At 48.4% G+C, this 57671-nt stretch carries 55 protein-coding genes and 1 other RNA gene; 17 read left to right on the plus strand and 39 right to left on the minus strand.

What is annotated here, in order from left to right:
- Both KCG43_RS04705 and ycaC read right to left on the minus strand, forming a co-directional pair.
- A partial coding sequence (locus KCG43_RS04705) for a hypothetical protein (protein WP_218383617.1) occupies positions 1–296 on the minus strand: 296 nt, incomplete at its 3' end.
- Positions 297–993: 697 nt separating this feature from the next.
- Positions 994–1623, minus strand: a complete 630-nt coding sequence (ycaC, locus tag KCG43_RS04710; protein ID WP_192014795.1) for an isochorismate family cysteine hydrolase YcaC — start codon at positions 1621–1623, stop codon at positions 994–996.
- Between the two features lie 158 nt (positions 1624–1781).
- Between ycaC and KCG43_RS04715 the strand changes: the two genes are divergently transcribed.
- The 3 genes from KCG43_RS04715 (at position 1782) to KCG43_RS04725 (ending at position 6215) form a co-directional block, all read left to right on the plus strand.
- Positions 1782–2687 carry a LysR family transcriptional regulator gene (locus KCG43_RS04715; protein WP_192014794.1) on the plus strand — a complete coding sequence of 302 codons (906 nt, stop codon included), beginning with the start codon at positions 1782–1784 and terminating at the stop codon, positions 2685–2687.
- Between the two features lie 606 nt (positions 2688–3293).
- The gene (locus KCG43_RS04720; RefSeq protein WP_218383619.1) at positions 3294–4160 is read left to right on the plus strand and encodes a hypothetical protein; all 867 of its coding nucleotides are present in this window, start codon (positions 3294–3296) and stop codon (positions 4158–4160) included.
- 51 nt (positions 4161–4211) lie between these two features.
- Positions 4212–6215, plus strand: coding sequence for a hypothetical protein (locus KCG43_RS04725; protein WP_218383621.1), 2004 nt, complete (start codon positions 4212–4214; stop codon positions 6213–6215).
- Between the two features lie 156 nt (positions 6216–6371).
- Here KCG43_RS04725 and arsB read toward each other — a convergent pair whose 3' ends face one another.
- From arsB to KCG43_RS04750, 5 genes are all read right to left on the minus strand, one after another.
- Entirely contained in the window at positions 6372–7439 is a 1068-nt protein-coding gene (gene arsB / locus KCG43_RS04730; RefSeq protein WP_218383623.1) for an ACR3 family arsenite efflux transporter, read from the minus strand.
- A gap of 19 nt (positions 7440–7458) precedes the next feature.
- The gene (gene arsH, locus KCG43_RS04735) at positions 7459–8178 is read right to left on the minus strand and encodes an arsenical resistance protein ArsH (protein ID WP_218383625.1); all 720 of its coding nucleotides are present in this window, start codon (positions 8176–8178) and stop codon (positions 7459–7461) included.
- A 9-nt stretch (positions 8179–8187) separates the two neighbouring features.
- On the minus strand, positions 8188–8514 hold the full coding sequence (locus KCG43_RS04740; protein ID WP_192014789.1) for a metalloregulator ArsR/SmtB family transcription factor: 327 nt from the start codon (positions 8512–8514) through the stop codon (positions 8188–8190).
- Between the two features lie 185 nt (positions 8515–8699).
- Entirely contained in the window at positions 8700–9053 is a 354-nt protein-coding gene (locus KCG43_RS04745; RefSeq protein ID WP_218383890.1) for a LysR substrate-binding domain-containing protein, read from the minus strand.
- On the minus strand, positions 9035–9616 hold the full coding sequence (locus KCG43_RS04750; protein WP_218383627.1) for a LysR family transcriptional regulator: 582 nt from the start codon (positions 9614–9616) through the stop codon (positions 9035–9037). The genes KCG43_RS04745 and KCG43_RS04750 overlap by 19 nt, the downstream gene beginning before the upstream one ends.
- Positions 9617–9711: 95 nt before the next feature.
- Between KCG43_RS04750 and KCG43_RS04755 the strand changes: the two genes are divergently transcribed.
- A complete protein-coding gene (locus KCG43_RS04755) occupies positions 9712–10578 on the plus strand; it encodes a pirin family protein (protein ID WP_218383628.1) in 867 nt (288 codons plus the stop codon).
- 26 nt (positions 10579–10604) lie between these two features.
- Positions 10605–11282 (plus strand): hydrolase, encoded by a 678-nt coding sequence (locus KCG43_RS04760; protein ID WP_192014787.1) that lies wholly within the window; start codon positions 10605–10607, stop codon positions 11280–11282.
- A 143-nt stretch (positions 11283–11425) separates the two neighbouring features.
- Here the strand turns inward: KCG43_RS04760 and KCG43_RS04765 are convergent, their stop codons facing one another.
- The gene (locus tag KCG43_RS04765; RefSeq protein WP_218383629.1) at positions 11426–12109 is read right to left on the minus strand and encodes a glutathione S-transferase family protein; all 684 of its coding nucleotides are present in this window, start codon (positions 12107–12109) and stop codon (positions 11426–11428) included.
- Positions 12110–12230: 121 nt separating this feature from the next.
- On the opposite strand from KCG43_RS04765, the gene KCG43_RS04770 reads away from it, so the two are divergent.
- Positions 12231–13205 carry a YafY family protein gene (locus tag KCG43_RS04770; RefSeq protein WP_192014785.1) on the plus strand — a complete coding sequence of 325 codons (975 nt, stop codon included), beginning with the start codon at positions 12231–12233 and terminating at the stop codon, positions 13203–13205.
- A 46-nt stretch (positions 13206–13251) separates the two neighbouring features.
- Here the strand turns inward: KCG43_RS04770 and KCG43_RS04775 are convergent, their stop codons facing one another.
- The 5 genes from KCG43_RS04775 to KCG43_RS04795 form a co-directional block, all read right to left on the minus strand.
- Complete coding sequence (locus tag KCG43_RS04775) at positions 13252–13911, minus strand: potassium channel family protein (RefSeq protein WP_192014784.1); 660 nt, start codon at positions 13909–13911, stop codon at positions 13252–13254.
- Positions 13908–15086: a low temperature requirement protein A gene (locus KCG43_RS04780; RefSeq protein WP_218383634.1), complete on the minus strand. Its 1179-nt coding sequence runs from the start codon at positions 15084–15086 to the stop codon at positions 13908–13910. Before KCG43_RS04780 ends, KCG43_RS04775 begins: the two co-directional genes overlap by 4 nt.
- 68 nt (positions 15087–15154) lie before the next feature.
- Complete coding sequence (locus KCG43_RS04785) at positions 15155–15409, minus strand: hypothetical protein (protein ID WP_192014783.1); 255 nt, start codon at positions 15407–15409, stop codon at positions 15155–15157.
- 27 nt (positions 15410–15436) lie between these two features.
- Complete coding sequence (locus KCG43_RS04790) at positions 15437–16813, minus strand: aldehyde dehydrogenase family protein (protein ID WP_192014782.1); 1377 nt, start codon at positions 16811–16813, stop codon at positions 15437–15439.
- Between the two features lie 78 nt (positions 16814–16891).
- Positions 16892–17665, minus strand: a complete 774-nt coding sequence (locus KCG43_RS04795) for an SDR family oxidoreductase (protein ID WP_192014781.1) — start codon at positions 17663–17665, stop codon at positions 16892–16894.
- Positions 17666–17787: 122 nt separating this feature from the next.
- On the opposite strand from KCG43_RS04795, the gene KCG43_RS04800 reads away from it, so the two are divergent.
- The gene (locus KCG43_RS04800; protein ID WP_218383636.1) at positions 17788–18726 is read left to right on the plus strand and encodes a LysR family transcriptional regulator; all 939 of its coding nucleotides are present in this window, start codon (positions 17788–17790) and stop codon (positions 18724–18726) included.
- Here the strand turns inward: KCG43_RS04800 and KCG43_RS04805 are convergent.
- The gene (locus tag KCG43_RS04805; protein WP_218383638.1) at positions 18718–19611 is read right to left on the minus strand and encodes a LysR family transcriptional regulator; all 894 of its coding nucleotides are present in this window, start codon (positions 19609–19611) and stop codon (positions 18718–18720) included. The genes KCG43_RS04800 and KCG43_RS04805 overlap by 9 nt on opposite strands.
- Positions 19612–19762: 151 nt before the next feature.
- Here KCG43_RS04805 and ampC point away from each other — a divergent pair, with 151 nt between their 5' ends.
- Positions 19763–20935 (plus strand): class C beta-lactamase, encoded by a 1173-nt coding sequence (gene ampC / locus KCG43_RS04810; RefSeq protein ID WP_218383640.1) that lies wholly within the window; start codon positions 19763–19765, stop codon positions 20933–20935.
- 148 nt (positions 20936–21083) lie between these two features.
- On the opposite strand, the gene KCG43_RS04815 is transcribed toward ampC, so the two are convergent.
- On the minus strand, positions 21084–21323 hold the full coding sequence (locus KCG43_RS04815) for a hypothetical protein (RefSeq protein ID WP_192014777.1): 240 nt from the start codon (positions 21321–21323) through the stop codon (positions 21084–21086).
- 78 nt (positions 21324–21401) lie between these two features.
- On the opposite strand from KCG43_RS04815, the gene KCG43_RS04820 reads away from it, so the two are divergent.
- A complete protein-coding gene (locus KCG43_RS04820; protein WP_192014776.1) occupies positions 21402–22280 on the plus strand; it encodes a LysR family transcriptional regulator in 879 nt (292 codons plus the stop codon).
- A gap of 187 nt (positions 22281–22467) precedes the next feature.
- On the opposite strand, the gene KCG43_RS04825 is transcribed toward KCG43_RS04820, so the two are convergent.
- From KCG43_RS04825 to KCG43_RS04855, 7 genes are all read right to left on the minus strand, one after another.
- Positions 22468–22887 (minus strand): hypothetical protein, encoded by a 420-nt coding sequence (locus KCG43_RS04825; protein ID WP_218383647.1) that lies wholly within the window; start codon positions 22885–22887, stop codon positions 22468–22470.
- 178 nt (positions 22888–23065) lie between these two features.
- Positions 23066–24430, minus strand: a complete 1365-nt coding sequence (locus KCG43_RS04830; RefSeq protein WP_218383653.1) for a TrkH family potassium uptake protein — start codon at positions 24428–24430, stop codon at positions 23066–23068.
- Position 24431: 1 nt separating this feature from the next.
- Complete coding sequence (locus KCG43_RS04835; RefSeq protein WP_027252715.1) at positions 24432–25085, minus strand: TrkA family potassium uptake protein; 654 nt, start codon at positions 25083–25085, stop codon at positions 24432–24434.
- Positions 25086–25171: 86 nt separating this feature from the next.
- A complete protein-coding gene (locus tag KCG43_RS04840; RefSeq protein WP_218383654.1) occupies positions 25172–25870 on the minus strand; it encodes a response regulator transcription factor in 699 nt (232 codons plus the stop codon).
- Positions 25867–26916 (minus strand): DUF4118 domain-containing protein, encoded by a 1050-nt coding sequence (locus KCG43_RS04845; RefSeq protein ID WP_218383656.1) that lies wholly within the window; start codon positions 26914–26916, stop codon positions 25867–25869. The genes KCG43_RS04840 and KCG43_RS04845 overlap by 4 nt, the downstream gene beginning before the upstream one ends.
- Before the next feature lie 154 nt (positions 26917–27070).
- Positions 27071–28435, minus strand: coding sequence for a Na+/H+ antiporter NhaA (nhaA, locus tag KCG43_RS04850; RefSeq protein WP_218383657.1), 1365 nt, complete (start codon positions 28433–28435; stop codon positions 27071–27073).
- Positions 28436–29205: 770 nt separating this feature from the next.
- Positions 29206–30156, minus strand: coding sequence for a LysR family transcriptional regulator (locus KCG43_RS04855; RefSeq protein ID WP_218383658.1), 951 nt, complete (start codon positions 30154–30156; stop codon positions 29206–29208).
- Positions 30157–30217: 61 nt separating this feature from the next.
- Between KCG43_RS04855 and KCG43_RS04860 the strand changes: the two genes are divergently transcribed.
- Both KCG43_RS04860 and KCG43_RS04865 read left to right on the plus strand, forming a co-directional pair.
- Positions 30218–30409, plus strand: coding sequence for a hypothetical protein (locus KCG43_RS04860; RefSeq protein ID WP_218383898.1), 192 nt, complete (start codon positions 30218–30220; stop codon positions 30407–30409).
- On the plus strand, positions 30406–31605 hold the full coding sequence (locus KCG43_RS04865; RefSeq protein WP_192014772.1) for an MFS transporter: 1200 nt from the start codon (positions 30406–30408) through the stop codon (positions 31603–31605). The genes KCG43_RS04860 and KCG43_RS04865 overlap by 4 nt, the downstream gene beginning before the upstream one ends.
- A gap of 313 nt (positions 31606–31918) precedes the next feature.
- On the opposite strand, the gene KCG43_RS04870 is transcribed toward KCG43_RS04865, so the two are convergent.
- The 8 genes from KCG43_RS04870 to KCG43_RS04905 form a co-directional block, all read right to left on the minus strand.
- Positions 31919–33049, minus strand: a complete 1131-nt coding sequence (locus KCG43_RS04870) for a hypothetical protein (RefSeq protein WP_218383660.1) — start codon at positions 33047–33049, stop codon at positions 31919–31921.
- A gap of 300 nt (positions 33050–33349) precedes the next feature.
- The gene (locus KCG43_RS04875) at positions 33350–33526 is read right to left on the minus strand and encodes a hypothetical protein (protein WP_192014770.1); all 177 of its coding nucleotides are present in this window, start codon (positions 33524–33526) and stop codon (positions 33350–33352) included.
- A gap of 138 nt (positions 33527–33664) precedes the next feature.
- Entirely contained in the window at positions 33665–36811 is a 3147-nt protein-coding gene (locus KCG43_RS04880; protein ID WP_218383662.1) for a lantibiotic dehydratase, read from the minus strand.
- Positions 36812–36933: 122 nt separating this feature from the next.
- Positions 36934–38139, minus strand: coding sequence for a lanthionine synthetase LanC family protein (locus tag KCG43_RS04885; RefSeq protein WP_218383664.1), 1206 nt, complete (start codon positions 38137–38139; stop codon positions 36934–36936).
- Positions 38140–38165: 26 nt separating this feature from the next.
- Positions 38166–40277, minus strand: coding sequence for a peptidase domain-containing ABC transporter (locus KCG43_RS04890; RefSeq protein ID WP_218383666.1), 2112 nt, complete (start codon positions 40275–40277; stop codon positions 38166–38168).
- A gap of 48 nt (positions 40278–40325) precedes the next feature.
- Positions 40326–41567, minus strand: coding sequence for an HlyD family secretion protein (locus KCG43_RS04895; protein ID WP_218383668.1), 1242 nt, complete (start codon positions 41565–41567; stop codon positions 40326–40328).
- A gap of 652 nt (positions 41568–42219) precedes the next feature.
- Positions 42220–42316: signal recognition particle sRNA small type (gene ffs, locus KCG43_RS04900), an RNA gene on the minus strand.
- A gap of 151 nt (positions 42317–42467) precedes the next feature.
- A complete protein-coding gene (locus KCG43_RS04905; protein WP_218383670.1) occupies positions 42468–43199 on the minus strand; it encodes a hypothetical protein in 732 nt (243 codons plus the stop codon).
- A gap of 39 nt (positions 43200–43238) precedes the next feature.
- On the opposite strand from KCG43_RS04905, the gene KCG43_RS04910 reads away from it, so the two are divergent.
- Positions 43239–43565: an MGMT family protein gene (locus KCG43_RS04910; protein WP_218383673.1), complete on the plus strand. Its 327-nt coding sequence runs from the start codon at positions 43239–43241 to the stop codon at positions 43563–43565.
- 52 nt (positions 43566–43617) lie between these two features.
- On the opposite strand, the gene KCG43_RS04915 is transcribed toward KCG43_RS04910, so the two are convergent.
- On the minus strand, positions 43618–44040 hold the full coding sequence (locus KCG43_RS04915; protein ID WP_218383675.1) for a YbaY family lipoprotein: 423 nt from the start codon (positions 44038–44040) through the stop codon (positions 43618–43620).
- Between the two features lie 129 nt (positions 44041–44169).
- Here KCG43_RS04915 and tesB point away from each other — a divergent pair, with 129 nt between their 5' ends.
- The gene (gene tesB, locus KCG43_RS04920) at positions 44170–45036 is read left to right on the plus strand and encodes an acyl-CoA thioesterase II (protein WP_218383677.1); all 867 of its coding nucleotides are present in this window, start codon (positions 44170–44172) and stop codon (positions 45034–45036) included.
- Between the two features lie 162 nt (positions 45037–45198).
- Here tesB and KCG43_RS04925 read toward each other — a convergent pair whose 3' ends face one another.
- From KCG43_RS04925 to KCG43_RS04935, 3 genes are all read right to left on the minus strand, one after another.
- Complete coding sequence (locus KCG43_RS04925) at positions 45199–46983, minus strand: SmdB family multidrug efflux ABC transporter permease/ATP-binding protein (RefSeq protein ID WP_218383680.1); 1785 nt, start codon at positions 46981–46983, stop codon at positions 45199–45201.
- Entirely contained in the window at positions 46980–48725 is a 1746-nt protein-coding gene (locus KCG43_RS04930) for an ABC transporter transmembrane domain-containing protein (RefSeq protein WP_218383683.1), read from the minus strand. The genes KCG43_RS04925 and KCG43_RS04930 overlap by 4 nt, the downstream gene beginning before the upstream one ends.
- A gap of 259 nt (positions 48726–48984) precedes the next feature.
- Positions 48985–49461, minus strand: coding sequence for an Lrp/AsnC family transcriptional regulator (locus KCG43_RS04935; protein WP_218383685.1), 477 nt, complete (start codon positions 49459–49461; stop codon positions 48985–48987).
- Between the two features lie 135 nt (positions 49462–49596).
- Here KCG43_RS04935 and KCG43_RS04940 point away from each other — a divergent pair, with 135 nt between their 5' ends.
- Positions 49597–50664: a PLP-dependent cysteine synthase family protein gene (locus tag KCG43_RS04940; protein ID WP_218383692.1), complete on the plus strand. Its 1068-nt coding sequence runs from the start codon at positions 49597–49599 to the stop codon at positions 50662–50664.
- A gap of 105 nt (positions 50665–50769) precedes the next feature.
- A complete protein-coding gene (gene queC, locus KCG43_RS04945) occupies positions 50770–51468 on the plus strand; it encodes a 7-cyano-7-deazaguanine synthase QueC (protein ID WP_218383700.1) in 699 nt (232 codons plus the stop codon).
- A 121-nt stretch (positions 51469–51589) separates the two neighbouring features.
- Here queC and KCG43_RS04950 read toward each other — a convergent pair whose 3' ends face one another.
- From KCG43_RS04950 to KCG43_RS04965, 4 genes are all read right to left on the minus strand, one after another.
- On the minus strand, positions 51590–52906 hold the full coding sequence (locus KCG43_RS04950) for a type II toxin-antitoxin system HipA family toxin (RefSeq protein ID WP_218383702.1): 1317 nt from the start codon (positions 52904–52906) through the stop codon (positions 51590–51592).
- On the minus strand, positions 52907–53158 hold the full coding sequence (locus KCG43_RS04955; RefSeq protein WP_218383703.1) for a helix-turn-helix domain-containing protein: 252 nt from the start codon (positions 53156–53158) through the stop codon (positions 52907–52909).
- Between the two features lie 303 nt (positions 53159–53461).
- Entirely contained in the window at positions 53462–53824 is a 363-nt protein-coding gene (locus KCG43_RS04960) for a GFA family protein (RefSeq protein WP_218383704.1), read from the minus strand.
- Between the two features lie 40 nt (positions 53825–53864).
- Positions 53865–54758 (minus strand): LysR family transcriptional regulator, encoded by an 894-nt coding sequence (locus KCG43_RS04965; RefSeq protein WP_218383705.1) that lies wholly within the window; start codon positions 54756–54758, stop codon positions 53865–53867.
- Positions 54759–54886: 128 nt separating this feature from the next.
- On the opposite strand from KCG43_RS04965, the gene KCG43_RS04970 reads away from it, so the two are divergent.
- Together KCG43_RS04970 and KCG43_RS04975 are read left to right on the plus strand one after the other, a co-directional pair.
- Positions 54887–55615: an SDR family NAD(P)-dependent oxidoreductase gene (locus KCG43_RS04970; protein WP_218383706.1), complete on the plus strand. Its 729-nt coding sequence runs from the start codon at positions 54887–54889 to the stop codon at positions 55613–55615.
- Positions 55616–55791: 176 nt separating this feature from the next.
- The gene (locus tag KCG43_RS04975; protein WP_027254000.1) at positions 55792–56124 is read left to right on the plus strand and encodes a PBPRA1643 family SWIM/SEC-C metal-binding motif protein; all 333 of its coding nucleotides are present in this window, start codon (positions 55792–55794) and stop codon (positions 56122–56124) included.
- Positions 56125–56251: 127 nt separating this feature from the next.
- Here KCG43_RS04975 and KCG43_RS04980 read toward each other — a convergent pair whose 3' ends face one another.
- On the minus strand, positions 56252–57493 hold the full coding sequence (locus tag KCG43_RS04980) for a DNA glycosylase AlkZ-like family protein (RefSeq protein WP_218383707.1): 1242 nt from the start codon (positions 57491–57493) through the stop codon (positions 56252–56254).
- Positions 57494–57671 lie beyond the last annotated feature (178 nt).

Here is a 57671-nt window from a genome sequence, read left to right on the forward strand (position 1 = left end):
CCATCCCATACTTTCATTGCGGTCACTGTGGTAAAAGATAATTCAGCCTCTATCCCCGCAGACACAGTACCGGCAACAGGCACTTGTTTAGAGTTTTCAATACTGCCATCAAAATAGATCTGGTTAATGTTAATAGCCCAGATTGGTGTTGGTGAAACAATACCTGCACTTGTCTGCACATTCGTACCAGGAATGGGGCGACCCAATGCACCTTCGGTGGCAGAGATTTCTGATAGTGGATTTAACACAAACAACAACAATACTAATTTAAAAAATGAATTCAAGTTGATATCCATATTCAAAAAACCCATCAATCCAAACATAATCGATAAAATAACACTATAATTAATGTATATACCTATTTATTTAAAATCGTATGACTTATTTAAAATCGTATGACAACTTTTAATTAGGGTTAAAACCTTTGGTAGCTTCAACATTAAAACCCCAGTGTTCAATCTAATAAACACTAGTACCATCTCATATAAAATGCAATTCATAACCAATGAAAAATACTTATTGAAACAATAGGATGATTATGATAATGCCCGTGAAATTTACTCAGACACACTGCCCCACTTACAACCCACAAGAAGCAAGAAAGTGCCTTTAATATTGCTGGATATCACATCTCAAAAAATCATACTTTTAATTACAGAACAAAACATTAAGCAAATACGTTCACTCTACTTATACACTCATATTCACGCATAGATTGACATATTTAATCTGGTTAAAAACAACTACTCAGCATCATAATTAAAAATTTAAGACCATTTAAGATGAAAGAACTATTACCGAGAAATCATTTTTCACTTCACCACACAGACCTCACCCCAACATTCTTAGAGGTGGAAACATTATTCCTTTAGTAACAATATCTTTATTTCAACATGGATACGCCACATATCGTCTATGTGGCGTACTCTGACGTTACATCAACCTAAAAGCATGGCTAACCAACCGATACCATGCGATTTAGTGTGAACGCACTCACTTTTTACCCTCAGTCAGGGTATTGAAGCTCGTGATCAGATTGCGGTAATCCGGGATATGATTTGAAAATAATGCGCCGAGTCCTTCAATGTCATTTCGCCAGTCACGGTGAAGCTCGCAGGCTAACCCGAACCAGGTCATTAACTGCGCGCCGGACTGAGACATACGATCCCAGGCAGAATGGCGGGTCACTTCGTTGAAAGTTCCGGAAGCATCGGTGACGACGAAGACATCGAAACCTTCTTCAATCGCTGACAATGCCGGGAATGCAACACAGACTTCAGTCACTACACCAGCAATAATAAGCTGTTTTTTACCGGTCGATTTAACCGCTTTCACAAAGTCTTCATTATCCCAGGCATTGATTTGCCCCGGCCGGGCGATATACGGCGCATCCGGAAATTGCTCTTTCAGTTCAGGAACGAGAGGGCCATTAGGACCCGTTTCAAAACTGGTTGTCAGAATCGTTGGCAGCCCGAAATATTTTGCTAAATCACCGACTGCCAACACATTATTTTTGAATTTATCAGGGTCTATATCCCGAACCAGTGACAAAAGGCCGGTCTGGTGATCCACCAGCAACACTGCTGCATTATTTTTATCAAGCCGAACATATTGTTTACTCATGGTTTTCTCCTTCCCCGTTCTGTGAGTGCCATACACTTTTCACGAACTGCCATGAACGGTGGCCGATGACAGCATCGTATAAAAGTAGATACTGCTCGCAGGGAAGAGTAGGGTGCTAAAATGAGTATCAGTGTCCTATTTTCAGAACAATGTATACGATGCACGATCTGAACGATCTCTACTATTTTGTTCAAGCTGTAGATCATGGAGGATTTACTCACGCCGGTAAGGCGTTGGGTATCCCAAAATCCAAGCTCAGCCGCCGCATTGCTAACTTAGAAGACAAGCTCGGTGTCCGGCTCATTCAACGTACCACACGCCAGTTTATAATGACGGAAATCGGCCGTGCTTATTATGAACATTGTAAAGCCATGCTGGTAGAAGCGGAGGCGGCGCAAGAGGTCATTGAGACAACCCGGGCTGAGCCGCGAGGTGTTATTCGTATAACTTGTCCGGTTGCATTGTTACATCAGCACATCGGACTGATGCTGGCTGATTTCATGGCCATGTATCCGCAGATTACCATCCATCTGGAAGCCACTAACCGCCGGGTTGATGTGGTCAAAGAAGCCATCGATATCGCCATCCGTGTCCGGCCACCCCCAATCCAGGACAGTGAGCTTGTTATGCGTATCTTAGCGGTGCGAGGTCAGTGTCTGGTGGCGAGCCCGGATCTGATTCGACAACTCAACCCGCCTGTCACCCCACATGATCTGACTACCCTGCCCAGTCTCGGGCTGAGTAGTCAGCAGAAGGTTTTCACCTGGAAGCTGTTTAGTTCGGATCAATCTGAAATCACAGTGCAGCATACTCCCCGCTTTATCACGACCGATATGATTGCCTTACGTACTGCAGCTTTAGCTGGTGTGGGTATCGTTCAGCTCCCATTACTTATGGTGCAAAAGCAACTTAAACAGGGCCTGCTCGTCAGAGTGGTGCCTGATTGGTCTCCTCACCAGGAAATTATTCATGCCATATTCCCAACCCGGCGCGGATTATTACCTTCTGTTCGCACGCTCATTAACTATCTTGCACAAAGGTTCAATACCATCGATGAAGAATAATGGTTGCTTTGCTCTCATGGTAAAATGCCGTTAGCATCCATGATATCAGTTAAGGACTATTATCAACCCTTCGTGTCTGACTTATACACGTCAGCTTACCCCTTCATATAACATCGAATTAAATCTTTCACCTTTTCTCCGCCAAAGCATTAGATATTACTAAAGTATAATAAAAGAATTAATAAAATTATTGTTAACCGAAAGCTTATAAAAACCCAACACCAACCGCCTTTCGTAGCATTCATTACAAATAATTAGCGGCAACCCGTTTTGTTCACATTAACAACGTCCAGATAAAAACGGCGCTCGAACGAAAATTAGATGGACTTTATTTTTTCATTTTGATAATTTCAATAAAAGAATAAAAAAACAGTGAACAATACACCACAAGGAACAGCAAAACAGAAAACTCTTTATTAGCTTCCAGCCCATATACAAACATGAAAAATGTTCCTTTTATTTTCACAAAAAAGATTAATTAGAAAACCACAACATTAGATAATAATAAATTAGCAAAAACGTACTTTTAAAAGGTATCCATCACGTTCGTGTATTCCAGAAAAACCTCAAGACGCGTTAACACTCCTATTATATAAGGAAACCTTTATGGCCAAATTTAAGCAATTAGCGCTCATCGCTTTACCCTTATTCAGCCTGACTCCAGTTGCTCACGCCTCATTGTACGCCGACTGTATTGCCTCCGGTGAGGCACTTGTCGACGCCAGGTTCGGAGGCTCCTATACCAAAGATGTGGATGATTCTTCTCAGGATCTGGCCTCTTCTACCATTAAAGGTTATCTGAACGTGCAAGGCCGCAGCAACTGCCTGCGTGTTGAAGGTATTGCCGGTATTGATGGCAAATTACTGAACAATGATATTCAGGTGGCGTCTGTCACCGCAGGTGCCACAGCAACCAATGCAGCGCAATTCGGCGTTGATGGACGCGTCAATGTGATGGGTACCGATATCCTTTCTCAGGAATACACCATGTCCGCAGAAGAAGGGCCATCGCTGAAGAAAGACCTGCCGATTCTGCCCATTCCGGATCTTGGCCTGTATGCGGGTATCCCGCTGGGACCTGTCATTCTGGATGTTGGTGTCGGCGTAAGAACCAAGCTCAACGTGGCACTGGAAGCGGGTTACGACAACCTGGCACTGACCGCCAAAGCCGTGCCCAGCGCCGATGTGACAGGATTCACTGAAGCCTCCGCCCGCATTTTGCTGAATAAAATCTCTCTCGGTGGTGAAGTGTCTATTATCTCGGATGATCTGGCCTTTGAAGCCTATGGTCGCTGGGATGCGCCGCAAAATGGTTTTGCGTTTGGTTACGGCATTACCAATACCGCCAATCTGGCCGGTGGCAATATTTACGGTTCGGTGAACGATAAGTACAAATTGACCATCTATGAATGGCCTGGCTATACCTTTGAGAAAACATTAGCGCAAGGAAGCACTTTCCTGCCCGTTCAGTAATCTCAGCGCCCTTCCTCCCCGCATCCACCGTGCGGGGAGCATCTCTGTGTCATGAGTCAATATTCTATGAAGAACAAATTACTTTTTATCCTGCTGCTGGTCAGCTGCGTAGCCGCAGGTGCCGCGCTGTTTCGTCTCTCAGAATCGCCCGCTTCCGCCGTACCTGACCATGAATCCGATTCTGCCTTAGTCCAGCCACCCGCCACGCAAACAAGCACGAACAGCAATACGCCGGCTTTTCAGCACACTGGCATGCCGTCTTCACACAGTGACAACACCGCCTCTGAGGCATTTGCTAAACAAGTCTTTGCGCTGCAATACAGTGCCGATATCGCTTTTTCGGCCCCTGGCACCACAGTTGAGCAAACGATCCGTTTTGATATTACCGGTGAAATGTTCCAGTACCGGCAATTCCAGGATGATCTCATTTACAAGCTGATAAGAATACCGTCGCCGGACATCACTGCCGTCGTCAATCAGCAGGCCAATCCCGAGATAGTGGCGGCAATTCGTCAGCAGGTGCAGCAAGGGATAGAGTTCATCAGCTCCGCTGAAGGTGAGATCCTGGAAGTCTATTTGACACAGCCTCATCCGTCGCTGAAATCCATGGAGACGATCGCCTTCATGATGCAACACATTATTCCGGAAACGCTCAGCGGCAACGCGCAATGGCAACGCTCAGAAAAGGATTACAACGGCGAGTTCACCGCATTCTACAGCCTGCAGCCGGACACTACGCCGACGCCGGCAACCGACAGCTACGCCTTATTCAAACGCCGTGAACTGGACAAAGCCGTCTATGACCAAGCCCGTGGATTGGCTCAGGCCCGCGGACTGGCAAACACACTCAAGCCTGTCTACTCCTTCAGCCATCAGGCTCGCTGGGATCAGCAACACAGAATGCTGCAATCGTTGTCTGTGGATGAAAGCGTCCAGCATCTGCTCAACGACCAGCCGCTGGCAAGCAATAACAACCGCTTGGTGCTTAACCTGACGTCATGGTCTCAGAGCATCAGTCAGGCTGAACTTGCCCTGATCCAACAGGTTCAATCGCAGCGTCAGATCGAGTTAACCGCCGCTGAGGTGTTTCTCTCCACCGGGGGCAAAGCCAGTCAGGGGGCCGGCGCTCAGAAAGCAGCGAGTGCTGAGCAACAAAAGTCAGATCAGACAACTCAGGGTATCAACACCTCAGCGGAAGAAGCTTATCAGGACATTAAAGACCTTTATGATGCCATGCTGTCGCTGGATGGTCTGGAAAGGGTTAAAGCCGAAAGCCAGCTGAGCGCCCTGCTGCAGAACTTTGCCCGCGCCTATCCCGGCGATCTGGATCTGCTGACCGATGATCTGGCGAAATTTGGTACTCATGAACCGGGGTTCAGCCTGTATCTGAGTGCACTGAGTACAGTGGCCAGCCGCGCTTCGCAGGAAGCAATGCTAACCACGCTGAATACCAGGATGAATGAGAATCAGGCGGCGGCCTCAATCATGGCGTCGCTGGCACTGTCGCCGCAGGGCAATACGCAAACCTTTGAACGCTTCTCCAATATGGTCGGCAACAGCCCGTTGGCGGCGTCGATGCCAGCCAATGTCGATCTGGCCAAAAGCGCCATGGTTCAGCGTATGGGTGTGGAAGACAGCACCACAGCCAACGCTTATGTCTCTGATCAATTGCTGGAACTCAGATCTGCGCCCGATACCTCGGCGACCCTTCATCATCTGACAGTGCTGGGAAATATGGGGCAATACCTGAGCTTCGGAGATTTGCACACTTATACCGAGCAATCCAATACCGACATTCGCCAGCGGGCTACCCATGCCCTGCGGTTTGTCCCCGGCTCAGATGCCACCGACTATTTGTTGCAGACGCTCAAAGATGACACGAATGTCACCACCCGCGAAGTGGCCGCCAATTCTCTCAGTTATCGCGCGCTGGACAACACGACTCTGGAGCAACTCCGACAGCAGATTGAGACTGAATCCAGCCAGCAGATCAAAGACAGATTGCAGGACATAGTCGATAAAAATGCACAAGAACCGAGTGAAATAGCTCAGTAGATCCCAGTATCAGCAGCCCTCGACTTCAGTCGCTCTCGGTATCAACCAGAGGCAACTGAACCGTACCTTTTGCGTGTAGTGGCAAAAAAACACTCTTTTCTGCGCCACTACACGCAGCAGGCTGGACGGGATTTCATGGCGTGCTAGATACGCCAACTAAGCCGGATAATACTTACGCTTCATTTTCAGCGCGACATTCACCAAGGCAATCAAAACCGGTACTTCCACCAATGGGCCAATTACACCGACAAAAGCCTGATCGGAATTCAGGCCAAAAACCGCAATCGACACCGCAATAGCCAGCTCAAAATTGTTGCCTGATGAGGTAAAAGCAATCGAGGTATTCTGATCGTAAGGCAAGCCCATTTTTTTGCCGATAAAGAAACTGGCAAAAAACATGATCAAGAAATAAATCACCAGCGGTATCGCTACCTGTACGACATCCATTGGCAGCTCAATGATCATTTCGCCTTTCAGGCTGAACATCAGCACTATGGTCGCCAGCAAAGCAATTAAGGTGATCGGCGAAATGCGCGGGATAAAGACCTGGTTGTACCAATCCTCGCCCTTAGCGGCGACCAGCCATTTGCGGCTCAGAAAGCCCGCAAGGAAAGGTATGCCAAGATAAATCAATACACTCTCAGCGATGTCGATAATGGTAATATCAACCGCAAATCCCTGCAGCCCGAACATGGGTGGCAGTACCGTAATAAACAGCCAGGCCATCAAGCTATAAGTGAAAATCTGGAACACGCTGTTCAGGGCAACCAGGGTCGCCCCGTACTCTTTGTTGCCGCCACTGATATCATTCCATACCAGCACCATAGCAATGCAACGTGCCAGACCAATCAAAATCAGCCCAACCATGTATCCCGGCTGATCACGCAGGAAAATCACCGCGAGTGAAAACATCAGAATCGGGCCGATAATCCAGTTCATGATCAGCGACAGGGTGATGGCACGCTTATCCCGGGTCACCTCACCCAGCAAGCTGTAGTTCACCTTCGCCAACGGCGGGTACATCATCAGAATCAAGCCAATCGCCAGCGGAATATTGGTGCTTCCCACTGACATCGATTCATTCCATTGCGCCACCTCAGGAAAAGCCACCCCCAGGCCGACACCTGCCGCCATGGCTAAAAAAATCCAGACGGTTAAATACCTGTCCAGAAAACGCATTTTATGGGATACAGCCACATCCGCGCAGGCTTGTGTATTTGTCATGCTAGATTCTCTATCTCAATTAGATGCTTCGCTGATTAACACGTTCAGATAACTTTTCAGCACTCTCTACACGCTCAGAATAGCGGTCAACAAGCCAATTCTTATTGTCGCGGAGCAATAAGGTAAACTTAAATAATTCTTCCACCACATCGACGATGCGCCGATAGTAGGCGGACGGTTTCATTCTGCCATCCTCTTCAAACTCCATGTATGCCTTCGCCACCGAAGACTGGTTGGGAATCGTAAACATCCGCATCCATCGGCCCAAAATGCGCATCTGGTTTACCGCGTTAAACGACTGGGAGCCTCCTGAAACCTGCATCACTGCAAGCGTTTTACCTTGTGTTGGCCTGACGGAGCCAATACTCAGCGGTATCCAGTCGATTTGGCTTTTCATAATGCTTGTCATCGCACCGTGCCGCTCCGGTGAGCACCATACCTGGCCTTCCGACCACATCATTAACTCCCGCAGTTCTGCCACCTTAGGATGAGACACCTCGCAGGTATCAGGCTGAGGCAGGCCAGCAGGATTAAAAATGCGTACTTCCGCGCCCATGGCGGTGAGCAACCGAGCAGATTCCTCTATCACTAAGCGGCTATAGGATCGCTCGCGGAGTGAGCCGTACAGCAGCAGAATTCGCGGTGGGTGCGTGGCATACTGACGGCAAAGCATATCGGTCTCCGGAATGTGAAATTCATCCGTTTCTATATTTGGCAACAGTTCTGGCACCTCAGGCATAATAACCTCCTAAAAATCACATAGGTTTGCAGAAAGCGAATGCAGTTCTGCCGTAATCAGCGCTTGATTGTTTTTCAGTGTGTGGTTCAAAACCTCCTGCATCCATACAGGGAGTTCGTCATTCAGCCGGTAATACACCCACTTGCCACGACGTTGATCGCTGACCAGACCATTCTTCCGGAGTTCAGCCAGATGGCGAGACACTTTAGGCTGGCTCAGATCCAGCGAAGACATCAGGTCGCACACACATAACTCGCCCTTGGACATCAGCAACAACAATGATTTAAGCCGAGTTTCCTCGGCCAGTGATTTGTAAAACGTTAATGCGTCACACATGGCTCTATCATATATGAAATTTCGAATATGATGAGATTATTGGGTTACGGCCCGCAAGTCAATACTGTTTGAGGGGCTAGCAAGGAGCAGTACTTTCCTCTGCTTGCATTAGGTAAGAAAGCCGATGGGCGGCAACTCTCATGTCTGTAGCCGGGTAAGCTCGGTGTCCGCCATCAATGCAAATATTACCCTTCAGCCATCGATGACCGACTGATACCACCGAGCCTTTTCTCCAACAGCTCTGAAGCTAAATCAATGAAATACCTCAGCTTTGGTGGCATAAATTGTTGTCGGGGATAAACAATATGAATCGGATCAGCCTTTGCGTGCCATTCAGGTAGAATACGCACTAACTTGCCTGCCTGACCCGTATTTTCATACAAATACGTCGGTAATAACGCAATGCCCTCGCCGGCAATCGCCATGGCATGCATGAGCCCGACATCATTCACCACGACGGTACCGGGCATAGGGACAGTGACGCTGTTGCTCTGGTTGTACAGTGTCCAGGATGCTTTACCTAATGCGCTGAATTGCAGGCACGAATAATGACGAAGATCCTGAGGGTTTTCGGGGGGTCAATTGTTTCTAAAAATGCCGGACTCGCAAAGGGTGCCCAGCATGCCGTTCCGACTTTTTTTGCTACTAAGGTTGAGTCGGCCAGCGATCCCGTCCTGATCGCAACGTCAATACCTTCTGCAATCAGATCGACATACCGGTTCATTAAGACCAATTCCAGGGTGACTTTCGGGCAATGCTGCCTCATTGTCGAAATGATCTCAGACAGAATATGATCACCGAGATCGGCCGGTGCCGTAATACACAAGCGACCCGCCGGTTCCGCCACCGACTCCACGACTGCCGATTCTGCATCAAGGATATGATGCAGCCCTTTCGCGGCATGCTTAAAGTAAATTTCCCCCGCCTCGGTTAATTGCAATTTTCGGGTTGTGCGTTGCAACAGTGTCACGCCGAGCCGCTTTTCAAGCCGCGCAACACGCGTACTGATGGTTGATGTCGGCGAGCCAATCAGCCTTGCTGCTGCACTAAAGCTTCCGGATTCAACAACCTTCACGAAGACTGCGGTTTCATTAAAGTCCATTGTTCATCTCATTGAAAAGTGTTTTTGAATTTTACTACCTAATAAAAGAACTGAGTATCAACTACATTAAGATTCATGCAATCTTGAGGAGTTGAATGATGAAAAAGCTTTCGTTTATTAAAAAAAGTAACGGTAATCATTGGGTCGGAGATGGTTTTCCGGTACGGGGTATTTTTTCTTATGCCGATATTGCACAAGAAATGTCGCCATTTTTATTAATGGACTACGCCGGACCCGCTTATTTTCCACCCACAACAAACAAACTGGGTGTGGGCCAGCATCCGCATCGCGGTTTTGAGACCGTCACCATCGTTTATGACGGCGGCGTATCACACCGTGACTCTTCCGGTGCCGGTGGCACGATCGAGCCTGGTGATGTTCAGTGGATGACTGCCGCTTCAGGGATCATCCATGAAGAATATCATAGCCCTGCGTTTGCTCAGTCTGGCGGGGCCTTCGAAATGGTCCAGCTGTGGGTGAACTTACCGGCAAAAGATAAGATGACATCGCCTTCCTATCAGGGAATTACCAACGCGGAGATACCTGAAGCCTCTCTGCCAGACGATGCCGGTATCGCTCGCATCATTGCCGGTTCCTATGAACACACTACCGGGCCAGCCAGCACATTTACCCCGATGAATGTTTGGGATTTGCGTTTAAAAGCCAATCATCACGTTTCCTTTCAACTGCCGGAAGGACATACCACTGCGCTTTTCATTCTGAAAGGTAAGGTCAAGATTGAGGACAAACATCTTGTTCATGAAGCTGAACTCGCAGTCATGGAACGTGAAGGAGACGTTTTTAGCTTCAGTGTAGAAGAAGAGACAACTGCGCTGTTACTGAATGGCGCGCCATTAAACGAGCCTGTTGTCGGTCACGGCCCTTTTGTAATGAACACCCGTGAAGAAATTTCACAGGCAATCTTTGATTACAACAACGGCCAATTTGGAAAAATCAGCTAAATAAAGCACTTACTGAGGAATTAATAATGAGCTCTCCAGCTAATTTCGGAAATACAAAACCAACAATCGATCCCGCCGATAGCGTAATGCTACTGATTGATCACCAAAGTGGTCTGTTCCAAACCGTCGGTGACATGCCTATGCCAGAACTACGCCAACGGGCTGCTGCCTTAGCGAAAATGGCTACTTTGTCAGAGCTTCCTGTCATTACAACAGCGTCCGTACCTCAGGGGCCTAATGGTCCGTTGATTCCAGAGATACATGAAAACGCTCCGCATGCTCAATATGTGGCTAGAAAAGGTGAAATTAATGCGTGGGACAACCCTGACTTTGTCAATGCTGTAAAAGCTACAGGGCGAAAAACACTCATTATTGCCGGCACGATTACCAGTGTATGTATGGCATTTCCCGCTATCAGTGCTGTCTACGATGGCTATAAGGTTTTTGCGGTTGTGGATGCCTCGGGTACCTACTCGAAAATGGCCCAAGAGATCACACTTGCCAGAGTGGTACAAGCTGGTGTGGTTCCTATGGATACCGCCGCTGTTGCATCTGAACTACAAGGCACTTGGAATCGTGAAGATGCGATGGAATGGGCGGCAATTTATACCAAGATTTTCCCGGCCTACCAACTCCTGATTGAGAGCTATGGTAAAGCGCAAGATGTTGTGAAAAATAATGAAACGTTAGACTCACAACGATAACGTCTCCTTTCAAGGTGATGATTCTGTACAAGACATCGCGTTGAAAAAGAGGGGCATTCATGCCCCTGCGGTGTATGGCTGGCTCTGATGAATGCCATCTGAGCCAGCCATTTTTTGGTGTCTGCGCGATGGGCAGAAAACCGCTACCTGCGTGCGAATTCCCCTGCTTCCAGTATTTTTAAACGCCCGGCTTCATGATCAGCCGCCAGTTTGGTATCCAGATCTTTGGCATATGTAAAGCAAGGCCGTGCAGTGACCCGCGCCAGATACTGAGTAATCACAGGATCTGGCTCAACCGATCCAAATGCCGTGCAATATTTCAGTGCTGTTGCCCATAACAGATCAGCCGCCGTAAAACGCTCTCCCAGCAAATAAGGGCCTGCCCTGAGTTGCTCAATGAGTATCCCGAGCACAGTGTCGTAGTCTCCGTAAGGGCTGACCTTTTGCTCATTGGGCACCCACCCCATGGCTTTGTCGCAAACAGCGGGTTCAAAGCAGGCGGAGTAATAGAGCATCCAACGCAAATAGGGACCACGCAGCGGATCGCTCAGGCCGGGAGCCAGGCCGCCGGAGGAAAATAAGTCAGCCAGATACAGATAGATTGCTACCTGATCAGTAATCAAGGCACCGTCATCAAGTAAAGCCGGTACCTTCCCCAGCGGGTTAATCGCCAGATAGGCCGGTTGTCTGTTCTCCTCCACCAGCATATTCAGCGCATTCAGTTTAAAAGGCACATTCAGCTCGTTAAGCAGGATCAGAACGCTGGACGAGCGCGTATGCGGTGAATGGAAGAATACCAGTTCGTTACCAAGTGCTTTATCGGACATTGTTATTTCCTGTTGTTGTTATCAGTCCGGGTCACTATATTGGCCATACCTGTCAGATTTTGTCAGGTTTAAAAACGATCCTGACTCTTTCTGATTTCTTTCTTTAACGGTGGAAAAGCTGATGCGCGCCAGTCGACTCCTGACCATTCTGATGACCCTGCAATCCCGCGAGCAAGTCAGTGCAGCAGAGCTCGCCCGCGACTGTCAGGTTTCTGTCCGCAGTATCTACCGCGACATCGACAGCCTGAGTGCGCTGGGTATCCCTGTATACAGCGAACAGGGCGTCAATGGGGGTTACCGGTTGCTGGAAGGCTACCGAACACAGCTCAATGGTTTCTCTAAACAGGAAATCGAAACACTTTTCATGCTCGGTTTGTCCGGCCCGATGCAGGAACTGGGACTCGCGCCCGCCATGTCGGAAGCCAGACTGAAGTTACTGGCTGCCATTCCGGTCAGTCTCCGCACTCACGCCGAACGATTTCAGTCCAGTTTTCTACTGGATACCCCAGGCTGGTTTACAGAAAAGGAAACCGTTGGCGACCTGCCGCAGCTGTTCAACGCAATCTGGCAGAAAAACCAGATCAAGTTTGATTATCAAAGCTGGCGGGGCAGCAGCCAGCGGGTCGTGAATCCGCTGGGTATGGTGTTAAAGGCTGGCACCTGGTATTTGGTGGCTCAGTCTCAGATGCAGGTCAAAACTTACCGGGTTGCCCGCATTCAGGATCTGAGTATCCTGAATCACTCTTTTGAATCACCGATGCCCTTTGACTTATCCGCATACTGGCAGCAAAGCACCCGCCAGATGGAGACTGAACTCTACCCCTACACAGCAGAGATCAAACTCACCGCCAAAGGGCTCAAGATGTTACATAGCCTGAGTCCCCCTTATGTCCGGCAACACACACAAATTACTCACACAGATAATACGGGCTGGACAAGCGTCACCTTACCCTCAGGCAAAACCGAACAGGCGGTGGTGGAAATGCTGAGATTCGGACCGGAAGTTCAGGTTATCCAGCCTGAAGCGTTGCGCCAGGCAATGAAAGACGTCATAGAAGTGATGGGGCAATATTATGACGAGTCACGCACTGATTGACTGGAATCACCCGTAATTTGCCTCACCAGATAGCGCATCACTGACCTTATCTTCTGCCTGACGCGTACAGCCCGACCAGTCTGGACAGTAAGATCACGGTATAAAGCACACCGATGACGGCTTCGAGCGATGCAACAGCCTGAGCATAAAATCCCACTGGCGTTATATCACCATACCCCAGGGTGGTCAGCGTGATATAACTGTAATACACCATCTGCTGCCAGTTGATTATTGCGCCAGAGCTCACGATAAACGAACCGGGAGCAACCCATTCAATCAGTGCAAAAATGGCGGCAAACCCTGAGCCAATCACAAGATATAAAGAGGTCGCTGAAAGTACCACATCGGCCATCACGGTACGGGCGCGAAATGTATACAATGCCAGTACCACGACCATCGCGAGATGATAGACAATTGAAGTGAGAAAAACAGCCAGCGCCGCTGACTGGCTCGGAAGGTAAGAATTGTTCAAACCCGCCATCAGAACGGCCAGACCACTTACAGCGACAAAGCCCCGCAACCAGACATCGCCGGTTAGCGCCCATGTCGCAGCAACGAAAATAACAGCGTAAAAACAATAAAACACGGCAGGCCATATCCCGCCTGCCACCGACAGCGGATAGGTCAGGTTGTGCAAAAGGATGGCGCATAGCAGGGTCAGGTTGACGGCCACACCCCGAGTTGCAGCCAGCGGTTGCCCCGTCATGCCCGATTGCCCTCCCTCCCGAATCGGGCAAGTGATAAGAGAATGCCCAACACACCAGTGCCGAGCCAGAGCCCCAGCCAATGGAAAGAAAAGGCCAGCCAGCTCCAGAGGACAAGCGCTACAACAGCAATCAGGTAAGCAAACGGCATTTTCTTCGCTATGGTCCGGCGAAACATAGCGCTGCCGAACAGAAAAATCGACGGGCCGGCAGCAGCCGCCGTCACAACCGGCAGATGGACCGGCTCCAGGGGGTGATCGACAATGAGTTCAATCGCAACCGCTGTCACTATTGCACCACCCACCATAATGCCATGCGCATAAGCCAGACTGGCTCTGGCTAGCTTAGTATGATCAGCTTCCTGCAGAAAACGATGCTCCCCCGCTTCCGTCAGGTGCACAAAATATATCCACCACAGCGTGACAATCAGAAAAAAGCCCACAGTAGCCGCAGCCAGCGTGTCAGCATGCAGCGCATTTCCCACTAACAACCCACCCAACAACAGGATGGATTCACCCAATGCAATAATGAACACCTGCTGATTCCGCTCCAGCAGATGTAATCCGCGCAACGGCCAGCTTTCCATTGGCGTCGCCCCTTTACCGGGCAACCAGAACCCCACGTATGGAGCGGCGTAGTCAATCACCACAGCCAGCATCCAGCACCCTAATCGGAGTTCAGGCAGCCAAACGCCTGCCATCCAGAAAAGGCCGGATATTCCACTCCAGGCACCAAGCTGAGCGTAGTTCTGCCCCATCCTTTCGCCCCGGAAAACAAGCGCCATATATCCGGCACGGGTCAAGGCCATCACCACGTAAGCACCGGCAAAGAGCCCAGCCCTTGAAGAAAACGCCAGAGGCATAGCAATCGCCATCAGCAATGCACAGGCCATCAGCACAACCATCAGCATCCGGCCGCGGGCGTGATCCGGATCCAGCCAGTTAGTGGCCCATGCGGTATAGTTCCAGGACCACCATACCGCGGCAAACAGCGTTAAAGCCTCCAGTGCCCCCAGCCAGGAACTGTGTGCCAGCAAGAAGTGCGAGAGCTGAATAATCGTGAACACATACACCAAATCGAAAAACAACTCGATATTGGTCACATGGGGATGCTCGTCTGTCGCCAGCTGGCGCAACGCGGCTTTTGGAGCAAGCTTCAGAATCATGGACTGTATCATCTGCCTTCCCGGAAAATACCTCATCTCAGTGCCTTTCACCTGAGCCAGTGAACGGCACAGGCAATCACTTATCCGCGATGCTTTGCCAACAGCCAGGCAATGACGGCCGGTATGGCAAATACCACAGCAAAAATAGGCAATTCCTCTGCCAGGCTGTATCCCGCATCAACAACCCCCACCCAGAGATTCACAGCGGCACAAATCAGCCAGGCCAGCAGAAACGGTTTCAGAAATCGTGCAAAAGGCTGCCCGGTGAACCAGGACACCACAAAGAACAGTCCGAGTAGCAGCAAGCCCCCGCCAATGACATAGATCGTATGCATTCAATGCTCCTGTTTCTGGCTCTTCTTTCAGGAAAAGGGGTCCAGCATCGCATCAATGTCTTTACCCTGATACGGCGGATAAACGTCGACACTGATGTCTGCTGGTGACAGCAACAAAGATTTAGCATTGCTCAGCGCATCAAATCCCGCCTTGCCGTAGTATTTTCCCATCCCAGACGAACCCACACCGCCAAAGGGTAAAGCGCTAATCCAACAGTGCAGGTTGACCAGATTCACACAACCGCCACCAAACGAGAGTGAGTGCAGAAATCGCTCAATGGTGGCTTCATCACGGCTGAAAATATAAGCGGCAAGCGGTTTTTCAAAGGTTTTCAGCCGAGTGATTACGTCTTGTATATCACTATAGCGGAGTATGGGCAGCACAGGTCCGAAGACCTCCTGCTGCATAGCAGGATCCGTCCAGTCAGACGGGTACAGTAAGGTCGGTTCGACATAGCAGGCAGAGACATCAGCACGCCCCCCCAATACGGTCTTCTTCGGCACTATGTATGAAGCCACCCTGGCCGTATCCTTTTCACTGATCATTCTTGCAAAGTCGGGACTTTGTGACGGATCGGCACCATACATTCGGGTCACCGAAGCGGACAGTTTTTCAACAAAAGCATCCGCAACAGACGTATGCACACAAACAAAACCGGGAGCAATACACCATTGCCCCGATATCGCATTGTGCCCCCATGCAATGGCATTGGCTGCACGGTCAAGATCCGCTGTTTCATCAACCACTGTCGGATTTTGTCCTCCCAGCTCCAGAATAACTGGCGTCAAATGTTCTGCGGCAGCTCGCATCACGACTTTGCCCACCGACGCGCTGCCGGTAAAGAAAATGAAATCAAAAGGTAATTCAAGCAGAGCTGAGATTTCCTGACGGCCACCAGTGACAACAGCAACATCTTCAGGTGCAAAGTACTGCGGGATCAACTCGGCAAATAATGCCGCAGTTGCGGGGGTGGTATTTGCTGGTTTCAGAATAACAGGATTCCCAGCAGCCAATGCAGCAACAGCCGGATCAAGCAATAAGAGTATCGGTGCATTGAACGGGCCAACCACCAAGGTGACACCGTAAGGCTCCTTCCGTACCTCACCACGCAAGCCACGTTTTGCTAGTCCGTCGGGTATCATCACCGCTTCCGGCGCCATCAGCAGATCGAGATTGTCACGGTAAAATGCAATGTTGCCCATAGGCACAGTGATCTCGAATAACTGTTCAAAAGGCGGTTTTCCGAAGTCTTGATGAAGCGCAGCACACCACCGTTTCTGGTGATCAAGCAACATGCGCTCCATTCGGGCCAACTGATCTAGCCTCCAGTCCCGCGATTTCGTCCGGTCTGTCATAAATGCCGCTTTCTGGCGATCAAAAACGGCTTGAAATGCGTGGCTCATATGACGCCTCCTCACAGGTGTCCCGGCCAGATAAACAGCGGGCTTGATTTTCCGAGCTTGCCCGCTGCCGGTCATGGTTTATTTCGTGGTATAGCCACCATTGACCAAAATCGTCTGACCTGTCATCCACCACCCGTCTGAGACCATGAATACGATCCAGGGAGCAATATCTTCGATATCAGTCAGACCGGTTTTTGAGAATGGCGAAAGTGCCGCAGCCGTTTTATGGTATTCAACCGCTTCTTTCTCTTCTGCCGGATAAAAGAAAGGCGTATCCATCGGGCCAGGACCGATCGCCGTTACTGAAATTCCTCTCGCCCCAAACTCTTTCGACGCCGAGCGGGTAAAGTGCTCGACAGGAGCTTTCAAACCTTCATAAGCCGCATAGAAAGGCGTATAAGCACCAAGCAGTGACGTGACAATCGTGCAGATTTTGCCGTTATCGTTCACATGATTTCCTGCTTCTTTAAGGAAGAAAAAGGCCGTTTTCACATTGACTGCGCAAGATTGATCAAAGACAGCTTCAGTTACCTCCATGATCGGTTGTTTCACAACCATACCTACAGTATTAATTGCAATGTCAGGTCGCCCCACAGAAGCAACAACATCGTTGAACAGTTTCTCCATTGCCGCCGCCTTGGTTAAATCGGCCTGAAACGCGACAGCTTCGGCGCCGGTAGCCCGGACGGCCGCAACGGTTTCCTCTGCAGCAGCTTGGGTCGCATCGCTGTTATAGTGAATAGCCACAGCTTTCGCGCCTTGCCGGGCAAATTCGCGAGCCAGTAATCCCCCCAGGTTTTTCGCCCCGCCCGCAATCAGCACAACTTTACCTTCAATACTATTTCTAGACATGCTCTCTCTCCCTATATCCATTTTCATAACAGCACTGAATGACTATAGTGAGTGTTCTACACTAGATAAATCCGAATTCCTGACAGAACCTGTCAGCGTTTACGAACAATGGCAGAGACAAGATGGACAGAATCCAGCAAATAGAAGTTTTTATTCAGGTCTTGGAAAGTGGCAGTTTCACCAAAGCTGCGGAAGCGTTAAATATGCCAAGATCGACGGTTTCGACTGTGATACAAACATTAGAAAACCGGCTGGGTGTTCAGTTATTACACCGTACCACACGCAAACTGACGCCAACTCAGGACGGGCTTCGCTATCAGGACACAGCCAGCCATGTTGTGCAGACATTTAACGCTTCGGAACGAATGTTTCATACTGCCCCCCATCAGGTACAAGGACGACTGCGTATCGACATGCCCAGCCGGATTGCCCGACGTATCGTGATCCCTGCTCTCCCTGATTTTTTATCCCGGTACCCCAGGATTAACATCGAACTCAGCATGAAAGACCGGCTGGCTGATCTGGTGGCTGAAGGGGTTGATTGTGTTATCCGGGTCGGTGAATTATCCGATTCAGAGCTGATATGCAAAAAACTCGGCGATCTGGCAGTCATTTACTGTGCCAGTCCGGCGTACTTAGCTAAATTTGGCATTCCGGCCAACATGGAAGCCTTAAGTCAGCACCATCTCATCCATTACGCCATCCAGATGCCAGCCCAGCAGGCAAGTCTTGAATACCATTCAGATGGGGAAACTGTCTCGGTGCCCATGCAAAGCCGGGTCACAGTTGACAATGCAGAAGCCTATATCGCCAGCGCTTTAGCTGGCATAGGCATTATTGAAATCCCAAAATATGATGTACTGCATTTATTAGAAAACAATACATTGCAGGAGGTCTTGCCCGACTACCAACCCAGCCCCATCCCGCTTTCGTTCCTGTATCCAAGCCGGAAAAACCTCTCTTTACGGGTCAATGTACTTCAGGAATGGATCAGCCAGCTGCTGACGGAAGCCTGTCTGATCAGTGAAGAAAACCAAGCCCGGCATCGCTGCTCATACTGAGGTGCTGCACGCTTCACTGGCACAGGCGAGCAACCATTGTTTAAAATTAATTTGCGCTTGGCTCTCTTTCTGCGCATGCAGCCTGGTGAGCCAGTAAGACCCCTTATGCAGATAAAGATCAAACGGCTGCACCAGCTTTTCTTCCATCAACAGCCTTTCAAACATGACAGGTGGGGCCAGTGCCACACCATAGCCCTGAATTGCCGCTTCGATCATGGCGATTGAAGAATCGAACACTATGGCACTCAGTTTCGCTTTTGGCACTGCCACTTTGGCTTCATTCAGCCACAGTTGCCATTCATCGGGTTGGTAGGAGCGCAATAAGGTGTAGTTCAACACATCTCTCGGCGAGGCCAATGCCTGGCCGATTCCCGGTGGACACAGGACAGTAAACGGCGCGGGAAAAAGCTCAGTCGCCTCCGTGGCATGCCAGCTGCCTTTCCCGAAACGGATCAGATAATCCAGACCTTCAGCGACCGGATCGGCCGTGTTGTTATTGGTTGAGATGCGCAGGTCAATCAGGGGATACCGTGCCTGAAAATCAGCAATTCGGGGAAGCAGCCAGTTCACCGCGAATGTACCGACCACACCCACAGAGACCACTTCCCGGTGGATACCCTGCGCCAGCATGTCCAGAGCTTCAGACAGATTGTCGAACGCCCCTTGCACCACAGGCAGCAGCATCATGCCTTCTTCTGATAAATTTAACCCCCGGGACTGACGTATAAATAAAGACACGCCCAGCTGGGACTCCAGCATTTTCACCTGCTGACTGACTGCAGCCTGAGTCACGCACAGCTCAACCGCTGCCTTGGTAAAATTCAGATGTTTTGCCGACACTAAGAAAGCACGAATCGCGTTCAGCGGCAGGTGGGTAATATTCATTCCTGTGACCTCAGACTTTCTGACCCTAGATTTTCTTATTGCTCTTATTAGATTTCGCACATTGTGCATCAAATTGACTCACTTTAATATCCGCCCTGTCTCCATGGGGGCCGATAATTAACATTCACCTTATACTCATTAAGAAGTCACAATGAAAAGCACCATCTGCAATACTCGATCATTGATACTCTTTGCTGCATTTCTGGCCTCAGCCGCATCACCTGCCTACAGTCAGACAACTGGGAAGGAAGCAACGCTCCGCAAGGCCGTGGATCAGCAAGCTGAACGATTAATGGACACCTACCAGATTCCGGGTATAACCTTTGGCATCACTATCAAAGGCAAAACCTATTACTATAACTATGGGCTGGCAGATGTTCAGCAACAGCAGCCCGTGTCGGAGAACACTATTTTTGAACTGGGTTCGGTCAGTAAAACCTTTGCCGCGACGCTGGCCAGCTATGCCCAACAGCAAGGAAAACTATCGTTCGACGATCAGGTGTCGAAGTATTTACCGGCGCTAAAAGGCAGTACGATTGGAAACACGCCGTTAATTCAGTTAGCCACTTACTCGGCTGGAGGGTTGCCGCTTCAGTTCCCTGACAGCGTCACGAACCACACGAGCATGCTGAACTATTATCGCCATTGGCAGCCTGCCTTTCCGGCAGGTACTCACAGGCTGTACTCTAATCCGAGCATTGGCCTGTTTGGCTATCTCGCCGCTCAGAGTATGGGGGATGCCTACCCGGCGCTGATGGAAAATCTCATCCTGCCGGAACTCGGGATGTCCAGCACCTTTGTCAATGTGCCGGAAGATAAAATGCACGAATACGCCTTTGGCTACAACGCTGCTGGCGACGCTGTCAGAGTCAATCCCGGTGTTCTGGATGCTGAAGCCTACGGTGTTAAATCGACCAGTGCGGATATGGTGCGCTATATCGAAGCCAATATCGGGACAGTTTCTGTCCAGCCTCTGATGAAGCAAGCGCTGGCAAATACCAAGACAGGTTACTATCGGTCCAGCACCCTGACGCAAGGGCTGGCCTGGGAAATGTATGATTATCCGGCATCACTGAACACCTTGCTGGCGGGAAATTCCACTGAGACCATTCTCAACCCGATGCCTATTGATGCAATCGCGTCACCCAAACCTCTGCCAGAGAACATCTGGGTGAACAAAACGGGTTCAACCGGCGGATTCGGCGCTTATGTCGCCTATATACCTGCCGAGCAAACCGGCATCGTGATTCTGGCCAACAAGAATTATCCCAACGGCGAACGCATCAAAGCCGCCTATGCGATTTTGAATGCTGCCCTGAAATAATCCGTCAACACTTTCACGTCGATTTCCGTGTGCTCCGCTGTCAGTCAATCCGACAGTGAACACACGGATTTCTTCTTAACTGTTAGCGCAGCGATTAACCGCAACGTCTGGCACCTTTTGATGAATTCTGGTATTCATCCAATAAAAACTAACATACCAATACCTTTTTCTGCTGAAATGCAGTGGAAACATCCTTCCATTCATAACGATGCTGATAACACGCTCTTGCATTCTCTGCGTTGTTTGCCTCAATTAATACAGGCGCTAATACAAACCCCTGCCTGAATAAGCTAAAGATGATATCCGATGCGTTTTCTGCATGGATCTCTTCAAAAACCAGCACTTCTTCTTTCACCAGCACACAATATTGCATATAAAACCCATTCATCAGTGTTCGATATCAGAATTATCTACGTTTATGCTATAGTGCATAGTGATTTTATTTTAATGGCGATAACTTAAAGTTATGAAGGTTAATCCAAAACATTTACGCTCTATTGAAATCCTTGCAAAAGTGAAGAGCTTCAGGGTTGCATCACAGATACTTTGTATTTCTCAACCTGCACTGTCAAAACAGATTAAAAATTTTGAAGATGCCTATGAGATTGAAATGTTTGTCAGAGATAGCCAGGGCGTGGTCCTGTCAGATACAGGTAAACTCGTCATTAATGAAATCACAGCGTTAAATCGGCATATTAAGAAAACAGATGAATTGATATCCAGCATCTCACAGAATAACCTGACACCTTTATCTATTGGTTTTGGTAAATCAAGTAATGACTTCCTGCCGGTTTTTATTCGTGACTTCCAGAAGAAACACAGTAACATTTCTATTTCCCTGTCAGATATATGCTCACAAGATCAAGAAGATCAATTACTTTCAGGTTCCTTAGACATTGGCTTCATGAGAAAACCAGCCTCGCAGTCACTCGGCAGTATTCGTGTTTCAAGTGATGAATTTGTTCTAGCTGTTTCAAAAAGCCAGTATGACAGTGATCATATTGACTTCTATTTACAGAAATATAATTTGCTGATGATGAGTAATCACAGTAAATCTCAGATCAATTTGAATACTATGTCTCTGTTAAAAAACAGAACATACAAGATCACCAATATTTCAGCAGATTTGCAAACCATTATTACATTGATCTTATCCAATACAGGTGTTGCTATTTTACCGAAAAAATCAATTCTCGGAATTTATGACGCCATTCAATTAATCCCGTTTCCAAAAGAAACAAGCTGGGATATTCATATGGTATGGAATCCAAACAGGCTATCCCGATCGGTCGAGCTTTTCATTGAGCACGTCAAAGACCAAATATCAACACCTGCTTCTGCATAACGCCAGAAATGTATGATGTATTGTCCTACCTTGTTGAAACTCGCGCCATGCATAGTGAACCCTGGCAGTCAGATGAGTAGCAATACTTAAAGCATCAGCCGTGAGCGCTGGTGTTGATATTCAGGATCACTACCCATCGACAGTAAGATACCTTTAGCAATATACCTTTGATAATACTGCCATCAATCTAAGAGGAGGTCTTCTTTGGTACCTCAGCAAGCATAAAGGTTAACTCATCCACTGAGCCGACCGGATAGGACAACATTTCTTCAGCATGGATAACCTGACCAGTTTGCTCTGAAACAAACCTGGCGAGCTGTTCTGGCTGAATCTGCCCATCGACTGTCCTTAGCCTGTTCAGTTCTTCTTCATTTAAAGTTTTGGCTGTTCCCGGCAAGTAAATCGTGCCGTAATACAAATCCACCCCGAAAGCGATCAACCCGGGCACAACAAATAAGAGCAAGCCCGCCGCATCCAAAACGGCAATAGCCGGATCCACCTGACCGCCCCGCTGACCTTTTCGTTCAGGGTGTAGCAACACACCGCACCCCGAAAGCTGAATCGTTAATATCACCGTCAAACTTAACCCCAACAACTGATGCTTCATTTGGTCTCCTTACCCCAGTCGGCTCGAAAAATGTGTTGTCACTTTTTTATGATGACTACGTCTAATTATGGCGATAAATGAGCAAGTTGCAGAAAATGTTGGGGATATTTGCCCATCAACGCCTGACCAATGTACTGGCTGGAATGCGTTAACCGTTTCCCGGCCAGCACAAATCACACTAGCCGATAGCCAGTTTGGTTTCAGGGTAGCGAATTTTTTTCTTTCTGGGGCTGGCTAAAAAGTATGCCAGCGTCAGTGGACCTAACCTGCCCATGAACATCACAAAGATAATGATAAATTCGCCAGCGACGGAAAGATTACCGGTTAGCCCTCTGGACAGGCCCACCGTTCCCAGCGCAGACACGGCTTCAAAGACAATATCCAGCATGGGCGCGTTTTCACTGAGTAACAGGGCAAAAATGGCCAGCCAGGTTACACCGGCAGAGATTAAGGTCAGCGCCAGCGCCTTGCTGATGGTTTCTTTGGTGATTTCGCGTTTAAACACATCAACCGCTTCATCGCGCCGTAAATAGGCGTATGTCGCTAGAATGAGCACGATAAAAGTCACCACTTTGATCCCGCTTGCCGTGCTTAGCGAACCGCCACCAATGAACATCAGCATGAGCAGAATCGAGGTAGTCGCATCTTCTAGCTGATCAATGGCCAGAGTATTGAAACCTGCCGTACGCGGCGTCACCGCCTGAAACCAGGATGCCAGCCACTTGCCGGATTCACTCAAAGGGGCCAGCGTATTCGGGTTGTCATACTCAATCAGATAAATGGCGATTAATGCCACCAGATTAATGATGACTGTGCCTGATATCATCATCCGGCTGTACACCGTCAGGCGTGACCAGCAGCGATGGCGCTTGAGATCCATCCAGACCGAAAAGCCCAGGCCGCCAATAATGAACAAGCCGGTAATCGTGATATTCACAACAGGATCATCCACATAGGGCATTAAACTGTCTGCACTTAACGCAAAACCGGCATTATTGAAGGCGCTGATGGTATAGAAAAACCCGTGAAACAAGCTCGTCTGCCAGCCTAACTCCTCCTGCCAGTACAGGGTTAACACAGCGATACCTATCAGTTCGACGACCAAAGCAAACCCCAGTACGGATTTGGCGGTGGTGGCCAGCGTCGATGAGTCGGTCTGGTTAAAGGCTTCCCGGGCGACCGTGCGTTCTAAAAAGCCGATTTTCCCACCCAGCGCAATTAAGGTCACTATCGCAAAGGTCATTAAACCAAGCCCTCCGCACTGAATAAGCAGGGCAATCACAGTTTGGCCAAATGGCGTAAACACAGTGCCGGTATCAACCACTACCAGTCCGGTGACCGTTACCGCCGAGGTTGCCGTAAACAGGCTTTGCACCCAGCTGATAGGCTCGTGAGTGGCAATGGGCAGTTTCAGCAGCCCGGCACCAATAAGAATTAACAGTAAAAAGCTGCCACTAAGTATGAAGGGCGGTGCGCCCAGCAGCTTTTTCCCCGCCTTGGGTTTACGCTCAATGGGAGAGACGGACGGATGCCACAACACCATGTTACACCAACCTTGGCGCGATATACTTCAGCTCCGCCCGGGTGCCACAGAGCAGGAGTATATCGTTTTCTTTAAGTAAGAAGTTCGCGTTAATGTCGGTGAACACATCCTGTTCCCGCTTAATCAGAACAGCCTGCACACTGCCTCTGGCATCGCCTAGCACCCGGGATACCGGTGCATCATGCAGCGCAGGTTTCACATGAATTTCCACCACGTATAAGCCATGCCCGATCGCCAGATAGTTATTGACCATAGGATAATTGAGCGACTGGGCAACGCGGATCCCCATCTCTTCTTCCGGATGAATAATGCGCTGTACACCCAGTTTCGACACTATGGTGTGATGCGCTTTGGTACTCGCTTTGACCCAGATTTCCTTCACCCCGAGGTTCTTCAGCGCCAAAGTACACAGCAGGCTCGATTGCATATCTTCGCCGATAGCCACCAGCACAGCTTCACTGTTTGCCAGGTCCAGTTCCCTTAACGCACTTTCATCGGAGGAGTCGCATATCACAGCTTGCGTGAGCTCTTCGACATACTTCTCGACAATCTTCGGGTCTCTGTCTACCCCTGTCACCGTGTGCCCTAGGTGGATCAATTCCAGGCTGGCAGCCACACCAAAGCGCCCTAAGCCAATGACTGTAAAATGTGCCATTACAATACCTTAGTTATTTTTTCCAAAAATGAAGGAGTAAGTTCGCCAATTCCGCAAAGCAAGCGAAATGGCAGAAATGTCAGCGATTAACCGCTATCGGATTGGCCAAGAACCAAACGATAACCCAGCCCGGATTCCGTTTTGATCAACTGTTGCTCGTCTGCACTGTCATTGAGTTTCTTGCGCAGCTGGCTGACCAAAATGCGCAGATAATGTGTGTCATCGCGATGGCTTTTACCCCAAATCACATCGAGCAGATACGATTGTTTCACCAGTTTGCCCGGTTGCAGAATAAGCTGTTCAACAAAGGCAAATTCCTTCTTTGTTAACGGTATTTCGTGACTGTCCAGCCAGAATTGATGGGTGCTTTTTACTATTTTCAGCCTGCCGCAGAGAATTTCATCATTGGTAACCTGATCATCGACCAAATCTCTGACCAGCACTTTGATACGCGCGATCAGCTCCTTGATGCCAAAGGGTTTGCTCAGATAATCGTTCGCTCCGGCTTCGAGTAAACGGATCTTTTCTTCTTCCTGATCGCGGGCAGTCAGAATCAGTACCGGGGTTTTATGTGTTTGCCGAAGGCTGGCCAAAAAAGCCGCGCCATCGCCATCAGGCAGACCGAGATCCAGAACGACCACATGAGGAGTATGGGCCTGAAAACACGCTGTGGCGGACTGAATACTGTCAGCCCCAAGATAGTCAAATCCCTCAGCGGCAAGCGAAATTCGAATAAAGGTGTGGATCTGAGGCTCGTCATCCACCACTAAAATTTTATAGCTCACGATTTTTCACCTTGAGGACTGCTTGAGGGCTGATCGATCGGTAAGCGGATTCGGATCAGGCATCCTTCCGACACAGGTACAGACTCAATCAGCCCCTGGTGGGCGGTAATAATGCCTTTCGCGACAGCCAGACCTAAGCCAGATCCTGAATCTGCCGTTTTCTTGGTAGCGCTTGAATAAAAGAGATCGAAGATCCGCGCCGCTTCATCGCTCTTGATGCCGACGCCTTTGTCCTGAATATCAATCACAATATAAGCCGATTCCTGAAACAGCGTGACCACCACGGATTGATGTTTTGGTGAAAAACGTAATGCATTATCCAATACATTAAACAGGGCTTGTTCAATAAGTACGCCGCTCACCAAAATGCGGGATAACTGGCCTTGTACCTGCACCCTGAACCTGTTCCTGGCTTCAGGTAATCGCAAAATAGCCTGATGGACAATATCAGCGAGGGACTCATCATTTCTGGTTATTTTCAGCGCGCCATGTTGCAGCTTGGTCGCTTGCAAAAGATTCTCAATATACTGATGCAAACGATGGCTTTCTGCTGTGGCGCTGTTAAGCAATTCACTTTTTTCACCCTCACTGAGTTTGGGCATATATTCATTAAGCGTTGTGAGCGTACCGATAATGGTCGCTAAAGGCGTTCTGAGATCATGGGAAACCGAGAGCAAAATACTGTTGCGCAGTTTGGCTTTTTTCAATTCATCCTGCTGGCGACGGTAATGCTCTGCAAGCTGGCTGGTTGTCAGTGCCACGATAATAAAAACAACCAGATTAATAATATCCTCCGCATGGAACATCTGAAGTGAATAACGGGGTGTGGTAAACAAGAAATTGAAACTCAAGGCTTCTATCACCGCGAAACCGTAAGCAAAACGCGCCGTACATTGTAACGCCACCACCACAACAGCAAGTTGTAAAATCAGCAGAACCGCTATCGTAGAGCCCAGCGCCAGATCAATCAGCCACGAGGCCAGCAGCGCACTCGCCAACACCATGAAAGAAAAAAGAAAATAGCTGTTTCGCCAGTGAGCAAACATAGTTCAGAGTCAATCAACAATCAGTGGGGACACTCTAGCAAATGGCCCCTGAGAGTTCGCGTAAAAAAAGCGTAAAAAGATCGCATTCAGGCTTAGCGATATTGTTTCTCGAAATACAGTGGATTTCGGTTCATAAGCAGAGCAGGTTCATTATTTAACGCGATGCTTTCCCCTTCTTGCGCAAGCCGTCACGCTTAATGAGCCAACTGAGCAGTATGATTCCCGCCAGAGCAGAGAATAAAGAAGCGGATAAAATACCAAGCTTTGCAACATCCACCAGCGCGGGACTCAAGGCCAGATGAGCAATAAACAGCGACATAGTGAACCCGATCCCGGCAAGCATCCCCCCTGCCGCAAGATAGAGCCAGGACAAATCAGGCGGCCGCACTGCCAGTTTGGTATACGTTGCCAGCCCGCTGAATAAAATAATACCGACGGGCTTGCCAATGACAAGACCGGCAAAAATAGCCATATACAACGAGCCGGACTGCTCTGAAAAAGAAATGACAACACCAGCATTGGCAAAGGCAAAAAGCGGCATGATGACAAAACCGACCCAGGGGTGCAGCAGCATTTCCAACCGCTCCAGCGGGGAAAGGGCCTCACGCGCCGCCGCTTCTGCGGTCTTTAAGATTTGGCGATCGTTCACATTCACATCATGCTGGTTTGCCAAAGGCAAGGGCACGACACATTCCATAATTGTCAACAAACGCTCTTCGTTGACCCACCGGCCTGTAGGCGTCATCAGCCCCAGGATCACGCCAGTGACAGTTGGATGCACGCCTGACGCATCTACCGCCAGCCAGATAAGGCCACCCATTAACGAATACACAGCGATACTGCGTATACCGAGCGCAGCCATGACCCTCACCGCAATAAACCCGATCACTGCAAGCCCAATATAATAAAAACTAATGTTTTCCCCGTAACCGACAGCCACGACTACAATGGCACCAATGTCATCAATAATCGCTAAAGAAAGCATAAATATCCGCAAACTTTTCGGAACGCGTGGCCCGAGTAAAATGAGGCAGGCAATAACAAAGGCGGTATCTGTCGCCATCACTATTCCCCAACCATTTTGCCCGGGCTGGCCCTGTAGAAAAGCCAGGTAAATTAATGCCGGAACCAGCATGCCACCGAGTGCCCCTGAAATAGACAGCATCGCTAAACGCGGGTTTTTTAATTCTCCCAGTACGATTTCACGTTTAAGTTCCAGTGCAACCAAGAAGAAAAACAATGTCATAAAAGCGTCATTGACCCATTCCTGAAGTGAACGCTCAAACTCGACTGACCCCAGTGTTATCCCTATGGATATGTCCCACAGGGACAGAAAAACCTCCCCCCAGGGGGAATTTGACAGGGCAAGAGCAACCAGAGTAAAGAAAAGCAGAACAGCACCAGCGGCAGCCTCAATGCGTAGAAATCGGGTTATCGGTTGCGTGATCCAATCGACATATTCTTTGGGCAGTTGAGTCGGATGCCCTCGCTCATGGGGCCGAAAAGCGGTTTTCTTCATGGGCTTTCCATCACAATGGGATCGCGTATAAGGAGTGTATCCTCTCAAGAAACTTAAATAAGTTACCCTAAGCGGACACTAGCAACGTGATATTGTCTGCTATCACCGCTCGGCAGACTTGCAGAGTCTTTGAAACTCATACAGACACACTGCCTGAGGCTAGTTCAACACATGGCATATCCCATATTCAGGTAAAACTACATAAAAAATAGGCTATGACCATATATGCTGCAATGTAGGCAGGAAACAGCGTTAAAGCTGAGGCGCGAACATCCGGACCGGTTGCAGGCGCTCCCGGCGCCGACAACCTGACAATTGTTCCTGAATTATCCCCTAAGTTTGTGAAGCATTGGATTCAAGTATGTTGACTAAAACGATTGGAGAAATTAGCGAATGGCATTCTGATAAGTAAAATTATTTTGAAGTTTGCAGCGTTTCTATCGCACTGTCATTGGCCTAATGACAGTGCACTGTGCCGGTACGATTATCCTTATGGCAGCACTGACCGGGTGGTGAGCTCTTTCGACAACCGCCGCCATGAGCCATTACCGTATTACTCACGAACAGGGTAACCAACAACAAAATTAGCACTCTCATTGTATTATCCTTATTATTCCAGTTGAATTTCGCAAACTCATTACCTGTTGAAGGTAAGCACAACAAGTTTAGTGGTAACAAAAACAACAATAAGCAACCAGAGTCACAAAATGAAATCAACGAAAGTAAGTGGATAAACAGAAAAATCCAACTCCCATATTAATAATCAGAACTCAGCATGCGTGCCCGCTCACCAACAGCCCTTTATTCTGAAGAACAAGATCACTCAGAAAATCGGCAACAAGCCGTACTCTTCTGGAGTGTGCCAGATCGGAATGAATCGCCAGCCAAATCGGCTGACTACACCCTATATCACTCTGGACACAAGTCAGTCCCTGCTTTTGAGCAATAAAATGAGGGAGAACGGCTATCCCCGCTCCAGCTTGAACCGCTGTTACCTGAGATGACATGCTGGTGGTGGTCAGGCGACAAGGCTTTCCACGCAACCTTTTTTCTAACCACTGTGCCGCCGGAAGGTGCTGCTGGCTCTCAGACCAGCCAATAAACTCATTATCTTCAAACGACTCACCGCCTTTCGGTGTGACTCTCTGCAGCAAATACTCTTGTGATGCATACAGGCCAAAACCGAGCTCACCTAACCGCCGGATACTCACATTGCCACGCTCCGGCCTGACCATACGTATTGCCATGTCAGCATCATATCGATGCAAGTTAACCGTTGAGACACCGGTGACAATCTCGATGGTCAGATTGGTGTGTGATGACATTAACTGAGGAAGTGCAGGAATAATAAGATGATCCGCCAGGCCTTGCGCTGTTGCCAGGCGAACATGCCCCGCCACTTCATCATTGCTGCCCTGAGCAGCCGCACCAAACGCATGGCCAGCTTGCTCTAGTGCCTCTGCCTGAGCAATCAGCATCACTCCTTCATCTGTCAGCCTGTAGCCGATTTGATCACGAATGAACAGGCTCAGTCCCAGCGCTGCCTCCAGCCGTTCTATACGACGCGATGTTGTTGCTAACCCAATTCCCAGCGCTTTTGAGGCGCCACTTAAGGTACCTGACCGGGCAATAGCCAGAAAAATCCTGGCATCATCCCAGTTCAACGTGTTATGCCTTCCCCTTTTTCCTATATCGGAAATTGGACTACCATATTTTGCCATACAAACCTCCAGTTTCGGAAAGTATATTGAGAATCATAAAACGAACCAAGGAGAAATAATCATGCGAAAGCGTTTTCTGAGCCAAGGGCTTGAAGTGTCTGCGATAGGACTGAGCTGTATGGCCATGAGCGAAGTCTATGGGCCGCAAAGAGCCAGTATCACTCTGACCTCTGATGATCTGAATCCACAACAACAAGCCACAGGGGATTTTCAGCCGACAGGTGACCGTTACACCTCCGAGGAAATGGAATGAGTCAACTCATGAATACATCCAACGCTACGGGTTGGCGCAACTGGGCGGCCGTTTCCATGCTCGGGGTCGCTGCATTTACTGTGGTCACCACTGAATTAGCCCCCATTGGTATGCTGTCAGCCATTGCTGCCGATCTGGATCAGAATACCAGTGTGACTGGATTAGTTGTCACCCTGTATGCGTGGCTGGGCGCTGCAGCCGCATTATTGTCTGTGATGACTATCAGCCATTTGCCCCGCCGGCCACTGTTAGTCGGACTGATGCTCTTACTGGGAATCTCTAACGCCGTGTCGGCAGCGAGCCATAGCTTCACTGTACTTCTCATCGCCCGATTAGCGGGCGCACTCGCGCATGGTGCCTTCTGGGCGATGATTGGCACAATGGGAGCACAACTGGTCGCTTCGAACCGCGTTGGCCGGGCAACTGCAATTATCTTTGGCGGCGTCTCCACTGCCAGTGTTCTCGGAGTTCCGCTCATCAACTGGATAAGTCATGACGCCGGCTGGCGATTGTCCTTTGGTTTACTGGGGTTACTCTCTGTCGCCACCGCGCTTACCCTGGCATTCAGTCTTCCCCGTGTAGCCGGCACTGCCTCTCTGAGCCGAAACCAATTTGTTTCGGTGCTGCGCAATACAGATTTAAGACGGATATATCTGATTGCAGCATGCGGTATCGTTGCACACTTTGCTGCCTTTACCTTCATCGAAGTCCTGCTTTCCTCAGAACTGGCCATTCCTCAAAACTGGGTCGTCATCTGCCTGCTTGCCTTCGGCATTGCGGGAATACTCGGTAATTTACTGTGCGGAGTCTTCATCGATAAACACCTGAAAGCTGTGCTTAGCATCGGCCTGCTATTGGTATCCCTCTGTCTGCTGTTGATCAGCACAGTCACAGTGAAAGATGGGATTATCGCACTCTTGCTGCTCTCCGGCTGGGGCCTTGGCATCGCTATACTCTTTGTCGGAATTCAGGCCTGGATCATACGATTAGCAGGAGCTGATGCATTACCAGCTTCCGCGATTTATGCTGCTATCTTCAACGGAGCCATCGGAGCAGGTGCCATGGCAGGGGCCGGGCTATTAGATCATTGGGGGATCAGGCCACTTTATTTAACGGCTGCCATCACCACGCTGCTCAGCTTCATTCTGGTAATCATGATTCGGACCAAACCTGTGAGGCATGCAGTCACGGAGTAATCGGGGCACTTGGCAGAATTGATGGAGCTGAGGGTTTCTACAAATACATGGATGAGTGGCCAGTTCGACGAGGAGTGGTTGCTCTGATTATTACGCGTATAGTGGCAAGAGTAGAAATCCCAACACTTGAGAAAGTAGCAAGTATCAATAATTTCGCAGGTGCAGAAAAAACCACTGAATATGGCGACAGAGTACGTACTATATATGATCCGATCCACTAACCCTGGACACTGACAAAAGGTGAACCTAAGATACCTTTTGCTATTGTCAGAATCAGTTAACTCCCATTATATTTATAAAAATATTTAAAAATCTACTCGCGTATATGAATCACACCAAATGAATAAAATAATGCAATTAAAAAAGTTATCGTATCCATATTAACCTCGCCATTAAAATACTCATATAATTTTCTAATTGTAAAAGTATCTTTTTGGGAAGTAAGACACTGAAGGAAACCTATAAACTGATTTTCAGAAGACAACTTTATTTTATTCCCTCTACAAAAAACCCTTATTTTTTCCCCGTTATCCGTAAACTCTATGGAGAAATCAGGATCAAGCAGAAATACGGTGTTATTTTCAAATTCTGGAACCTCGCGTTCGATAAAAGAATATCTTAGCCCTTTTTGACTTTTATTTCTCAGACAGTGATCTTCAAGTCTTTCTGACATCCACTCAGCCAGTGTGATCTGACTGATTTCTAAACGTTCTATCACTTCGTGAACATCACCTGCAAAGCGATTGTCATTAACTGCATCATAGAGCAGGAATTGTGTTATAGCACTCTCTGGATTCTTGGAAATTGATAATGCCAGCCCAATAGAAAATGACTGAGTATTACCCACGTGATAGTAATTAGCAGGCAGAAGAAACATAGACCCTGCACTTATTTCGTATGTATCCCCGTAGGAGATCAGGTCTTCAGGTTGATAACAATTTTTTTCTGGCCCGTTTAGTTGATGGAATAATTCCGGTTCAAAGAGTGTCATCGATTTAGCCGCCGGACCAAGATGAAAGTGAACAACATGCGTATAGGGATCATCAACATGAATACCAAATGGAGTATATCCGTAATTTCCCATAAACAATGTTGCTTCAACAGAGGCGCATGAATAGCCATATCTTTCAACTAAAGGCTTGAATACTTTTGCAGCGAACCGGGAAATATCATCTGACCACTGTTGAACACCGTTAATGACGATACCGAATTTCTTCCCTTCAGAAACCCGCATAAAAAATTGTTCAATGCTTTCTGACGCTTCTCTTTCTTCTCCTATAAACCTCTTTTCCTCCGCTTGGTTTTCCTTTCCTTCAATATAAAGACGAAATTTGGAAGAGCCATTCTGACGGCTGTCTTCCTTTAAACTTGTAAGCAATGTAAAAATAACGTCTTCAGAGAGAGATTCAACATCGAATGCCTCTTTAAGCAGCAATGGTTCCATTAAGGATCCATACACCTCACCTCCATTGCTACTACCGAGACTATCAAAGCGCTCTACATGCTGAATTAAATCATTAATGAAGCCGGGGTAAACATGCAATAGCGATGAAGTATTGATCATGGTTATTGTCTCAGAAGAAGATAGATGTGAAAAAAAATCAGGCACTCTATTATTTTGAGTGCCTGACAGTAAGACATTTTAACTTTGTATACATCTGCCATAAACACAATTACAAAGCAGGAAACAGACTAATTACATAATTTAGCTCAATAGCAACTATGTCATATTCCTTTTTGGTATTTATTCACTTTCACTTGATGCTTGAACAGGCTTTGTTTTCATGCAAGACAGGCCAACTGATAAAGTTGGCCAGCCACCTGCAACTTGCTCTGCTGCTTCACGTTCAATTTCAACAGGCATGTTGTCTGCATCTTTCGATAATTTTGCGACTACAGTTTTTTTTACATTAAGTTTCATTACTTTCTCCTATTTTTTAATGCCAGCATTCAAGACTGACTTGATAGAACGTAACATATCAAGAACAGTCAAGTAGCAACAATAATATAAATTTATGCTCTATTATGCGGCTAGTCACGTAATTATGAAAATGATAAATTAGTTATTAGTCGTAAGTGTTTGTGTACTCAAGTAGTATCTTCGAAGAAAATCGTAGACTACAAACTCGTGCTGCCTATTGTAAGCCCTAAAAATTCTATTAAGTTGCATATGAAGAAGAGAAGCCAACAACTCGTCTTTCGATATTATTGTTTCATCACCACTTAAACTAAGTAACTTACTGCTGAATACTGAAACACTTTTTTCATGAGACTGGACAATTGAAAAGAGCTCAGAAGGGGGATAATTCACAGGGAAAGAGTTATCTCTAGATAAATCAGAATGAAGGAAACCAGACAATTCTCTGTACTTACGCCCCAATATTTTACGAAGCGCTGACGTTTCAGAGAATTCTTTCCCAAACGCCCTACGTAACCGACTAATTAACGAAAGTTTATCAGTTAACTCGTAACCAAATGATGAAAGTACGCTGTCTGAAATCATAATAGCAGCTCTCCAGCGTAGACTTTCTCCATGCATATCAATTTGACTTAAAACCTTAAGTGTGGTTTCTGAGCAAACCTCAAACAAGGACTCAGCAATAGCAATAGTAGCATCCCCCCCATACCTTTCTATTTCTCTCTCATAAGGTGCGACTGTGAAATGAGCAAGCTTATCAACCTCTGTTAATGAGCAAAGCACCTCTGAAACCGCGGGGAGTACTCGACTTAGCAAGGTTTTCGGTTCGCCTCTAAATCGAAGACGGAGGTGCCAATCAGGATCGCTATATCGTATGAAAAACCAATTGCTGAAAAGATTCTCTTTCTGCATTGTTTTAATAAGAGGAGATAAATGTTTAGTAAGAAGGTTCTCAACATCTGAGTTTCCTCCATAAATATGCAAAGAAAGCCATTCATTTCCTGGCATAAAACGCCTTTTCTCTTGGCTCGGCTCACTAAATGTTGCTGTCGATTCCGGCACTGAACCGACTCCCTTCTTTTCCTGATTCATGCACAAAAAATGAACTTCGTTTGCATATCTTTTAACGCTATCACTCTGCTCTTTCACGAGTGGTGAATAAATATGATTTAGAGACTCCTGAAGCTTTACGGTATCCAAACCTTGCGTTTCGCTCAAAAGAACCTGAAGACACTTAGCGCTTCTTAAGTTCAATGTCAATGCATTGTCATGTAGTGAAAATACAACATTTTCTGGCAGGTCATACTTAGAAAGAAAACGGTTAACTTGCTCAGTAAACTGAGATTTCGGCATCTTTTCTAATTCAATGAATAGTTTCCTTTGAAGGTTCCACGTTCTGGGAGATAAGATAATATTACCAAGCTTCACCCTTGGTAATACTTCCGCCACGCTCAGTGCTTTAGGCCAAATAAATTGGGGGAGTTGTATATTTTGCTGTTGGATCTGGCAGAGAAATTTATATATTCCCAAACTGTTTGCATTGAAGTTATGGGCACAAGACATTCGGGGAATCACTTCTTTACCCAACCGTTTTGACCACAGACGTACCCGATTGTTTTCAACATAAACAAAAAGCTCTTTAGGCTGGATTTGAAAATTTTCATCGAGATCCGAATCCGCCAAAAATACAATTTCATGATTCCTCAGCTTAGGGCGTGAAATAACGTTTCCAGGTCTACCATCCGGTAAATGGATCACTTCCGCAAAGATAGCTTCAGGTCGCGAATTTTCTTCTCTTTGAAGGTGCTCTCTTACTTTTTTTGTGAGATCCTTATCCAGATGACAAAAACGACCTAAAAAATTCGCTGCTGATGGACCATAGCAACCCTGAAAATGAATCAAGGTTTCCTTTTCATCTCCTGTTTCGAATAAGGAGGCCTGAACTCCAAACGAAACCGGCAACTCCGTCTTACCCGGCCTTGCACACTTTTCTAGCTCTTTCCGATCCAGGTAAATTTCTTCCTCAGCAAAGGCCCCCCTACGACATAATTTTTTCAAGAGCAGGTCATCCAACGGTGTGCTTTCTAGAGCTTTACCATTAGCTGAACTCACACTCAGGGGAATACCTGCCAATAGAGGTGATTCGTAGCCTTTCTCAGATCCAAAGGTAATCCCTGATTCATCATCTAGCACTTTATTGAGAGGGACAAAACGCCCCTCATATCGACGCTGAAATTGAGTGATAAAATTTTTGAGTGGATTCGCTGCTTCGTGCGTGACCCCTGCTAGTAATGAACATGCTGTTTCAATGGAATCAGCAATATCCCTGCTGAGGAGCTTTGATGAAAAATTACGCTCCGTATCTACCTGAATCAACTTTGTAGGATTAAGCGGAAAAGGTAATGCTTTTAGCTTATCTACCACCTCTGAATAACTTTCAGTGCTGACATGCGTTTTGGTGTCGAAATCTTGGAGGGTGTCAACTACCGAATGTAATACCGACGAGTACTTCATTAGCCCTGACATAGAGAGAGATTTCACCAAATGCGAAGATGGCTCTTCTGCTGTGAGAGGCAAAGGCATATCCAATATTAAGATCTTCTCACTAAGAAGATCTTCTACGTATTGCCTTATATCGTCCCTTGCAATTAACGGATAAGCATCTGAAAATTTATCTACTAACACATTTAAAGTTATGCCTTTATTTGTGAGCTCTAGTATGGAGTCAAGGTACTCATCTGTTTCAGCCTCACTAAGTTGGTAATTCAATGCATTACCAGATTGATAAGACTCGATATACCTCAATGTGCGGTGGCCTGAGTGATAAAGGGTAGTGTTCGATTTCACTACAGTGTGTTTTGTAATATTTTCCTCCAGGGAAAGATAATCACGTATCCCTGAAAGATATAACATATCGAGCCTGGTTTTTCGTTTATCTTCTTCCCACGGTAAGCAACACAAATCTGTTGTATGGCTAAATTCCCCTTTGCTGATACCAGCAAACAAGCCAAATGGCGTAGGGCGACAATGCATCCGTATATAGTATTTTAGCAATGCACACCCAATTTTTTTCCCTTGTTTACTGTTGGGATCTTTTTTCCATATCGGGATTCTTGACAATAATGATGGACTAGATAGATACAGTGCTTCCCTGACTTTCGGATATTCGAGCCAGTTCTCCAAAGTGTTGGTAAGTTGCTCGTCGTCACCTTCCCATGAAAAATAATCAGTCACAGGCAGACTTGGTGTTCTCATAACAAAGAAATTGTCACACTTTATTTTTTTCATATCATTGTCCATGTCTTAAATCGTCATTCCCCCCTAAGTAAACTAAGGCTAGATTGACGGTAAATCGAATGAAGAAAAGCAGCGGTGCTTAATGTGATTGATTATTGTAAAGGAAGTTCTAATTAACTGAGGAGCAAACAATCATCCCAACTGTCATCAACGCCAACTGCAGTTAGTAGACAGAGACCAATACCAGAATAGCCTTCCAAAAGTCCTGCATTTTCGATAGAAACACCCTGTTCTGATACATACTGATTGAGTCCGGATAATCCTTTTTCCCGATAAAGAGACAATGTATAGTCAAGCCAGTAGTCAGCGGCGTCATAGAACTCAGATAAACCAAATTTTTTGTACAGCTTACGATAAATATGAAACAAACCTGAACTGCCGTGGCATAATCCACCGTCATCCACACCCGATCCCTGCAATGTACGATGAGTCGAAGCCAATGCAATTTCCTTTGCACGACTCAACATTGCTTCGTCTTTCAATGCTGAAGCGGCGTTTGACAGTACCCAGGCAGCACTAAGATCACCATAACACCAACCAAGGCGTGTCTCGCATGTCTGTCCAGCATAATAACCAAAAAATGTACTGGCTTCGGGCGAGTTGTGATTAGCCAATAAACACTGGCAAGAGCGCTCTAAGATCCCTTTGATTTGCTGCCATTCGTCCCCAATTAGCGGAAGAGCAAAACTGAGTGTTGCAATAGCAGAGCCTACGCCATGCGCTACACCAAGATTAAATTCATTATCAGAGGAACAATTAAAACGTAGTGCTGATGAGACAGGTGTACTCCAGCTCAATCCGTCTTTTGTATTCACTGCACTTCTGGTTAATGTTTCAAGTATTGAACGATACGCCTTTTCGTGGGGATTATTAATAAAACGCCTGCGACAAAAAACCGCATAGCCAGCCAGACCAAATACGAGTTCATAATCACCACTCCATTGATGATCGCTAAACGTTTCAGCCAGATACAATTCGAAATCTCGATTAATCTCCTGATCATACTCTGCTTCATCAGCTTCAGCAGACAACAACTCAAGGAGCCAGCAGCACCCACTCAATCCTTTACCAAACGAGATATCCTTCAGATCACTCATTTGAGATTGAAACATATCGAACTTTTTTTCAAAGCGCGTTAGGTCGACTAAGGATTCGTTATACTTTCTCAAATTCCATTGAAAGAGCAATTGACCTGCCAATCCACGATAGAGCGATGGATCAGTGTCCGTCGCTTTTTCATTTAAGTAAGAACAAATATCATGAAGTAAGCTGTTAATAATGTTTATACGATCAGGTTCCTTCGCCCAAATTGAACTCATAGCTTGTTCTCTGGTTGTTATGTTAGTCACTGGGAGTATTCAGTAATCTTGCTGATACTTTTGTACTGAGCGGTTACTTCAAACAACTGCCCATCCCTAAGCTCCAATACTCGATCAGCCATTTGTATTGTTTCCTTGCGGTGAGCGATAAGAATGCGAGTAATGTTAAGTTCAGAAAGAGAACGATTAACGGCACTTTCTGAAGCAATATCCAAATGAGAAGTCGCTTCATCTAAGAACAGTATTTTAGGGCTGCGATATAACGCCCTCGCAAGAAGCACTCGCTGCTTTTGTCCACCCGAAAGGCTTGAGCCCAAGTCACCAACAAGCGAGTTGTACTGCATTGTCATCGCCATAATATCTTGATCAATGGCTGCCATTTTTGCGCATGCCTTAACACTATCTATATCGAGATTTGGATCAAATTGACCGATATTTTCGGCAATAGATCCCGACAACAATTCATCCGACTGCATAACGGTCGCTATTTGACGTCGATACTGAAGGTGTCCCAGTTCATCCAGGCTTTTCCCATCGACAGTTACTTCACCAGATTCAGGTTGATACAGCCCAAGCATGACTTTCATCAATGTCGTTTTTCCACCTCCTGAAGCCCCAACGATTGCCACACACTCTCCGGGCTCAAACGTTGCTCTCAGATTCTGGAATAAATAAGGCTCTCCCGAGGAATGGCGAAAAGATATATTATTGATGCTCAGCTGACCTGACATATCATGATTTTGCTTGGAGTGTAAGTGGGTTTCCTGTTCAGCTTGTGCCAAATCAGAAAGGCGTTCTAAATGTAAACCCAGCATTTTGAACTCAATGAGCTTATCGACTAGTGAAGAGAACCGCTGTATAAGTTGCATTTTATAGGCCATGAACGCCATGAACATGCCGATAGTAAAAATTTCATCTCCACCTGAAGCCATAACAAGCTGTGAGCCAAGAAAAATAACCAGAACATTTTCAACACCAAAAAGAAAATTCTTGGAAAGGTTATAGGCCAGATTTAACCGCTCTACTCGTACATTGAGGTTCAACGCCTTTGTATAATGGTTCTGCCAAAGAGCCTGTCGTTTTGCTTCAATACCAAAAAGCTTTATGGTCTGCATTGCACGCACATTTTCCATAAAGTTGGTGTTTTCAGTTGCATCAGCCACAATGGCTTCTTCGGAAATTTCATGAAGTGGTCGGTACCACAAACAACGCAATAAGAGGTATAGCAGCATAGCCGCTGATACTACCCACGCAAGTTGCGGACTATAGAGATAAATCATGACTAACGTCATCACTGCCATGATGCCATCAATAACGGCTTCCACCATAGCTGTTGTTAGCATTTGCTTTATTTGTTCCAACGACCCAAATCTGGATACGATGTCGCCCATATGGCGCTTTGAAAAAAAGCTCAAGGGTAAACGCATTAAGTGCTGGAAAAGATTGAAGGCCAGTTGCTGGTTAAGGGTCGCACCAAGGTGGATAACAACAAAGCCACGCAATGCACTGGTAGCTACATTAAGTAAAACCACTAAGCCAAAGCCCAGTGCGAGCATTGAGAGCAGGCTTTGATCAAAACTCACAATCACTTCGTCTATCGCGAGTTGCATATAATACGGGCTCGCCAAAGCAAACACCTGCAATATGCACGACAGCGCAAAAAGCTGAAAAAGAACAGGTTTTAGGCCATTTACCGAGTGAATAAACTGAGAAAGTCTCATCTTCACCCTGACATCTTGTTTTTTGAAGGCTTTTGTCGGCGTTAACTCTAGCGCTATTCCGGTAAAATGATCACTTATACTCTCCAGAGACAGAGTCCGTTTACCTATAGCAGGGTCAACAATCGTCACAGACTTATTAGATACCGATAGAAGCACCACAAAATGATTCATGTCCCAGTGAATGATACAGGGTAATTTTAAATGGCCCAGCTGTTCGAGAGTCAGTTTTAACGCTCGACCAGCTAAATTCAACTCGTCAGCAATATTAATAAGCTGTTGTAAATTAACGCCTTTTAGGGTCTGAGTATACTTGTTTCTAAGAGAATTCAAATCTGATTTATAACCATAACTGTCCGCAATCATAGCTAAACACGACAAGCCACATTCTGCAGCTTCTGACTGGAGTATTGTTTTCAATGCTTAATATTCCCTTATTAACCTTACCATGCAGATAGACCTAAAGCCCTAAAACTCCACAACTCCTCTCAAACTAAACAACGGTTCCATTAACCACTCAGCTAATGACCGTGTATCAGTAATAATGTCAGCTTCAAGTTGCATTCCTGCTTGTAAAGGCACTTCTTTTCCGTATGCCTGAACTGTTTGTTTGGCAAGCTTTGCTTTAATTCGATACATAGGTTCAGTATTCGCAATAGGAAGAGTGAATTCTCCTGGAAGAATAATATTTCCTGTCATTTCATATATTTCAGAATCCAACATGCCGAATTTTTGAAACGGAAATGCATCGAGTTTTATTCTTGCGACCTGACCTTTAGAAACAAAGCCGAAAGCACTCGTGGGAACCATCAGCTCTGCATATAAAACCGATCCTTCAGGCAAAATACTCGACATATACTGCTGTGGCCGAAGTAATTGACCTACTTTTATATCTAAACCCGTCACTCGGCCAGTTGATGAACTACGTAAAAGGATTTCACTTTTTCCGGATAATTCAGTCAAACGATTCTTTTTCTGCGACTCAGATAATAACAGGTCTTGTATTTCTTTTTCTTCTTCGAGGGGTAACTGTTCGAGTTCTATATTGAGGTTACGTATCTCCTGCTCTTGAAGTGCAACTTTTGCTTTTAGGGTGACAATATCTTGTTGTAGTGTTAGCAAAAGGTCTCTTTGACTCTCTTCATCAATGTCTGACAAGAAGCCTTTCTCTGACATCTTTTCATAATTAAAAAGTCGATTTTCAGCCATTAATTTACGCGATTCGGCCTGAATAATTTTCAGATTAATCAATTCGATCTGAGTCTGTTTCGAGTTAATCTCTTCATTGAATGCTCGTTTCCTGTTTTCGAAAAGCTTATGTGTTCGAATCTTCTGATCATTAATTATTGAAAGCTGCTTATTAATTTCTTCTGAAAGAATATCATTCAGGTCTATCCCTAAATCTGTACTGTGCTTGTATTTAAGCCTAAACAAAGGCATTCCATATTCTATGTACTGCCCTTCCTGAATAAAAACCTCTGTCACATAAACACTGCCAGGCGAGTAAGTTTTAATAACACCTTTATTCGGCAGTAAATAACCACTTACTGTTTGTTTTTTCTTATACTCTGCATTAAAAATAAAAAACATACCACTGAGGAATATTAAAACCAAAAGAAAGAAAAAAGCCCGGTGGCTTAATGGTTGAGAAAGAGTTACATCTCCCCAAAGTTTATTATATTGATGATTTACCGCTTCCCGGCGAAACATGGGCAAGATCTCTTAATTTTTAACATTCCCAATTTTTGTATTGTCACAGAAAATAACTTATCTTTCAAAGTGCTCCCAATAAAAACAAACAGCCTAGTTACATACCATATTCATAAAAATCAGAAGATTAGGCTAGGATAAACATTTAGAGCAGAATCATTAACCGATTGACTGGAATTGCAAGAACTAAATTGTTTACCTATTCTTTTGTGCCTCTGGTCTCATATTAGATAAAAGTTAAGGTTCCTAAATAGCTAGTTCTCAGAATAGTACCGTTTCATTCATATTTTAGGAGTGACTGGCTTTAGAAATTGAGTACCTCTGGTTAAGCACCAAACATGCAGCTTCAAGTTTGATCTTTGCAGAAAATGGACGACGTTATCTTATAATGATACAGCTCTTTCTTTAGTGCTGTCTTGACCACCTAAAATGCTGTTCGGGGTCATTACCACTGCACTTGGTACTTACAAATTTAAATAGTTTTTTACGCGGGAATATTCGAGCTGACGACGATACATAATGCCTAGCCCGTTTTGTTGTTAAACTACAACAAAAATAGCTTATGCACGCTTATGGTGCCAATTATGTACGCTTTTAGGGGAATTATGCAGGCTTATGGTGCAAGCAACACAAACGCCAGATGGGTGGAGACCCCCACCAGCCACATCCCGGCACACACGTCGCTCGCTGCGGCTGCTCCCTTCCAGGCCTGACCGGGTTCACGAGTTAGTGTTGCGGGAGGACCAATGGGGGCCTCCATAGATTCGATGTCTCACTGATAACCCTTTCAGGTAATTGCGAGAACGGGACGGATTATCCACTAACCCCAAAGACAATGCAAGGCATTGGCAAGCCGCGTGCTGCTGACTGCTGGATTATTACCCATCTGCCGGGTTCCCTTTATGTACTTTCGAATTCGTTGAGTAAATATTCGGCCAGCGAGGCGCTGCCCAGCACCAGCAGCCAGGCGACTAAAACGGGATTAGGCACTTCAAATTCGGGGATCACCACCAGGGTGGCAAAGGCAATCGCCGGTAATACCCAGTTGAGCCTTGTTACCCAGACAAGCTGATTCTGCTGGTACAGTGTCTGAAGTGCGACGATGACACCTATGATGCACAGTACAACCAAGGCGGCCGGTGTCAGCCCACCGAGCCATAAAGGCACTGCCAGCAGTAATGGCCAGCCATAATTCGCTTTAACCGGGCGCCAGTAGCGAGCGGCAAGCCAGATGAAACAGACCGCCAGCACCTGCAGCAAGGTATACGCGGCCTGGCCTGCCAGTTTTTCTTCGCCCTGCAAGGCCAGTAAGCCGGCATCCATGGCGATCACCACAGCAAAGAGTAACGCCGCAACCTGCCAGTTGCCCCGGGGCGAGAAAGAGACAGTCAGGACAGGGAGCATCATCAGCAGGCTCACCGAGAGGGCGAGCGGCTGAAAAGGCAATACGGCGCCAAACATGCCGATACCCATTAACAGCATCACAGCGGACACGCCGCCTTGCGGCAACAGCCACAGTGCGGGGATGGCCACCGCAAGCACAGTTAAATGATGCTGTGCGAGCCCAAGGGCGCTGACCCCGACAATGGTCAGTAACATGCTCATGACAGCCAGGATTGTGGTATATAACATTTGCACCTCCCTGCACAAATTGTTACCCAGGATCCCAATATGGACGACTTTAAGAATCAAATCTACAGCCAGATCGCGCAGATCCCCGACGGCAAAGTGTCGACTTACGGTGATATTGCCCGCTTTGCGGGCTTTCCCGGTTATGCCCGTCATGTGGGAAAGCTGTTAGGTCAGTTGCCGGAAGGCTCTGCGCTGCCCTGGTTCCGGGTGATCAACAGTCAGGGGAAAATTTCACAGCAGGGTGATGACTTCCTGCGCCAGCGGCAATGTCTGATTGCTGATGGCATTGAGGTTTCTGTTACGGGCAGGATTGCTTTGAAGCGTTACCGTTGGGATGGATACCCAGAAGAGAGATCTCCTGAATAAGCAAAACCCGGCATAAAAGCCGGGTTTTAAGTATAAGGGTGCGGTTATGCAGTTATTGTGCTGCGCGTACCAGCATCAGATCCAACTGAGTGGTTTTGGACGGATCGGTAATCACATGATTGGCAGTATCTGTGATGAACAGCAGCTTACCGTTCACTTCGATTCGCGCGCTCACGGCATAGGTATGAGATGGCTTAATCTCTTCTTCCATATACTGGAGGCTGAATGAAAAAGGCACCTGCTTGCCTGCAGCCAGGTACGACTGGCGGCTGATCACTGTCGCGGGCACATCCATCAGAGAAACATCAGACAAGGTCACCGTAATCAGCGCATCATCCGGAAGCGCCATACGCTCACGATACGTCAGATTACCTTCAACTTTTTCGACACCTGCTTCTTTATTGATCATATTTGTACATGCTGAGATAACCATAGCCGTGACCAATAAGGTTAGTAACGCAAACATCTTTTTCATCGTTGTACCCTGCCCTTGATATTCCTCCCACAAACTGATGGTTCTAACACTTCAGAACCTTTCGCCTTGAGTTTATGGATAACTAACTGTAAAAATTTGGCTAATAATAGCATTATAACTGGAGCTCCGATGAGCAAAGAACTGAACGAACTTCTCAATCTGTTGCACTTAGAACAACTGGAACAAGGTTTGTTCCGCGGCCAGAGTGAACATCTTGGTTTACCCCAGGTTTATGGTGGCCAGGTCATCGGACAGTCCTTATCAGCAGCGAAAGAAACTGTGCCTGAGAACCGGTTTGTCCATTCCTTCCACAGCTACTTCCTGCTGCCGGGTGATCCGCAAAAACCGATTATCTACGATGTCGAAAACCTGCGTGACGGTAAAAGCTTCAGCACCCGCCGGGTAAAAGCAATTCAGAACGGTCGCCCTATCTTTTACCTGACAGCGTCTTATCAGGCGCTGGAAGACGGCTTTAACCACCAGCTTCCAATGCCTGAAGATGCCCCACCACCCGAGTCTCTGAAGCCTGAACAGGACCATGTCAAAGCCATCGCAGACCAGCTGCCCCGCAAATTTGTCGAGACCTTTGGCTGCGAGCGACCGATTGAAGTTCGTCCGGTCACTGTGGTCAATCCGCTCCATCCTCAATCAGAGGCGGCTAAACAATACCTATGGATAAGAGCCAATGGTGAAATGTTGAACGATCCTCGCATTCACCAGTACCTGCTGGCCTATGCCTCAGACTGGGGTTTCCTGGTCACCGCCCTTCAACCACATGCCGTCACGTTACTGACCCCGAAAATGCAGGTGGCCACCATAGATCACTCCATGTGGTTCCACCGCCCGTTCCGTATGGACGACTGGCTGCTTTATGTCATTGACAGTCCATCAGCCAGCGGCTCACGCGGTCTGGTCCGGGGTGAGATTTATAACCGTGACGGCGAGCTGGTTGCTTCCGCCGTACAGGAAGGTTTGATGCGTAAACGTGAAGACTGATTTATCTGGAAGACGATCATCTAAAAGACGTTCATCTTGCAGACATTCACCTTACAGACCTTGAGCACTCACTAACGGCAAAGCTCCCGGAATAGCAATATGCCACCATTATCCCGGGAGCCATTTATAGTGAATGACTTGTACATTTTTGTCAGGCTGATGTCAATTTTCTGCTGTCTCGGCAGGTGCTTCTTCCAAATGCTGGAGATGATCACTTACCTGCTGCAACTGGTACATTTGCCAGTACTGTTTGCGCTCAGAAAGCAAGCTGAAATGCGTGCCTCTTTCAATCACTTCCCCATGATGCAATACCACAATCTCATCGGCATCCATGATGGTTGAAAGCCGGTGCGCAATTACCACAATACTCATGTTCTGACGCAGCACCGAGAGCGTATGCTGAATTTTTTGCTCTGTTCCTGAATCTATATTGGCAGTCGCTTCGTCCAGTATCAGCACTTTCGGCTGCTCCACCAGTACACGGGCCAGTGCCAGTAACTGCTTCTGTCCGGCAGACAGGTTCACTTCCCCGCCTCCCAGCACAGTGTCTAAACCAAACTCGTACTGTTTTATCTGTCCGGCCAGGCCGACCGTCTCTAATGCGTGCCAGATCTGATCATCAGTCATCTCCCGCCCCAGGCTGACATTTTCCCTGACGGTATCACTCAGTACGTGCGGATCCTGCTGGACCATGGCGATGCCCTGACGAAGCACAGGCCGGCTCAGGCTTTCCAGCGGACGGCCATCTAACTCGACGCCGCCTTCGGAGCTTGGATAAAAGCCCATCATGAGCGAAGCCAGGGTACTTTTGCCGCTGCCCGTATGCCCGACCAGCGCCAGAAATCCCTGATGCGGCAGTTCGAGATCAATGTTGTCCAGCACTTTCTGCTTGCCGTCATAGCTGAAGCTCAGCTTACGGCATGCCAGATGCCCGCTGGTCAGCGGCCTTTCATCCTCACCGTATGCTTGCTGGCGCGAGTCGATCAGCGCAAAGATCCGCTCGCTGGCCACCAGTGCCTGCTGAAGCAATGATAATTGCTGTGTCATTTCGATCAGCGGTTCGGTGACCCGGCCCAGATAGCTCAGAAACGCATACAGCACCCCGACCCCGATCAGCTCTGTGCCACCAACACCAAACAGCGCCACCAGCGTCAGCAAGGCTATCCCGGACAGCAGATCAATCAAGGGCCGCAGTAAGATGCTGTTCAGTTTGGTCACCCCGATTTGCGCCTTGAGGTGCTGATCGGTCAGCCCGGCAAAATAGGCACTGAAGGCTTTTTCCTGCCGCATAAGCTGGATCAGACTCATCCCCTGGATGGACTCGCTCATCGAGGAGTTAATGTCCGCCAGCAAATCGCGCATGCGTCGATAGGCACTGGCACTTTTGTGCTGGTACACCACCATCACACCCACCACAACCGGCAACAACGCCATTACCACCAGGGTCAGACGCCAGCTCATGATAAACATCACAGTGAGCATCACCACAATCAGCGTGACGTTCTTTAAAAAGGTCGCAATCACAAAAACATAGAAATCTTTAATCGATTCAGTGTCATTGGTCAGCCGGGAGATCAGCTTGCCGCTGGGCATGTAATCAAAGGCCGACAGAGGCTGGTTCATCACCCGGGTAAACAATTGCTTGCGGACTTTCTGCACCACGCCGATGGCAATCTGATTAAAACGCAGCGACTGGGCGTATTTAAACGCTCCCGCCAGCATCATCAGCGCAATATAGGCCGCCACTAACGCCGCGACATCGGCCGCCGGAAACTGATCGACGGCAATATAATGGTCGATAAAGCGCTGCAATAACCAGGGACCGGACACATCCGCCAGTGAGGCCACGAACAATAACGCGATAGCAATGAACAGGTTGCGCTTATCGTCCAGCGCGTACCTGAGCAGCCGTTGTAATACCGCCCGGTTAACTGCCTGTCTTTTCATTGCCCCTCCTCAATGGCTTGTTCCAGTTTCTGGTAGCGGTGCATCTCGGCGTACCAGTCATCATTGATCAGCAAGTCCGCGTGCGTTCCGCGCTCGCTCACCTGACCGTGCTGCAGCACGACGATTTCATCGGCCTGCTCCAGCGCGGTCAGGCGATGGGCAATGACAATCACGGTTTGCCGCTGAGGCTGACTGCGCAGATTACGCAGGATCCTGTGTTCTGTTTTGCCGTCGACGGCCGACAGCGCATCATCCAGCACCAGAATTTCAGCATTGAGCAGCAGCGCCCTGGCAATCGCAATGCGCTGTTTCTGACCGCCGGACAGCGTGATGCCCTTTTCTCCGACCAGAGTGTTATACCCCTCAGGAAACAGCATGATATCTTCATCAATACAGGCTAATCCGGCAGCGTGACGGATGGCATCTATACTGGCATCCGGCCTGCCCAGCGCAATGTTATCGGCAATCGAGCGGGAAAACAGGAAGGGACTCTGGCTAACCACCGCAAAACGGCTGCGCCATTGCTCCAGGAGTGCATCGCGGATACACACGCCGCCATACGCAATGCGCCCATGGCTCAGCTCTTGCTGGCGTAATAGCAGCGCCAGCAAGGTAGATTTACCGCAACCTACCGGCCCGGCCAGCCCCAGCATCTGACCTGCCGACAAGTGGATCGCCAGCTCCTGCAGGGCAGGCTGGCGCTGCTGCGGCCAGGAAAATGCCTCAATCCGGATATCCAGCGCCTGACGGGTGTCCGGCAGTGCTTTGGTGCCGCTGACGATAGTCGGAGCCTGATCTAAAATTTCCTGCAGGCGTTTCCATGCCGCAGAGCCGCGCTCAAGAATATTGAACAGCCAGGCAATGGCCAGCATCGGCCAGATCATCAACCCCTGATACAGAGTAAAAGCGGTCAGATCGCCCAGAGTCAGTTCCCCCTGATGAATTAAATAGGCCCCGCCACCGACACTGAGGAAAAAGGACATCCCGATTGTCAGCTGGATCACAGGGTCAAACTTGGCATCCACTTGCACCACCCCGAAATTCTTTTCACCGGCATGGTCAACGACTTTCTCAAACGCGGCCTGCTGCCTTTGCTCCAGACCAAAAGCACGGATCATCCTGACGCCGTTCAGCGATTCCTGCGTGGTGTCCGTCAGGGCGGAAAAAGCGGCCTGCGATTCGCTGAATCTGTCATGCAGCTGGCTGCCAAAGCGCGAGACCAGCAAGGCCATAACAGGCATAGGCAGGAGCGCTAAAATCGTCAGTTGCCAGCTGAGCTGGGTCGTCATGATCAGCAAAACCGCCAATCCGGTGATCAGCGAATCCGCCGCGGTCAGTACGCCTTCTCCGGCTGTCATCACCAGCGCATTGACATCATTGGTTGAACGGGCCATCAGATCACCGGTTTTGTGGCGCTCAAAAAAATTCGGCGCCTGCCGGGTAAAATGGCGATAGAGTTTGTCTCTGAGCACAGTGCCCAGTTTCGCGGCACTGCCAAACAACCACAGACGCCAGACTATCCGCAACACATACACCAGCACCCACATCGCGGCCAGTCCGCCCAGCCACATCAGCATGGTGTTGATGGTCATTTTGCCTTCAACCACACCGTCGACTATCCAGCCTATGGCCCGGGGTGGAATCAGTTCAAAAAAAGCAATAATGACAAAAATAGCGATCGCGCCGCCATATCGCCGCCACTCTTGCCGAAAGTACCACCTGAGTTGCCAAAAAACCTGCATGTTTCCTCCAGCAAAGCACGGTCTGCTCACGAGAAGTAAGCCGAAGAACAGAAAAATATTATAAAGTCGGGTGGATCGAGAGGATAAAATCACTCGTCACACTGAGGTGACAATCTAGCAACATATTGGCAAAAAGGCAGGCTGGTTATCAACCCAAATGTAAGGAATGGCAGCAAAACAGCAGGTGATGCTGCCTATTTTCACAGCGTTAACGGAATATTTGTTTTTATACAGTACTTTTTCAATACAAATCAGAGATTTATAAAGGAAGCGCTGTGGTGTATTTCAGGGGTTCCATGGCAAACGTAGAGGTCACATTGGTTAATCCGCTGATACTGTTGACCAGTTTTTTATAAAAGCTGTCAAACGCAGACATATCTGCCATCTGAACTTTCATCATGTAGTCGTATTCTCCGGCCATCCGGTAGAACTCCATCACTTCCGGAAACTCACTCACTGTCGCGACAAAACGGTGATACCAGTCCTGAGAATGATCGCTGGTTTTTATCTGGACAAAGGCGATGAATGACAGCCCTAATTTGTCCGGATCCAGCAAGGCCACCCGCCGCTTCAGTATCCCCGCTTCTTCCAGCCGTTTTAAACGTTTCCAGCAAGGAGTAGTAGTCAGATTGACCGCTTCTGCTAAATCATTAAGCGACAGACTGGCATCCATTTGCAGCAAGTCCAGCAGCAATCGGTCCGTGGTATCTATTTCCGCTGCATTCTTTTCGGCCATATTTTTCCCTGAAATGTTTATTTTGAAGAAAAAATTTCTATAATTAATCAAAGCAACAATAATAATAGCAAAGAAATTTCCTCCCGTTAGCGTAAACTTTCATTGAGTTAATCAGCCAATTTTCAAGGATGTTTCATGCGTCACGATCCACTCTGGGTGAACCAGGCCATCAGAAAAATCGAAGCCGACTTTCAGCGCTCAGCCGATACCCATCTCATCAAACTGGACATTCCGGCCATTGAAGGAATCGACCTGTATCTGAAGGATGAAAGTACTCACCCGACCGGCAGCCTGAAGCACCGTCTTGCCCGTTCTCTGTTCCTCTACAGCCTGTGCAATGGCTGGATTGGCGAGCACACGACTATCATCGAATCCTCGTCTGGCAGCACCGCGGTTTCTGAAGCCTATTTTGCCCGCTTGCTGGGCTTGCCGTTTATTGCCGTGGTCCCCCGCCGGACTGCCCGTAAAAAAATTGAACAAATTGAATTCTATGGCGGCCAGGCACATTTTGTAGACGACCCTTGCCAGATTTATGACGAATCTCGTCGTTTGGCTGAAAAACTGAACGGTCATTACATGGATCAGTTCACCTATGCGGAACGTGCCACCGACTGGCGCGGCAATAACAATATTGCCAAGAGCATTTTTGAACAGATGCAGTTAGAAGCGCACCCGATACCAACCTGGATCGTCATGAGCGCCGGCACAGGCGGCACCTCCGCCACCATAGGCCGCTATATTCGTTATCAGATGCACGACACCCAGCTATGTGTGGTGGATCCTGAGCATTCGGTGTTTCACGATTACTACCTCACCCGGAATCCCACCCTGAAAGGTGAGCGCGGCAGCCGTATTGAAGGAATTGGCCGCCCGCGTGTCGAGCCAAGCTTCATCCCGGACGTGGTCGATGACATGCGCACCATTCCGGATGCAGCCAGTATCGCAATCGTTCACTGGCTGGAAAAGCTGCTAGGCCGAAAAGCCGGGGCTTCTACCGGCACCAACCTGTACGGCGTGCTGCAGCTCGCCAGTGATATGAAAGCACGCGGCGAACAAGGCTCCATCGTGACTTTACTGTGCGACAGCGGCGAGCGCTACCTGGATACCTATTTCGACACCGATTGGGTGGCCAGTAACATAGGTGATATTCAGCCTTACCTTGAGCAACTGGCGGTCTTCGAACAGACAGGGCAACTCAGTTGATCCTACTCTCCCGGTAAGTGCTTGTAACAAGGCAGGTGGCTTGGCATATCCTGACTCTCAGGGTAGGATGTGCCTTCTTTTTTGAACCAGATTCGGAGCAACACCATGCGCAAAGCCGTTGTCGTTTTCAGTGGCGGACAGGACTCTACCACCTGTTTAATTCAGGCTATGGCCAATTATGATGAAGTCCATTGCATCACTTTTGACTATGGTCAACGCCATAAACTGGAAATCGAAATTGCAGAGGCCATTGGCAAAGACTTAGGTGTTGCCGCGCACAAGGTGATGGACGTCGGCCTGCTGAATGAACTGGCCATCAGCTCACTGACCCGTGACAATATTCCTGTGTCCCATGAGCTGCAAGATAACGGCTTACCCAATTCTTTTGTGCCGGGTCGTAACATACTGTTCCTGACGCTGGCAGGCATTTACGCTTACCAGATAGGCGCAGAAGCCGTCATTACCGGTGTGTGTGAAACCGACTTCTCCGGCTACCCGGATTGCCGTGATGAATTTGTGAAGTCACTGAATCAGTCACTGGTACTGGGCATGGATCGTCCGCTGCGCATTGAAACGCCGCTGATGTGGCTCAACAAAGCCGAAACCTGGGCGCTGGCCGATCAGCACGGTAAGCTGGATTACATCCGCAATTACACCCTGACCTGTTACAACGGCATTATTGGCGACGGCTGCGGCAACTGCCCGTCTTGCGATCTGCGCCGTGAAGGCCTGGAGTCCTACCAGAGCAACAAAGACATAGTGATGAAAGCGCTGACCGACAAGCAGGCTGCAAACCGGGCTTAAATACCGATCTAACACCTTCCGAAACCAGCCGCCACGGCGGCTGGTCTATCATCGGCATCTTCATTTTCTAGCCGATTTCGCACAACATACTGATGGAAATAAATAATTTAAAAAATCCGTTCTAGCAAATCTCACCCATCCGCTGCGCCCGTTTCAGCATACCTTCAAAAATTGCTTCGCTAATCTCAACAGGAAAATCAGCTGGCAACGATGCCCGGACGGTTGCCACCGCCGCAGGGACTTTGTTCCGCACCTCATCTAAAATCGCCTGCATTGCATTTTCATCAAATCCAGCGGCTTTAGCAGTAGTCAGAAAATGACGGGGAAAAATAGAATACCACTTGTATTGACGCCCCTTAGTACCGTGCAGCCCCATGGCCATTTTCACTTTGCGCTCCGAGAGTCCGGCGCCACCCATCACCGGATAGACAGACAGAATGTCGTACAGCGGCGTTAACCGGAATGCACTATCTGGCAGCAGGTACACCGAAAAGTTCTTTGCGTGGCCGTCTGTCGCAGCCAGTAACCAGAACACGACCTGAGCACGCATGAAAGTTGCGCGATCCTGCTCTGGATACGCCGAGCCAAGCAGAAAAGTCATGATATCGACAATCCCAGGTCCGCCGTCACTCTCATATTTAAGACCAGGAGAAACGCCGAGTACCTGGCAGAAATCCTCCTGCGGCAGGCGCATGATCCACTGACGATCAGAGGCCAGGCGGCGGTCAAACCGGGTGACCGACAGCGCCCGGATATCACCCGTAGTCATCATCTCAGCCTCTGCAACCGGCAACCCCAGCGCAGCAGCCAGGCGTAAACATACCAGCTCATTTTCGACACTGGCGCTTAAATCAATGGTATGAGAAGGGCTTTGTATCGTACCGATCGGCAGCTTGATTATATGTGTGGTCGGGGTGCTGCCCATTGGCAGATGCCACTGGCCCTTCTGTCGAAGCAGGGCTGTTTTTTCCTGCGCACCAGCAATGGAGATTCGAAAATCCACTTCATTGCTAATCATTCCTAGTGGTGCGTCGGCCCGGTAGCCCTGTAGAATATTGCGCAAAGCCGTCTCATTCAGTACCTTGCTGTGAATCGCACGCACAGCTTCCGGCTGATATCCGGACGGATAAATCTGTAGCGCGCCGACACAGTCCATACCGACCTCGGCCAGCAGGTCAAACGGCTGACTCGAAGCCGCATGATAGCGGGCAACAATCCGCTGGCGGATCTGCATATTGTCCGGCAACAGATTATCGAAAAAATTATAAACCACTTCCCCTTTAAACCGACGTCGTCCCAGAGGTAATGACAGGGAGATCGGACGCGCTCCCGGTGTATTCAGCCAGCTCTCGCTATACCAAAATTCATGAGCGCCGGATGGAGAGCGATGCAGTGTGCCAATCGGATAACCGTTCATCGCAATCGTGAGATCAGCCATTTACCACTCTTCCTTCCACTGAGTTGCCGTTGAGAGGGCTTCGCCGCGCGGACAGATCTCCAGCTCCAGATCCAGTGCCGCCAACAGCTTGAACAAGGTATCAAGGCGGCTCCCGTCCGGGGCATTCTCAAATTTCGAAACTGTATCCTGCCGTAGCCCGACCTTACGGGCAACGACACTCTGTGACTGGCCCTGCTTCTTGCGCTGATCTTGCAGCAGGTGACTGAGCTGACGGGCGGAAGTGACTTTCACTGTTAACTCCTTACACGCGATAACCGGTAAAACCAATATTACACGCATTACCGTGTAAAGACAAAAATACACGGTAATGCGTGTAAAAAACAAAATACACGGAGTTGCGTGTAAAAAGCATCATTCAGTAGTAAAGCACTCACCGACAAACATATTTTTCTCATTACTGCCGAACCAGTCATCCCTCAAGAGAGGGTCCGCGGACTCAACTGATCTCGCTGCGGCTATCGACCAGCCTCCCGTAATCAGGCTAAACGCTGCTGCCGCTTGTTGAAATGGCTGGGTGGCTGAGTTATTTCCCACTCACTCGTCAATAAACTGCCAGGTATCCGCTCCATCAAATAAACGGATGCGAATCGGCCTGATCTCCTGAGCTGAAAACATGCTGTAATTCACCGCGAGCCGATCACTGCCGGAAGCAGGCGCAGAAGAATAATGTGTCACGCAGCCGCAGCGTTTGCAGCGATGAAAATGAATGCATTTATCACCGTGCTCATAATACTCGGAGCCAAACTCCCCCACCTGAATATCCACCTCTGATTCGGTCAGATACCCCCACAGTGCCCCGTAACGGTGGCAGAGCGAACAATTACAGCGGGTGGCGGTTTCGGTAAGTCGTGCAATGGTTAAACGGACATTGCCGCAATGGCACTGGCCTTGATACATACCTGACTCTCCTTTTCTTGATTACATGCCGATAATGGCTTTACCCCGGCCAGTGCGCCAGCAGAAATTGCCAGACCGCCTGCGATGCTTTGGTCCGTTCGCCGACACAGACAAGCTGTATCGGGCTGCGCTCTGGATGGCGCCAATCTGTCAGCACAGGCACTAACAGGTTCTGCTGACACTCTTGCTGCACGAAAGCAGGGTCAACCATAATAATCCCCAGCCCTTCACACGCCATGTCCACCAAAGCCCGGCTGTTGTCGGTTTTGATTGCCGCAGCCACTTCAACCGTTTCTGTGTCGCCGTTCGCGTCCTGAAAGGGCCAGAAATTAAAGCGACTGGTCGTATTTTCAAACACCAGGCAATCGTGCTGCGCCAGCTCATGCGGCGCTTGAGGGCGGCCCCGCTCAGCAAGGTAACGCGGCGAGGCAAACCATCCCCAGTGTTTATCCCCGATCTTTCGGGCAATCAGGGAAGAGTCCGGTAGCTGACCGATACGAATGGCAATATCAATTTTCGCATCCAGCAAGTCGACCGTCTGATCATCCAGACTCAGCTCAATCACAATATCCGGATACGTCTGGCGCAGTTGTTTCAGCACCGGCACCACAAAGCGCTGCCCCATCAAAATACTGGCACTGATTTTCACCCGCCCTTTCGGTGTCTGTTGCGTTTCGTCAATGATGCCATGCAGGTTCGATAATACCGCCCTGAGATCGCCTGTGCCCAGCAACAGGTTGCGGCCAACATCCGTCAACTGCAGTTGCCTGGTCGAACGGTGCAGCAAAGGCTGACCAATAAACTGTTCGAGCTGGCGAATTTTCTTGCTGACCGAAGATCGCGGTAAATGCAGTTCAGTCGCTGCTGCCTGAAAGCTGCCGCGCTCTGCCACCAGATGAAAGACGTGCAGCAGCGGCAAATTAAGGTATGACATATCCATCCCTGTGTATTTATTTCTCTTTCGGAACCAGTCTGTAGCTATATTGGTGCCTTATTGGCAACAGATCAAGCTGATACGCTGTCCACACAGTTAGAGACCAGCTCACAGGCAGGAGAAATACCATGAAAGGAAAGACATTTTTAATCACTGGCGGTACAGCCGGTATCGGGCGGGCACTGGCGGAACATCTGGTTCAGTCCGGCCATCAGGTCATCATCACTGGCCGTGATCAAGCCAGAGTTGATACGGCAGCACAGACCATTGGCTGCGCCGGGTATGTGGCAGACAGCGCCCGTTCAGCACACATTAAACAGCTTGCGGCCACGCTGAAACGTGACAATATTCAGCTCGATGGCCTGGTGCTGAACGCCGGTGTTTTCTACCCCGAATCTATGCTGACGACCACCGAAGCAGCCTTTGATCTGACCATGGACATCAACACCAAAGGGCCGTGGCTGACGCTGCAGCAGCTTCATCCGATCCTCAGCAACCCTTCCAGCGTGGTGTTTGTTTCCAGCATTGTCGTCAACAAGGCGTTTGCCAACAGTGCAGTGTATTCTGCCAGTAAAGCCGCATTTGAAGCGATTGCCCGTGTTGCTAATCTCGAATTCGCGCCGCAGGGTATTCGGATTAACTCGGTTCGCCCCGGTGTCACCGCGACAGAGATTCAGTCTAAAGCCGGAATGACCACAGAGCAGCAACAGGCGTTGTTTACCTCACTGGATAGCACGCCATTGGGCCGTGTGCTATCGCCCGGCGATCAAATCGGTGCCATTGAGTTCTTGCTTTCCGATCAATCGCTGGCCATGCGTAATGCCGTGCTGGAAGTCAATGGCGGGTACGGGCTGTAAATAAGCCGGCCCGCTGGAAAAACAGCCATCCGTTTTGCGTGATCTGCATACTGCCCTTCAGCCATAGTCTGAAGGGCGTTTTCTTGGTGAGTTTGTTTCATCACTGCTTTATCAATGACCATTTATGCGTATAATCGCCGCTCTGTTACGTCATACCAACGAGTGATGAATCTCCAATGTCAAAATTTTTTTTCAAAGGCCGCAGGGATGTAATGCAAAACCATGCGCAGTCGGGTTATAACGTAAACCGTGGCGTCAAGGCAGGTACTGAAGAAGCGCCCGTTTCTGTCGTGGTGAACACAGAAGCACGTAAAGCGGAGATTGAAGCGCTGGTTGCTGAACACGCGCTCGTGGCCGATATTGTCGTCGATGCCACTCAGGAAGAAAACACGGTTGAGCTGGATACGCTGCTGAACAAGCCCGCCACCATCACCTTTGAAAAGACACCCAACCGCAACGATCCTTGCTCTTGCGGCAGCGGTAAAAAATTCAAAAAGTGCTGTGGCTAACGCGACCTGAGTCGCTTTGCCTGAGCATCTATACCAGAGCATCTTTCAGCGACCTGCCTATGAACGACAAAAACCTGATGTTCATACGCAGGCAGCTCCGCCTCTTTTCCAGCCGTCTGTGGCTTTTTCAGCGACCTGTTGCAAATTCCTGCTTGTCTTCCAGCGCCTTCAGTGCACTTTGTAATGGCAGCACAAGCTGTTTGGGATGAGCCTGAGTCAGAGACACAGTGCTGCACGCCTGAAAATGACAAAACTGCGCGACAGCCGCAGCAAACGCCGCCATCAGCAGCTCCTCATCAAAACTATGATTTTCAATGTGCAGGGATTTGATTTCCAGATGGCTGATTTTTCGGTGCGCCTTGCAATCCATCCGTCCGATAAATTCACCGCGGTACAGTAGCGGCAGGCAGAAATAGCCATACTTTCGTTTGGCGGCGGGCACATAGCATTCAATCTGATAGTCATAGTCAAACAGCGATTTGAGCCGATCCCGCTGAATCACGGCATTGTCGAACGGCGACAGGATCAGCATCCGCTGATTCAGCCGGGGAACCGGGCGCTCCAGTGCCCCGGCGTCCATCACAAAGACTTCTCCGCTGCTGACTTTCACTTGTTCCAGCTCGCCCATCGCCAGCTTTTCCTGCACTAAATCTTTCACCGCTTTGCGCAGGTCGGTGCTGCGGCGCAGATAAGTCAGCCCCTTCATCGACATCAACCCATGACCACGCAGTTGACGGTCCAGCAAATGCGCTGCGAATTCCGCCATATCCGGCATTTGAGTGTTCACATGCGAAGGCAGTACCCGCTCGGTTAAATCATAGGTTTTCTGAAAGCCTTCGCGACTGCTGACCATCAGGTCGCCTTCCATATACAACTGTTCAAGCGCTTTTTTAGCGGGTTTCCAGTCCCACCAGCCTGCCCGCTTGCTGGAATTGGTGTCCACATCACGCGAACGTATCGGGCCTTCGGCGCGAATGCGTGCCAGCAGTTCTGTCATGAGTTTGCTGTCACGCTCTTTGTACCAATGCGTCTGGCCGCATTTGATCGCGTGTTTGTAGGGTAAGGAGAAACGAAAATCTTCGATGGGGATAAATGCCGCCGCATGGGTCCAGTACTCAAAAATGTCGCCATCGAGCAACAGCTGATGAGTCATGTCCGGCCTGAAATTCGGTACCCGGGCGTGAAACACATGATGGTGTGCGCGCTCCACCACAGAGATGGTGTCTATCTGCACATAACCTAAGTGGTTAATCGCTTTGCGTGCTCCGGCCAGGCCGCGTCCATAAGGCTGAGCCTGGAGTAACCCCTGTGCAGCCAACGCCAGACGCCGTAAACGCGCCAGATCCTGCGGCCGTTTTATTTCTATCACTGTCATCCTTCCCTAGCGTGTAATTTCACTGCCCTATCGTATCAGGATCAGCACCCGATATTGAGAGCGATGAAGCGTAATCGGCAATGATGGCTTTGATCTGATTCTGCGTCCCGCTCCGGTTACTAACCTTCGGCCCTTCACATAAATACGGAAGGCAGAGCCTTCCGTTCGATTT

Source organism: Photobacterium sp. WH24, assembly GCF_019204055.1.
Classification (GTDB): Bacteria; Pseudomonadota; Gammaproteobacteria; order Enterobacterales; family Vibrionaceae; genus Photobacterium; species Photobacterium arenosum.

Coding starts and splice junctions, on each gene's coding strand:
- ycaC (WP_192014795.1), bottom strand. CDS start 1,623: ATGAGTAAACAATATGTTCGGCTTGATAAAAATAATGCAGCAGTGTTG.
- KCG43_RS04715 (WP_192014794.1), top strand. CDS start 1,782: ATGCACGATCTGAACGATCTCTACTATTTTGTTCAAGCTGTAGATCAT.
- KCG43_RS04720 (WP_218383619.1), top strand. CDS start 3,294: ATGGCCAAATTTAAGCAATTAGCGCTCATCGCTTTACCCTTATTCAGC.
- KCG43_RS04725 (WP_218383621.1), top strand. CDS start 4,212: ATGAGTCAATATTCTATGAAGAACAAATTACTTTTTATCCTGCTGCTG.
- arsB (WP_218383623.1), bottom strand. CDS start 7,439: ATGACAAATACACAAGCCTGCGCGGATGTGGCTGTATCCCATAAAATG.
- arsH (WP_218383625.1), bottom strand. CDS start 8,178: ATGCCTGAGGTGCCAGAACTGTTGCCAAATATAGAAACGGATGAATTT.
- KCG43_RS04740 (WP_192014789.1), bottom strand. CDS start 8,514: ATGTGTGACGCATTAACGTTTTACAAATCACTGGCCGAGGAAACTCGG.
- KCG43_RS04750 (WP_218383627.1), bottom strand. CDS start 9,616: ATGGACTTTAATGAAACCGCAGTCTTCGTGAAGGTTGTTGAATCCGGA.
- KCG43_RS04755 (WP_218383628.1), top strand. CDS start 9,712: ATGATGAAAAAGCTTTCGTTTATTAAAAAAAGTAACGGTAATCATTGG.
- KCG43_RS04760 (WP_192014787.1), top strand. CDS start 10,605: ATGAGCTCTCCAGCTAATTTCGGAAATACAAAACCAACAATCGATCCC.
- KCG43_RS04765 (WP_218383629.1), bottom strand. CDS start 12,109: ATGTCCGATAAAGCACTTGGTAACGAACTGGTATTCTTCCATTCACCG.
- KCG43_RS04770 (WP_192014785.1), top strand. CDS start 12,231: ATGCGCGCCAGTCGACTCCTGACCATTCTGATGACCCTGCAATCCCGC.
- KCG43_RS04775 (WP_192014784.1), bottom strand. CDS start 13,911: ATGACGGGGCAACCGCTGGCTGCAACTCGGGGTGTGGCCGTCAACCTG.
- KCG43_RS04780 (WP_218383634.1), bottom strand. CDS start 15,086: ATGATACAGTCCATGATTCTGAAGCTTGCTCCAAAAGCCGCGTTGCGC.
- KCG43_RS04785 (WP_192014783.1), bottom strand. CDS start 15,409: ATGCATACGATCTATGTCATTGGCGGGGGCTTGCTGCTACTCGGACTG.
- KCG43_RS04790 (WP_192014782.1), bottom strand. CDS start 16,813: ATGAGCCACGCATTTCAAGCCGTTTTTGATCGCCAGAAAGCGGCATTT.
- KCG43_RS04795 (WP_192014781.1), bottom strand. CDS start 17,665: ATGTCTAGAAATAGTATTGAAGGTAAAGTTGTGCTGATTGCGGGCGGG.
- KCG43_RS04800 (WP_218383636.1), top strand. CDS start 17,788: ATGGACAGAATCCAGCAAATAGAAGTTTTTATTCAGGTCTTGGAAAGT.
- KCG43_RS04805 (WP_218383638.1), bottom strand. CDS start 19,611: ATGAATATTACCCACCTGCCGCTGAACGCGATTCGTGCTTTCTTAGTG.
- ampC (WP_218383640.1), top strand. CDS start 19,763: ATGAAAAGCACCATCTGCAATACTCGATCATTGATACTCTTTGCTGCA.
- KCG43_RS04815 (WP_192014777.1), bottom strand. CDS start 21,323: ATGAATGGGTTTTATATGCAATATTGTGTGCTGGTGAAAGAAGAAGTG.
- KCG43_RS04820 (WP_192014776.1), top strand. CDS start 21,402: ATGAAGGTTAATCCAAAACATTTACGCTCTATTGAAATCCTTGCAAAA.
- KCG43_RS04825 (WP_218383647.1), bottom strand. CDS start 22,887: ATGAAGCATCAGTTGTTGGGGTTAAGTTTGACGGTGATATTAACGATT.
- KCG43_RS04830 (WP_218383653.1), bottom strand. CDS start 24,430: ATGGTGTTGTGGCATCCGTCCGTCTCTCCCATTGAGCGTAAACCCAAG.
- KCG43_RS04835 (WP_027252715.1), bottom strand. CDS start 25,085: ATGGCACATTTTACAGTCATTGGCTTAGGGCGCTTTGGTGTGGCTGCC.
- KCG43_RS04845 (WP_218383656.1), bottom strand. CDS start 26,916: ATGTTTGCTCACTGGCGAAACAGCTATTTTCTTTTTTCTTTCATGGTG.
- nhaA (WP_218383657.1), bottom strand. CDS start 28,435: ATGAAGAAAACCGCTTTTCGGCCCCATGAGCGAGGGCATCCGACTCAA.
- KCG43_RS04855 (WP_218383658.1), bottom strand. CDS start 30,156: ATGGCAAAATATGGTAGTCCAATTTCCGATATAGGAAAAAGGGGAAGG.
- KCG43_RS04860 (WP_218383898.1), top strand. CDS start 30,218: ATGCGAAAGCGTTTTCTGAGCCAAGGGCTTGAAGTGTCTGCGATAGGA.
- KCG43_RS04865 (WP_192014772.1), top strand. CDS start 30,406: ATGAGTCAACTCATGAATACATCCAACGCTACGGGTTGGCGCAACTGG.
- KCG43_RS04870 (WP_218383660.1), bottom strand. CDS start 33,049: ATGGAACCATTGCTGCTTAAAGAGGCATTCGATGTTGAATCTCTCTCT.
- KCG43_RS04875 (WP_192014770.1), bottom strand. CDS start 33,526: ATGAAACTTAATGTAAAAAAAACTGTAGTCGCAAAATTATCGAAAGAT.
- KCG43_RS04880 (WP_218383662.1), bottom strand. CDS start 36,811: ATGAAAAAAATAAAGTGTGACAATTTCTTTGTTATGAGAACACCAAGT.
- KCG43_RS04885 (WP_218383664.1), bottom strand. CDS start 38,139: ATGAGTTCAATTTGGGCGAAGGAACCTGATCGTATAAACATTATTAAC.
- KCG43_RS04895 (WP_218383668.1), bottom strand. CDS start 41,567: ATGTTTCGCCGGGAAGCGGTAAATCATCAATATAATAAACTTTGGGGA.
- KCG43_RS04905 (WP_218383670.1), bottom strand. CDS start 43,199: ATGTTATATACCACAATCCTGGCTGTCATGAGCATGTTACTGACCATT.
- KCG43_RS04910 (WP_218383673.1), top strand. CDS start 43,239: ATGGACGACTTTAAGAATCAAATCTACAGCCAGATCGCGCAGATCCCC.
- KCG43_RS04915 (WP_218383675.1), bottom strand. CDS start 44,040: ATGAAAAAGATGTTTGCGTTACTAACCTTATTGGTCACGGCTATGGTT.
- tesB (WP_218383677.1), top strand. CDS start 44,170: ATGAGCAAAGAACTGAACGAACTTCTCAATCTGTTGCACTTAGAACAA.
- KCG43_RS04925 (WP_218383680.1), bottom strand. CDS start 46,983: ATGAAAAGACAGGCAGTTAACCGGGCGGTATTACAACGGCTGCTCAGG.
- KCG43_RS04930 (WP_218383683.1), bottom strand. CDS start 48,725: ATGCAGGTTTTTTGGCAACTCAGGTGGTACTTTCGGCAAGAGTGGCGG.
- KCG43_RS04935 (WP_218383685.1), bottom strand. CDS start 49,461: ATGGCCGAAAAGAATGCAGCGGAAATAGATACCACGGACCGATTGCTG.
- KCG43_RS04940 (WP_218383692.1), top strand. CDS start 49,597: ATGCGTCACGATCCACTCTGGGTGAACCAGGCCATCAGAAAAATCGAA.
- queC (WP_218383700.1), top strand. CDS start 50,770: ATGCGCAAAGCCGTTGTCGTTTTCAGTGGCGGACAGGACTCTACCACC.
- KCG43_RS04950 (WP_218383702.1), bottom strand. CDS start 52,906: ATGGCTGATCTCACGATTGCGATGAACGGTTATCCGATTGGCACACTG.
- KCG43_RS04960 (WP_218383704.1), bottom strand. CDS start 53,824: ATGTATCAAGGCCAGTGCCATTGCGGCAATGTCCGTTTAACCATTGCA.
- KCG43_RS04965 (WP_218383705.1), bottom strand. CDS start 54,758: ATGTCATACCTTAATTTGCCGCTGCTGCACGTCTTTCATCTGGTGGCA.
- KCG43_RS04970 (WP_218383706.1), top strand. CDS start 54,887: ATGAAAGGAAAGACATTTTTAATCACTGGCGGTACAGCCGGTATCGGG.
- KCG43_RS04975 (WP_027254000.1), top strand. CDS start 55,792: ATGTCAAAATTTTTTTTCAAAGGCCGCAGGGATGTAATGCAAAACCAT.